This window comes from Algoriphagus sp. NF (assembly GCF_028823735.1).
In the GTDB taxonomy this organism is placed as follows: domain Bacteria; phylum Bacteroidota; class Bacteroidia; order Cytophagales; family Cyclobacteriaceae; genus Algoriphagus; species Algoriphagus marincola.
Map to the genome: position 1 here is coordinate 1 of NZ_JAPEIB010000003.1, position 57671 is coordinate 57671.

58 protein-coding genes and 1 tRNA gene (1 of these 59 running past the window's edge) are annotated in these 57671 nt (G+C 42.3%); 27 read left to right on the forward strand and 32 right to left on the reverse strand.

Going from position 1 to position 57671, the window contains the following annotated elements:
• Positions 1–556: BF3164 family lipoprotein (locus OU792_RS01835; protein WP_274669306.1), on the forward strand; the 556-nt coding region annotated here is incomplete at its 5' end.
• Between the two features lie 280 nt (positions 557–836).
• On the opposite strand, the gene OU792_RS01840 is transcribed toward OU792_RS01835, so the two are convergent.
• The 3 genes from OU792_RS01840 to OU792_RS01850 form a co-directional block, all read right to left on the reverse strand.
• Positions 837–1994: an ATP-binding protein gene (locus OU792_RS01840; protein WP_274669307.1), complete on the reverse strand. Its 1158-nt coding sequence runs from the start codon at positions 1992–1994 to the stop codon at positions 837–839.
• A gap of 182 nt (positions 1995–2176) precedes the next feature.
• Positions 2177–3757: a peptide chain release factor 3 gene (locus tag OU792_RS01845; protein WP_024284623.1), complete on the reverse strand. Its 1581-nt coding sequence runs from the start codon at positions 3755–3757 to the stop codon at positions 2177–2179.
• Between the two features lie 177 nt (positions 3758–3934).
• Positions 3935–5170, reverse strand: coding sequence for a sensor histidine kinase (locus OU792_RS01850; RefSeq protein WP_026947970.1), 1236 nt, complete (start codon positions 5168–5170; stop codon positions 3935–3937).
• A gap of 147 nt (positions 5171–5317) precedes the next feature.
• On the opposite strand from OU792_RS01850, the gene OU792_RS01855 reads away from it, so the two are divergent.
• Positions 5318–5788: a Dps family protein gene (locus OU792_RS01855; protein WP_274669308.1), complete on the forward strand. Its 471-nt coding sequence runs from the start codon at positions 5318–5320 to the stop codon at positions 5786–5788.
• Positions 5789–5891: 103 nt separating this feature from the next.
• Here OU792_RS01855 and OU792_RS01860 read toward each other — a convergent pair whose 3' ends face one another.
• The 9 genes from OU792_RS01860 to OU792_RS01900 form a co-directional block, all read right to left on the reverse strand.
• Positions 5892–7199, reverse strand: a complete 1308-nt coding sequence (locus OU792_RS01860; protein ID WP_274669309.1) for an ABC transporter permease — start codon at positions 7197–7199, stop codon at positions 5892–5894.
• Entirely contained in the window at positions 7192–8085 is an 894-nt protein-coding gene (locus OU792_RS01865) for an ABC transporter ATP-binding protein (RefSeq protein ID WP_274669310.1), read from the reverse strand. The genes OU792_RS01860 and OU792_RS01865 overlap by 8 nt, the downstream gene beginning before the upstream one ends.
• Positions 8086–8092: 7 nt before the next feature.
• Entirely contained in the window at positions 8093–8980 is an 888-nt protein-coding gene (locus tag OU792_RS01870) for a hypothetical protein (protein WP_274669311.1), read from the reverse strand.
• Between the two features lie 80 nt (positions 8981–9060).
• Positions 9061–10170: a molecular chaperone DnaJ gene (dnaJ, locus tag OU792_RS01875; RefSeq protein ID WP_274669312.1), complete on the reverse strand. Its 1110-nt coding sequence runs from the start codon at positions 10168–10170 to the stop codon at positions 9061–9063.
• 5 nt (positions 10171–10175) lie between these two features.
• On the reverse strand, positions 10176–10754 hold the full coding sequence (locus OU792_RS01880) for a nucleotide exchange factor GrpE (protein WP_274669313.1): 579 nt from the start codon (positions 10752–10754) through the stop codon (positions 10176–10178).
• Between the two features lie 77 nt (positions 10755–10831).
• On the reverse strand, positions 10832–11827 hold the full coding sequence (obgE, locus tag OU792_RS01885; protein ID WP_026947963.1) for a GTPase ObgE: 996 nt from the start codon (positions 11825–11827) through the stop codon (positions 10832–10834).
• A gap of 69 nt (positions 11828–11896) precedes the next feature.
• Positions 11897–12469, reverse strand: a complete 573-nt coding sequence (locus OU792_RS01890; RefSeq protein WP_026947962.1) for an adenylate kinase — start codon at positions 12467–12469, stop codon at positions 11897–11899.
• 18 nt (positions 12470–12487) lie between these two features.
• A complete protein-coding gene (gene hpt / locus OU792_RS01895) occupies positions 12488–13021 on the reverse strand; it encodes a hypoxanthine phosphoribosyltransferase (protein WP_274669314.1) in 534 nt (177 codons plus the stop codon).
• Positions 13022–13024: 3 nt separating this feature from the next.
• Positions 13025–13933, reverse strand: coding sequence for a M20/M25/M40 family metallo-hydrolase (locus OU792_RS01900; RefSeq protein WP_274669315.1), 909 nt, complete (start codon positions 13931–13933; stop codon positions 13025–13027).
• Positions 13934–14103: 170 nt separating this feature from the next.
• On the opposite strand from OU792_RS01900, the gene OU792_RS01905 reads away from it, so the two are divergent.
• From OU792_RS01905 to OU792_RS01925, 5 genes are all read left to right on the forward strand, one after another.
• Positions 14104–15390, forward strand: coding sequence for an OmpA family protein (locus tag OU792_RS01905; RefSeq protein ID WP_134201433.1), 1287 nt, complete (start codon positions 14104–14106; stop codon positions 15388–15390).
• 115 nt (positions 15391–15505) lie between these two features.
• Positions 15506–16798 carry an OmpA family protein gene (locus tag OU792_RS01910; RefSeq protein WP_274669316.1) on the forward strand — a complete coding sequence of 431 codons (1293 nt, stop codon included), beginning with the start codon at positions 15506–15508 and terminating at the stop codon, positions 16796–16798.
• A gap of 66 nt (positions 16799–16864) precedes the next feature.
• The gene (upp, locus tag OU792_RS01915; RefSeq protein ID WP_274669317.1) at positions 16865–17509 is read left to right on the forward strand and encodes a uracil phosphoribosyltransferase; all 645 of its coding nucleotides are present in this window, start codon (positions 16865–16867) and stop codon (positions 17507–17509) included.
• A 4-nt stretch (positions 17510–17513) separates the two neighbouring features.
• Positions 17514–18455 (forward strand): calcium/sodium antiporter, encoded by a 942-nt coding sequence (locus OU792_RS01920; protein WP_134202549.1) that lies wholly within the window; start codon positions 17514–17516, stop codon positions 18453–18455.
• An 87-nt stretch (positions 18456–18542) separates the two neighbouring features.
• Complete coding sequence (locus OU792_RS01925; protein ID WP_134202550.1) at positions 18543–19001, forward strand: hypothetical protein; 459 nt, start codon at positions 18543–18545, stop codon at positions 18999–19001.
• Here the strand turns inward: OU792_RS01925 and sdaAA are convergent.
• The gene (sdaAA, locus tag OU792_RS01930; RefSeq protein WP_274669318.1) at positions 18990–19898 is read right to left on the reverse strand and encodes an L-serine ammonia-lyase, iron-sulfur-dependent, subunit alpha; all 909 of its coding nucleotides are present in this window, start codon (positions 19896–19898) and stop codon (positions 18990–18992) included. The two genes, OU792_RS01925 and sdaAA, sit on opposite strands and share 12 nt — an antisense overlap.
• A gap of 152 nt (positions 19899–20050) precedes the next feature.
• Here sdaAA and OU792_RS01935 point away from each other — a divergent pair, with 152 nt between their 5' ends.
• Positions 20051–20785 (forward strand): hypothetical protein, encoded by a 735-nt coding sequence (locus OU792_RS01935; protein ID WP_134202551.1) that lies wholly within the window; start codon positions 20051–20053, stop codon positions 20783–20785.
• Positions 20786–20839: 54 nt separating this feature from the next.
• Entirely contained in the window at positions 20840–21718 is an 879-nt protein-coding gene (gene lipA, locus OU792_RS01940; RefSeq protein ID WP_100628366.1) for a lipoyl synthase, read from the forward strand.
• A 55-nt stretch (positions 21719–21773) separates the two neighbouring features.
• On the opposite strand, the gene panB is transcribed toward lipA, so the two are convergent.
• From panB to OU792_RS01960, 4 genes are read right to left on the reverse strand one after another with little or no spacing between them, the layout of a single operon-like run.
• Positions 21774–22595, reverse strand: a complete 822-nt coding sequence (gene panB, locus OU792_RS01945; protein ID WP_274669319.1) for a 3-methyl-2-oxobutanoate hydroxymethyltransferase — start codon at positions 22593–22595, stop codon at positions 21774–21776.
• Positions 22596–22599: 4 nt separating this feature from the next.
• The gene (locus OU792_RS01950; protein ID WP_134202552.1) at positions 22600–23091 is read right to left on the reverse strand and encodes a phosphoribosyltransferase family protein; all 492 of its coding nucleotides are present in this window, start codon (positions 23089–23091) and stop codon (positions 22600–22602) included.
• Positions 23092–23147: 56 nt separating this feature from the next.
• The gene (gene rsgA, locus OU792_RS01955; RefSeq protein ID WP_134202553.1) at positions 23148–24074 is read right to left on the reverse strand and encodes a ribosome small subunit-dependent GTPase A; all 927 of its coding nucleotides are present in this window, start codon (positions 24072–24074) and stop codon (positions 23148–23150) included.
• Positions 24075–25310: a 3-deoxy-D-manno-octulosonic acid transferase gene (locus OU792_RS01960; protein ID WP_134202554.1), complete on the reverse strand. Its 1236-nt coding sequence runs from the start codon at positions 25308–25310 to the stop codon at positions 24075–24077.
• Positions 25311–25467: 157 nt separating this feature from the next.
• On the opposite strand from OU792_RS01960, the gene OU792_RS01965 reads away from it, so the two are divergent.
• Positions 25468–25953 (forward strand): low molecular weight protein-tyrosine-phosphatase, encoded by a 486-nt coding sequence (locus tag OU792_RS01965; protein WP_026947947.1) that lies wholly within the window; start codon positions 25468–25470, stop codon positions 25951–25953.
• Positions 25946–26818, forward strand: coding sequence for a fructosamine kinase family protein (locus OU792_RS01970; RefSeq protein ID WP_274669320.1), 873 nt, complete (start codon positions 25946–25948; stop codon positions 26816–26818). The genes OU792_RS01965 and OU792_RS01970 overlap by 8 nt, the downstream gene beginning before the upstream one ends.
• A 27-nt stretch (positions 26819–26845) precedes the next feature.
• On the opposite strand, the gene OU792_RS01975 is transcribed toward OU792_RS01970, so the two are convergent.
• Both OU792_RS01975 and OU792_RS01980 read right to left on the reverse strand, forming a co-directional pair.
• A complete protein-coding gene (locus OU792_RS01975; RefSeq protein WP_274669321.1) occupies positions 26846–27973 on the reverse strand; it encodes a Gfo/Idh/MocA family protein in 1128 nt (375 codons plus the stop codon).
• Between the two features lie 122 nt (positions 27974–28095).
• The gene (locus tag OU792_RS01980; RefSeq protein ID WP_274669322.1) at positions 28096–29358 is read right to left on the reverse strand and encodes an aspartate kinase; all 1263 of its coding nucleotides are present in this window, start codon (positions 29356–29358) and stop codon (positions 28096–28098) included.
• Positions 29359–29416: 58 nt separating this feature from the next.
• Between OU792_RS01980 and fbp the strand changes: the two genes are divergently transcribed.
• Entirely contained in the window at positions 29417–30454 is a 1038-nt protein-coding gene (fbp, locus tag OU792_RS01985; protein WP_134202558.1) for a class 1 fructose-bisphosphatase, read from the forward strand.
• A gap of 60 nt (positions 30455–30514) precedes the next feature.
• Positions 30515–31681, forward strand: a complete 1167-nt coding sequence (locus tag OU792_RS01990) for a PQQ-dependent sugar dehydrogenase (RefSeq protein ID WP_134202559.1) — start codon at positions 30515–30517, stop codon at positions 31679–31681.
• A 43-nt stretch (positions 31682–31724) separates the two neighbouring features.
• Here OU792_RS01990 and OU792_RS01995 read toward each other — a convergent pair whose 3' ends face one another.
• Genes OU792_RS01995 through OU792_RS02005 form a run of 3 tightly spaced genes read right to left on the reverse strand, consistent with a single transcriptional unit; the run spans position 31725 to position 35018 of the window.
• Positions 31725–32783 carry an NAD(P)H-dependent glycerol-3-phosphate dehydrogenase gene (locus OU792_RS01995; protein ID WP_222584554.1) on the reverse strand — a complete coding sequence of 353 codons (1059 nt, stop codon included), beginning with the start codon at positions 32781–32783 and terminating at the stop codon, positions 31725–31727.
• Positions 32761–34458 (reverse strand): 1-acyl-sn-glycerol-3-phosphate acyltransferase, encoded by a 1698-nt coding sequence (locus OU792_RS02000; RefSeq protein ID WP_100628378.1) that lies wholly within the window; start codon positions 34456–34458, stop codon positions 32761–32763. The genes OU792_RS01995 and OU792_RS02000 overlap by 23 nt, the downstream gene beginning before the upstream one ends.
• Positions 34459–34514: 56 nt before the next feature.
• On the reverse strand, positions 34515–35018 hold the full coding sequence (locus OU792_RS02005) for a DUF4199 domain-containing protein (protein WP_274669323.1): 504 nt from the start codon (positions 35016–35018) through the stop codon (positions 34515–34517).
• Between the two features lie 142 nt (positions 35019–35160).
• Here OU792_RS02005 and OU792_RS02010 point away from each other — a divergent pair, with 142 nt between their 5' ends.
• Entirely contained in the window at positions 35161–36135 is a 975-nt protein-coding gene (locus OU792_RS02010; RefSeq protein WP_274669324.1) for a polyprenyl synthetase family protein, read from the forward strand.
• A 24-nt stretch (positions 36136–36159) separates the two neighbouring features.
• Here OU792_RS02010 and OU792_RS02015 read toward each other — a convergent pair whose 3' ends face one another.
• The 4 genes from OU792_RS02015 to thrA all read right to left on the reverse strand — a co-directional run bounded on the left by OU792_RS02015 (position 36160) and on the right by thrA (position 42035).
• Complete coding sequence (locus OU792_RS02015) at positions 36160–37242, reverse strand: glycoside hydrolase family 43 protein (protein WP_274669325.1); 1083 nt, start codon at positions 37240–37242, stop codon at positions 36160–36162.
• Positions 37243–37351: 109 nt separating this feature from the next.
• Complete coding sequence (gene thrC, locus OU792_RS02020; RefSeq protein WP_274669326.1) at positions 37352–38650, reverse strand: threonine synthase; 1299 nt, start codon at positions 38648–38650, stop codon at positions 37352–37354.
• An 8-nt stretch (positions 38651–38658) separates the two neighbouring features.
• On the reverse strand, positions 38659–39588 hold the full coding sequence (locus OU792_RS02025) for a homoserine kinase (protein WP_274669327.1): 930 nt from the start codon (positions 39586–39588) through the stop codon (positions 38659–38661).
• Positions 39588–42035, reverse strand: a complete 2448-nt coding sequence (gene thrA, locus OU792_RS02030; RefSeq protein ID WP_274669328.1) for a bifunctional aspartate kinase/homoserine dehydrogenase I — start codon at positions 42033–42035, stop codon at positions 39588–39590. The genes OU792_RS02025 and thrA overlap by 1 nt, the downstream gene beginning before the upstream one ends.
• 399 nt (positions 42036–42434) lie before the next feature.
• On the opposite strand from thrA, the gene OU792_RS02035 reads away from it, so the two are divergent.
• Positions 42435–42854, forward strand: coding sequence for an META domain-containing protein (locus OU792_RS02035; protein ID WP_024284583.1), 420 nt, complete (start codon positions 42435–42437; stop codon positions 42852–42854).
• 1 nt (position 42855) lies between these two features.
• Here OU792_RS02035 and OU792_RS02040 read toward each other — a convergent pair whose 3' ends face one another.
• From OU792_RS02040 to OU792_RS02050, 3 genes are read right to left on the reverse strand one after another with little or no spacing between them, the layout of a single operon-like run.
• Positions 42856–43311: a hypothetical protein gene (locus tag OU792_RS02040; RefSeq protein ID WP_274669329.1), complete on the reverse strand. Its 456-nt coding sequence runs from the start codon at positions 43309–43311 to the stop codon at positions 42856–42858.
• Complete coding sequence (locus tag OU792_RS02045) at positions 43308–43772, reverse strand: nuclear transport factor 2 family protein (RefSeq protein WP_274669330.1); 465 nt, start codon at positions 43770–43772, stop codon at positions 43308–43310. Before OU792_RS02045 ends, OU792_RS02040 begins: the two co-directional genes overlap by 4 nt.
• A gap of 1 nt (position 43773) precedes the next feature.
• Complete coding sequence (locus OU792_RS02050) at positions 43774–44451, reverse strand: SDR family NAD(P)-dependent oxidoreductase (RefSeq protein ID WP_222584545.1); 678 nt, start codon at positions 44449–44451, stop codon at positions 43774–43776.
• Positions 44452–44506: 55 nt separating this feature from the next.
• Here OU792_RS02050 and OU792_RS02055 point away from each other — a divergent pair, with 55 nt between their 5' ends.
• The gene (locus OU792_RS02055; RefSeq protein WP_274669331.1) at positions 44507–45400 is read left to right on the forward strand and encodes a mechanosensitive ion channel family protein; all 894 of its coding nucleotides are present in this window, start codon (positions 44507–44509) and stop codon (positions 45398–45400) included.
• Positions 45381–45719, forward strand: coding sequence for an MGMT family protein (locus OU792_RS02060; protein WP_222584544.1), 339 nt, complete (start codon positions 45381–45383; stop codon positions 45717–45719). The genes OU792_RS02055 and OU792_RS02060 overlap by 20 nt, the downstream gene beginning before the upstream one ends.
• Here the strand turns inward: OU792_RS02060 and OU792_RS02065 are convergent.
• Positions 45716–47161 carry a sodium:solute symporter gene (locus OU792_RS02065; RefSeq protein WP_026947927.1) on the reverse strand — a complete coding sequence of 482 codons (1446 nt, stop codon included), beginning with the start codon at positions 47159–47161 and terminating at the stop codon, positions 45716–45718. The genes OU792_RS02060 and OU792_RS02065 overlap by 4 nt on opposite strands.
• Positions 47162–47214: 53 nt before the next feature.
• Between OU792_RS02065 and OU792_RS02070 the strand changes: the two genes are divergently transcribed.
• The 6 genes from OU792_RS02070 to OU792_RS02095 all read left to right on the forward strand — a co-directional run bounded on the left by OU792_RS02070 (position 47215) and on the right by OU792_RS02095 (position 51105).
• Entirely contained in the window at positions 47215–47508 is a 294-nt protein-coding gene (locus OU792_RS02070) for an ATP-dependent Clp protease adaptor ClpS (protein ID WP_026947926.1), read from the forward strand.
• 11 nt (positions 47509–47519) lie between these two features.
• A complete protein-coding gene (gene recR / locus OU792_RS02075; protein ID WP_026947925.1) occupies positions 47520–48140 on the forward strand; it encodes a recombination mediator RecR in 621 nt (206 codons plus the stop codon).
• A 50-nt stretch (positions 48141–48190) separates the two neighbouring features.
• Positions 48191–48267: transfer RNA gene (locus tag OU792_RS02080), tRNA-Ala, on the forward strand.
• A gap of 545 nt (positions 48268–48812) precedes the next feature.
• Complete coding sequence (locus tag OU792_RS02085) at positions 48813–50384, forward strand: PKD domain-containing protein (RefSeq protein WP_274669332.1); 1572 nt, start codon at positions 48813–48815, stop codon at positions 50382–50384.
• Positions 50385–50389: 5 nt separating this feature from the next.
• Positions 50390–50812 (forward strand): hypothetical protein, encoded by a 423-nt coding sequence (locus tag OU792_RS02090; protein ID WP_035484379.1) that lies wholly within the window; start codon positions 50390–50392, stop codon positions 50810–50812.
• Positions 50813–50832: 20 nt separating this feature from the next.
• Positions 50833–51105 carry a hypothetical protein gene (locus tag OU792_RS02095; RefSeq protein WP_274669333.1) on the forward strand — a complete coding sequence of 91 codons (273 nt, stop codon included), beginning with the start codon at positions 50833–50835 and terminating at the stop codon, positions 51103–51105.
• A gap of 11 nt (positions 51106–51116) precedes the next feature.
• Here the strand turns inward: OU792_RS02095 and OU792_RS02100 are convergent, their stop codons facing one another.
• The gene (locus OU792_RS02100; protein ID WP_134202572.1) at positions 51117–51794 is read right to left on the reverse strand and encodes a DUF2461 domain-containing protein; all 678 of its coding nucleotides are present in this window, start codon (positions 51792–51794) and stop codon (positions 51117–51119) included.
• 54 nt (positions 51795–51848) lie between these two features.
• The gene (locus OU792_RS02105; protein WP_274669334.1) at positions 51849–53144 is read right to left on the reverse strand and encodes a UDP-N-acetylmuramoyl-tripeptide--D-alanyl-D-alanine ligase; all 1296 of its coding nucleotides are present in this window, start codon (positions 53142–53144) and stop codon (positions 51849–51851) included.
• Positions 53145–53235: 91 nt separating this feature from the next.
• Here OU792_RS02105 and OU792_RS02110 point away from each other — a divergent pair, with 91 nt between their 5' ends.
• From OU792_RS02110 to OU792_RS02125, 4 genes are all read left to right on the forward strand, one after another.
• Positions 53236–55305 carry a T9SS type A sorting domain-containing protein gene (locus OU792_RS02110; protein WP_274669335.1) on the forward strand — a complete coding sequence of 690 codons (2070 nt, stop codon included), beginning with the start codon at positions 53236–53238 and terminating at the stop codon, positions 55303–55305.
• Between the two features lie 65 nt (positions 55306–55370).
• Positions 55371–57074: an amidohydrolase gene (locus OU792_RS02115; RefSeq protein ID WP_274669336.1), complete on the forward strand. Its 1704-nt coding sequence runs from the start codon at positions 55371–55373 to the stop codon at positions 57072–57074.
• A gap of 80 nt (positions 57075–57154) precedes the next feature.
• A complete protein-coding gene (locus tag OU792_RS02120) occupies positions 57155–57448 on the forward strand; it encodes a type II toxin-antitoxin system HigB family toxin (protein ID WP_134202576.1) in 294 nt (97 codons plus the stop codon).
• Between the two features lies 1 nt (position 57449).
• Positions 57450–57671 carry the 5' portion of a helix-turn-helix domain-containing protein gene (locus OU792_RS02125; protein WP_026947915.1) on the forward strand. Its footprint extends 135 nt past the window's final position, so the window shows 222 of its 357 coding nt (coding positions 1–222); its start codon is at positions 57450–57452; the stop codon falls past the right edge of the window.

Sequence of the window (57671 nt, forward strand, 5' to 3'; positions counted from 1 at the left end):
TGAAGGGAGATATGCAACTCAAAAATCGGGTACAAACGAAGCTATGGAATCAACGATAGGTTTTCCCAAAAATGAAAATGAACAAAATATAAACTATCAAACTCTTGCGATGGCTTATCAAGGAAAACTCCTTAAACACCCACATCAAAATAAATTTGTTTCTACAACCCTTTTTGCATTTTCATTTGATATTCTTACGATGAATGAGAGCAATGAACTCAAACTCATAAATCAAATCCATCATTGGGCTCCTGATTTTCAAGGTACCACAGGCAACGTTATAAGTGCCGTAATGAAGGAAGGGAATAAATTTGGTTGTCTTGATGTTGCGGTTTCAGAGAGCTTTATTTATATACTCTTTTCAGGCAAGTCGAATACGCTCGAGGATTCAAGAGAGAGCGAATTAGTAATGGTTTATGATTGGGATGGAAAGCCAAAGAAGATTATTTCACTAGATAAACCAATTTCAAAATTAGCTGTCGATATCACAGATGATATTCTAGTTGGCTTTGTTGACTCAGCGGATCCCCAGCTTCTTAAATTTTCACTGAATTAGATTTAATCGGAATTCAATTTGTGAATTGAAGTTTTTAGTATCATCAATTTCAGTATGATGGGTTTTTAATACGTCAAAGAAAACGGCTAAGCATCAGATAAGGAAAATGAAAAGCTGTACACAGAGTCGTTTCAAAAGCAACAAAAAAAACCTTCAGAAAAACAAATCTGAAGGTTTTTCCATTATTAAAACTCCGAAGTAAAGTGAAACTCCATCTCAGGATAATTGTCCTGAACCATTTGCAGCCAGGCTTTGGATTCGGCCATAAAGACCCAATTTCTTAATCACTGTAGAAATATCCTTTCCAGTTTAGAACCTTAACTCCATCACTTCGGGATTGAGATTGCTCTCCACAATACAAAACCATCCCTTTTTTTTGTCCGCTGAGTTTCATCCAAAATTTCAGGTTTTTGAAGTAATCCGAATTAATGGTTTTTCCAGATTTAATTTCGATGGGAATCAAGTCCACACCTTCATCGATCAGCACATCAATCTCATGCCCGGTCTTATCCCTCCAGAAAAACAAATTGATTTCTTGTGCTTGATGCGTTCGCTGCTTGATTAATTCGGTCACGATTAGATTTTCAAAAAGTGCACCTCTCAACGGGTGGGTTTTTAATTGGTCTTTACGCTCAATCCCCAGTAAAAAGCTCACCAAGCCAGTATCCAGAAAATAGAGCTTGGGACGTTTGACGATAATTTTATTGAAATTTTGAAAATGGGGACGCAACAAGTAAATCAAAAAACTACTCTCTAGAATTCCAACCCAGGATTGTATGGTTTTGCTATCTACGCCGACCTCATTTCCTAAGGATGATAGATTCAACTCTTGACCCACTCGCCCAGCCAGAAGTCGGATAAATCTTTCGAAAACGATCAAGTCTGAAATATTTTTCACTTGACGAACATCTCGTTCAATATAGGTTCGTAAATAATTGGGATACCAAAGGTGCGTGGGAATCCCAGGCTGATAAATCGGTGGAAATCCACCTTTTAACATCAAAGAGTCTTCATCCGGCACCTCCTGTTCCTTTGAATAAATTTCTGCTAATTGGAATGGGAGTAACTGCAAATAACCCACCCTTCCTGCCAAACTCTGGGTGATCGATTGCTGCAAAAGAAAGTTATTGGAACCGGTCAAGATAAATTGACCCGTAGTGGGCTTGTCATCAACTATCCCTTGGAGGTAGGAGAATAATTCAGGGGTTCGTTGTACTTCATCAAGAATAGCACCCTCTGGAAAATCTCCCAAAAAGCCACGAGGATCTTCTATTGCATATCTTCTCCGATCCGGATCTTCTAATGAAATGTAAGGCTTGTGAGGGAAAATCGAACGAACAAGTGTAGTCTTACCGGATTGACGAGGGCCGACGACTGCAACCACCTTAAAATAAGTGGCCAGTTCCAGTAACTTTTCAGAAGCTTTCCGATAAATCATGGTTAAAAATATGGAAAAATTCGGAATCTGATTCCAAATTTTTCCACTTTTCTATGAAAAGATACTTTAAACTAATTTTCCGAAAGCAGCAGTCAATTAATCTGCCATCTCGATTCCGGAGAATCTAGACTACCAAGTGCTAAAAAACCCTCCAGGTTTTCAAAACATGGAGGGTTGTGGTACTAGAACTCCGAAGTAAAATGGAATTCAATCTCGGGATAATTGTCCTGAACCATTTGAAGCCAGGCTTTGGACTCGGCCATAAAGACTAGCTTGCCATCCTTATCATGTGCGATGTGGCGGTTTTTGGATCGGACAAATTCATCCAATTGCTTCTTATCCTTGCTGCTGATCCAACATGCCTTGTATAGATTCATCGGATGGAATTCCACGGTGGCGTTATATTCGTTTTTCAATCGGAACTGAATCACCTCAAACTGAAGCTGACCCACCGTACCGATCACCTTTCGAGACCCCATATCGAAGGTAAATAGCTGCGCTACTCCTTCTTCCATCAGTTGCTTCAGGCCTTTTTCCAACTGCTTGGTCTTCATCGCATCCTTGTTGACCACTTCGCGGAAAATCTCCGGAGAGAAGCTCGGGATTCCTGTAAAAGTCAAATCCTCTCCATCTGTGATCGTATCCCCGATCTTCAGATTTCCCGTGTCATACAATCCTACAATATCTCCCGGGAAAGCCTCATCGATGATCTCTTTATCCTGTGCCATAAACTGGGTCACGTTGGAAAATCGTAGCGGCTTTGGGCCACGAACATGGTTGTAAGGCTTGTTTCTTTCAAATTTTCCTGAGCAAATCCGTAAGAAAGCAATTCTATTTCGGTGATTGGGATCCATATTGGCGTGGATCTTAAAAACAAACCCCGAAAACTTGGATTCATCCGGAGTCACTTCACGGACATCGGTTTGTCGGCTTTTAGGTGCAGGAGCGATTTTGATAAACGTGTCCAGCATTTCATTCACCCCGAAATTGTTGACCGCTGATCCAAAAAATACCGGTGCCACCTTTCCTTCCAAGTACTCCTTGGGATCAAAATCAGGATAGACTCCCTCGATGAGTTCCACATCTTCGCGAAGCTGATCTGCGAGGCTGTTCCCAATCAAGCGATCCAATGATCCATCTTCCAAGTTTTCAAAGACCTGTCGATCATCACTGAGCTTGCGCTGGGAAGGAGTGAATAGGTTCAGTTTTTTCTCATACAAATTATAAACTCCCTTGAAGCTTTTACCCATTCCAATAGGCCAAGAAAGAGGCCTGACTTTGATATTGAGTTTTTCCTCCACCTCATCAAGCAAGTCATAAGGGTCTCTACCCTCCCGGTCCAGCTTGTTGATAAAACAGATCACCGGCGTATTCCGCATTCGGCAGACCTCCATGAGCTTTTCAGTCTGAATCTCCACCCCTTTCACACAGTCGATAACCATAATCACGGAGTCCACGGCAGTCAAGGTCCGATAGGTGTCTTCGGCAAAGTCCTGGTGACCCGGCGTGTCCAGAAGATTGATTTTAATGTCTTTGTATTCGAAACCCATGACAGAAGTCGCGACCGAGATACCTCGCTGCTTCTCGATTTCCATCCAGTCAGATTTGGTAGCCGTATCGATTTTGTTGGATTTGACGGCGCCTGCCGTATTGATTGCTCCACCGAAAAGGAGTAGCTTCTCAGTCAAAGTGGTCTTTCCGGCATCCGGGTGAGCAATGATGGCAAATGTTCGGCGCTTTTTGATTTCGTCTTTCAAACTCATGGATTGTAAATTTCAGGGGGCAAAGGTAATTAAAAAAGCCTTTAGGACTTTTTTAATTACGAAATACGAATGACGAATTACGAGGCCTTTTTTGGTATTTAGCCAGTTCTAACAAATTGGGATTGGCTTTAATGCTTCTAATAAGCACGTACCTCGTATTTCTAAACTCGTATTTCCTCAATATTCCAAAATCCCCTCTGTCACAAACTGCTCTGCCCCCTCAATGGTACTATGCAGGATGATGCGAAAAGTGGTACCATTTCCGATTTCGGAAGTTTTGACAAAAATTCTTCCACCATGATAGCCTTCGATGATGCGCTTTGCCAGCGTCAAGCCCAGTCCCCAGCCCCGCTGCCTGGTAGAGAATCCTGGGTTGAATACTTTTTTAAAATTGCGCTTTTCGATCCCCTTTCCGGTATCGCTAATATCCACGATCACGAATTTGTCACTATCCTGGAGGATATCGATCTCAATCCGCCCCTTTCCTTTCATGGCATCCACGGCATTTTTGCAGATATTTTCGATAACCCATTCGAAGAGAGGCTTATTCATCATGGCATCGAGATTTTGCGAGTCTGCATTGATGATGAGATCCACTTTCGTGGAAATTCGAGGTCGGAGATAGTTGATCGTCTCCTCAATGGCTTGATAGAGGTTTTCGGATTGGATGACCGGCTTGCTGCCGATACTGCTGAACCGCTCCGTGACCATACGAAGCTTCACCACGTCCTTGTCCATTTCCGTGATGATTTCCTTGTTTTCTTCCCACACAGGCGAATTTCGCAGATAGTCAATCCAGGCCATGAGTGAAGCAATGGGCGTTCCTAGTTGGTGGGCAGTTTCTTTGGTCAGGCCCGCCCAAACCCGGTTTTGCTCTGCAATTTTGCTTTGATTGAACAGTGCATAAGCCAATACCCCAAAAATCAAGATCACGGCCAGCTGAACGTAAGGATAATAGCGAAGATTGGTGAGTAGCTCCGAATTGCGATAAAAGATCTGAATATCTGCTTCCCGCAGCAATATGGGCTCATATTCCGCCTTCATCTCTTCCAGCTCCTCGGCAAGGATCTTAGTCGAGTCTTGGGAGGAAGCATTTTTCCGAAAGGGAATATTTCGAAACTCCAATGGAGCTCCACTTGCATCCACCATGATGATCGGAATGGAGTAATTTTGCTGAATGATCTCTTGATTGATAAAGGAGAGGTTATCCGCATTGCTTGCCGCATACTCCAAAGCACTGGATAGCAATTCAATTTGTCTTCGCTCCCGAGCTTTCAACTCCTCCACCAAACGATTTGTATACCAGATGGACCCTGCTCCTATCAAAATAGACAGGGCGACTACCAGCCACTTCACCTGTCGTCGGTTTTGGTAAAAATCTATGGAAGTAAGATCCTGAAAACGGTTTTTCATCGGGAGACTCTTGCTGATATATTTTAACTATTAACTCTCAGATTCGATAGAAAGTATATGATAGCTATAGAAATTATCAGTTGGTATCAGAGGGTAATTTTTAGTAAATTTAAAGTATTAAATCAAAGACAAAAATAAACAAACAATATGAAAACGAACGACATAGGATTAGAGGTAAAAGATACCGCGATTTTGGTGGATAAGCTCAACACCTTATTAGCCAACTATCAGATCTACTATCAAAACTTGAGAAACTTCCATTGGAACGTTAGCGGACCTAATTTCTTTGAGCTTCATGCGAAATTCGAGGAATTGTACACAACCGCAAATGAAAGTGTAGATGAAGTAGCAGAACGGATTTTAACATTGGGTGCTAGACCTTTCTCTTCGTACGGCGAATACATCGAAAACTCCTCCATCAAGGAGGCAATGAAAGTGTCAGACTCTAAGCAAATGGTTGAAATCACACGAGATAACATCAATACGCTTTTGGAAATTGAGCGGGAAGCTTTGGAAGCTGCAGCAGCCCAGGGTGACGAAGGTACAGTGACCTTGATGAGTGATTACATCACAGCAAAAGAAAAGGTAGTCTGGATGCTCTCAGCATACCTTAGATAGTCATCAAAAATCCCGACCATTCCTAGTCGGGATTTTTTTTTGAAAACTCTAGCTTCTTTTCTCTTGACTCTTGTTTCTCAGCTCTTGACTTTATTTTTTATTCTCAATTACTGGTCTTGATCCATTTCCAAAGGGTCTTGTAACCGGGCTTGGTGCCATGCATCAGAATTCCGATCCGATAGATTTTTCCTGCCAACCAAGTGGTGGCCAAAAAGCCCAAAACCAATAATCCCATCGAAAGCAAAAGCTCCCAGAATGGAACCCCGTAGCTGATCCTACCCATCATAGCGATTGGAGAGGTAAGTGGCACAATTGACAGCCAAAAAGAGGTGGTACTATTCGGATCTTGAAGCACAAACACAAACAATCCCATGTAAGCTACTATCAATGGAATAGTCACCGGCAGCATAAATTGCTGCGCATCTGAAGGTGCATCCACTGCAGAACCTATCCCAGCGAACAAGGCACCATAAAGTAAATAGCCTCCAAGAAAATAGAATACGAAAGTGCCTACTAGGGTAACGAAATCAATTCCTTGAATTACCGCTAATATTTCACCCAGTTCTCCATCTGGTACAGCTTCACCCATGTCTGCCTGAGCCATTTCCAGGGCTTGCTGCTGGGGCATCTGCATTCCCAAAAACCCTGTCACCACGGTGGTCAGCGTCCCAATTAAGACAATCCATATCAGCAGTTGGGTCAAGCCAACTCCTGCAATTCCAACGATTTTACCCATCATCAACTGAAAAGGCTTCAGCGAAGAGACGAGGATTTCCACGATTCGACTGGACTTTTCCTCAATCACCCCTTGCATGATTTGATTGCCGTAGATGAAAATGAACATGTAGATCAAAATACCAGCAAGAAACCCGATAGCATAGTTGACGGTGGCATCCGACACCCGCTCGCCTCCTTCTTCATCGAGAGTAATTGCCGTCACATCGACGGAAGTACGGATTTCTGAAAGGATTTGGGGGTCTATCCCCGAGTCATAGAGGCGCTGATCTTCAATTTTTTTGCGAAGACTGCTCTCCAAATAGGAAATCAAATTCATATTTGGATTTTCTTCCCCGTAGTAGGTGATACCCTGAGGATTTTCCAAGTCAATTTTTGGAATCAATAAAAAACCATAGCGGTCTCCTTTTTGAACTAGCTCCTTTGCTTCCTCCACATTTCTGTCTGAAAAAGAAAAAGCGTATTGATCTGAGCTTTCCATGAAGAAGAGATTGTTTTCATCTACCACTTCGATGATCCGAAGGGATTGATTTTCCTTTTCCTCCACAGCTATCCAAATAAATATCCCCATTATCGCAGGAAAGATTAATGGAGTCAGGAGCGTGGCTAGCAAAAATGATTTTTTCTTCACTCGAGATAAGTACTCGCGCTGAATGACTAACCAAATTTTATTCATAATCCCTATTCTTTACTTGGTGGATAAAAATCTCTTCCATACTTGGAATCTTTTCTTGAAATCTGGCCACTTGCCCCATCTGCATGAGTTCTGCTAGCAATTCATTTGGGGTTTTGCCCTCCAAGGCTAGAGAGAAATGCCAAAGCCCTCCATCCACTACAGCTTTCCAAGCGGAAGGTAGAGGAGCTTGGAGATCTTCCAAAGTGACATGAAAAATATTTGGGCGATAACTTGACTTTACCTCTCGGATACTTCCGTCGAGGATCTTACGGGATTTGTTTATCATCGCCACCTGATCACAAAGCAGCTCCACGGACTCCATTCGGTGCGTACTGAGTATGACCGTGGTGCCCTTCTCCTTCAGCTCCAAAATCTCATCCTTGATAATCTCCGCATTGACCGGATCAAACCCAGAAAACGGCTCATCCAAGATCAATAATGCCGGTTCATGAAGAATAGTAGAAATGAACTGAACCTTCTGAGCCATCCCTTTGGAAAGGTCCTCGACCTTTTTTTCTCTCCAACTGAGCATGTCCATTTTCCCAAGCCAAGTATTGATTCTTGATTTGGACTCTGCTTTGCTCATCCCTTTCAGTTGAGCAAAATACAGCATCTGATCCCAAACCTTCATTTTCTTGTAAAGACCACGCTCTTCTGGGAGATAGCCTATTTGAGAAATATGATCTGGAGCGAGTTTTTTACCATTGATATGGATCTCACCAGAGTCGGCATCGATGATTTGGTTGATGATTCGGATCAGGGTCGACTTACCGGCGCCATTTGGACCAAGTAATCCAAAAATCACCCCTTTGGGAACATGGAGATCCACGTCTGTCAGGGCGCGGTTTTTCCCGTAGGTTTTATTTAGTTGTTTTATTTCAAGCATGGTGGTTTTATTCGACTTTGAGCGAACCTACACCAACGTCTATGGTCAGATCCATCAACTTTGGATCATCAGCCGAAAAGCCTCTGGTCACGTAGGTTTCACTATCTATTTGTCGGAGGTATTTTGGCAGGGAGGTCCGGCACATAGCCGTTGTTTTCATTTTGATCCTGACTGGATAATTTTCCGAAGGAATCTTGAGGTATAGCGAACCGGCGCCTACAGCAGCAATCACTTGGCATTTGGAAGCCATACCATCACTGAAATTTAGGTTTATTTTACCATAATTCACCTCAAAAATCATTTTATCCGCATTCGAAAAGTTGGCGTCACGGATATCAACCGTCCCCATATTTAAAGTTACCAACAGGGTATCCATCAAAATACGATTGGGCTCTCGGTCACTATAATGAATGAGGACGTCTGCACTGGCACTTTGCACCTTGAGTTGACTGACCGGTAGATTTGCCAAATCAATTTCTGCCATACCGACACCTAAATTAAAATTCAGATGATACAGGTAATTAGATCCTAGTCCTATATCCCAAGAATGTCCAAAATCGTCCTTTGAAGTAGAAAAAATCTTAGAAGTGAGGCTTCTTCCTAGATTATCAGATTGGATATTTTTATGACTGAGTTCCGCGCGCAAGATCCGATCAGCAATCCAATGATCAAAAACCGGTAGAATATTCACATTATCCAAATGCCCGTGAATTTGCACGGGTTCGGTGGATCGGGATCGTTTAAGGTGAGTGGTGCTTTTGTATGAAGAAAAATCAAGCTGCACCATTTCAAAGCCTTCTTTCTCGGGAGTCCTAAACTCCTTGACCAATTGTGCCTTGCTTACGCCTATCCCACTGATGATTCCAATAAGAAGCAGACAGAATTTTTGAAGCATACGGATAGGTTACGAGCTGAACTTTGAAAAGGTTTTTAAAAATATAAAAAAAGCCAGAATTGCATCTGGCTTCTTAAATTTTAGAAAAACTCTTTCATCTTATCGAAAAATGACTTTTCCGAATTACCCGGGGCCGGCTTGAAGTTGGGAGACTCTCGCAAGGCTTCCAAGGTCTGCCGCTCCTCCTTTGTAAGTTGGGTTGGAGTCCAAACATTGACCATGATCAATTGATCTCCTCGAGAATAGCCATTGATATCTTTGATCCCTTTTCCTTTCAATCGCAGCATCTTACCACTTTGTGTACCTGGCTCGACCTTAATCTTCACCCGACCGTCGATAGTCGGTACTTCTACTGATGCTCCCAAGGTTGCATCTACAAATGAAACATACAGGTCGAAGATGACATTATTGCCATCTCGCTGCAATACCTTGTCCTCAATCTCCTCGATGACAATCAACAGATCTCCAGGGATTCCTCCCGGAATTTCATTTCCTTTTGTGGACATGCTGAGCTGCATCCCTTCTGCCACACCGCCAGGGATATTGATAGAAATCACTTCTTCCTTGACGATCAATCCTCTAGCGTCAGCCTCAGCGGGTTTTTTATCAACAATCTGACCACTTCCTCCACAAACTCCACAAGTGCTGGCAGAGACCATTTGGCCCAACATGGTGTTGACCACCTTTTTGATCTGACCTGTTCCTTGGCAAGTAGAACAAGACTTGAAAGTAACTCCAGGTGCGACTACATGACGTTTCACCTTGATTTTCTTTTCTACACCATTGGCGATTTCCTGCAGGTTCAATTTCAGCTTGACACGTAGATTGGTACCTTTCTTGGTACGTCGGCCACCACCGCCCCCTCCGCCGAAGAAAGAACCAAATCCTCCACCGCCGAAGATGTCTCCAAACTGGGAGAAAATATCTTCCATATTCATTCCGCCACCGCCGAATCCACCATTTCCACCAAGTCCTTGGTGACCAAATTGGTCGTAGCGTTGACGCTTTTCAGGATTGCTCAATACCTCGTAGGCTTCCGCTGCTTCCTTGAATTTTTCTTCAGCTTCAGGATTGTCTGGATTTTTATCTGGATGATATTGGATGGCCAATTTTCTATATGCCTTTTTGATCTCATCCGCTGATGCGGATTTACTGACCCCCAATATTTCGTAATAGTCTCTTTTTGCCATGATTTTTATGCTCCTGTTACCACCTTCGCGTATCGAACTACCTTATCACCTAAGGTATATCCCTTCTCCACCACGTCAATCACTTTACCTTTCATTTCTTCACTTGGCGCTGGTATTTGCGTAATGGCTTCCTGTGTTTCTGCATCGAATGGATGACCAATTTGATCCTCCATGACTTTCAAGCCCTTGGACTCCAGGACCTTTACAAATTTTTGAAAAATCAAATGATTACCTTCTCTCACCTTTCCCGCATCGGATTCATTTTCAGAGGCTTTGAATGCTCGCTCAAAATCATCCACCACCGGAATAAGATCCCGGATCACCTCTTCTGAAGCAGTCTTGATCAAATCAAGGCGCTCTTTGGCGTTTCGCTTTCTAAAATTCTCAAAATCTGAATAAAGCCGTAGATATTTATCCTTCATCTCTGCAAGTTCACCCTGCATTTTGGCCAAAGGATCCAAGTTGCTTTCGGGCTCCTTTACCGGTTCCTCTTGAGTTACTTCTTTATCGTCTTGCATCTGTTCTTTTTGATCAAGAACCTCCTCGTTTGCTTGCTCGCTCACTTCTTCTTTATTTTTTTTCATTTGAATTCAAACTAAAGTTCAATCTCCCTCTAGCATCAATATGCTTGCCATCACCTCAATTCTGACAATCTGACACATCATTCTGCATGAATGGCCTGCCAAATCATGTCTTTGAGTCGGTCAAGGTTGGTTTGGGTCACGGAGGAAATGAATACTGCAGGTATTCCCTCGGGAATTTCAGCCTGCATTTCCTGCATCAATTCCTCATCTAATAAGTCGGATTTGGAGATTGCCAGCAGACGCTTTTTGTCCAGCAATTCGGGATTATATTTTTCTAATTCTCCCAAAAGAATCTGGTATTCTTTTTTGATCTGATCTGCATCAGCAGGAATAACAAAAAGTAGAATGGAATTTCGCTCAATATGCCTTAAAAATCTAATCCCCAATCCTTTGCCATCTGCGGCACCTTCGATGATTCCAGGAATATCTGCCATCACAAAGGATCGGTCATCACGATAGGATACCACACCGAGATTTGGGACCAAAGTCGTGAAAGGATAATCCCCAATTTCAGGTTTGGCGGCAGAAACAGCCGAAAGTAAGGTAGACTTGCCGGCATTGGGAAAGCCAACAAGCCCCACATCTGCCAAAAGCTTAAGCTCAAGAATAATCCACTCCTCTATTCCCTCCTCACCAGGTTGGGCGTAGTGAGGAGCTTGATTAGTTGAAGACTTGAAATGATGATTGCCCAATCCACCTCTTCCTCCTTTGGTCAGGACTACCTCTTGCCCATCTTCCGTTATTTCAAATCGCTTTTCACCTGTCTCGGCATCTTTGGCTACTGTACCGAGCGGCACTTCTAAGATGACATCTTTTCCGTCTGCTCCTGTCCTTCGTCCACCTTCTCCAGACTTTCCGGATTCAGCTATTACATGTTTTTTATATTTCAAATGTAGAAGTGTCCACATTTGGGTATTCCCCCGAAGGATGATATGCCCCCCTCTACCACCATCTCCACCGTCAGGTCCTCCTTTGGGCACATGCTTTTCCCTTCGGAAATGCATGGAGCCTGCCCCACCAGCCCCTGATCGTGAGCAAAACTTTACGTAATCGATGAAATTGGACTCTGCCATAATAGAAATAAAAAAGCTAAGCTGATGGCTTAGCTTGTTAGATTCACAAAGGTAAGGAATATCAGGAACTTAATAGCTGTCAATCACTTCACTGATCTGACCAAAGATGCTATCAATTGCCCCTACTCCATTGATATTGGTAAGTTTGTCCTGATTTTGATAGTAAGAAGCAACTGGAAGTGTCTCATCTAGGTAAACTTTTATTCTGGTTTGGATTTTCTGATCATCCTGATCGTCTACTCTTCCGGAAGTTTTTCCTCTTTCTTTGATTCGAGCTTTTAAAACATCCTCAGGTACCTCAAGCGCAATCATTCCGTCGATTTTCATCCCATGTTTGGCTAGCATATCATCAAGTGCTTCTGCTTGAGCAGTAGTCCGAGGAAATCCATCAAAAATGAACCCTTTGGTATCTTGGGTAGATGCAATCTTCTCTTCCACCATTCCGATGACCACCTCATCCGGCACCAATCTTCCCTCATTCATATATTTTTTGGCAAGATTACCTAGCTCTGTGCCTTCGCCAAGATGCTTACGAAAAAGGTCCCCAGTAGAAAGGTGGGTGAGACCGTATTTCTCGATGATTTTTTCACTTTGAGTACCTTTTCCCGCTCCCGGAGGGCCAAACAAGACGATATTACGCATCCTTTATTCTTTAAATTTTCAATCAATTACTTGGTAAATGTCAGGCAGGTTTCGACCTAAGTCATCATAATCCAGCCCATAACCGACGACAAATTTATTCGGAATTTCAAAACCGACATAATCAATCGGGTAATTAAACCGGAAAGCATCTGGTTTGTAAAGCAATGCTACTATTGAAACAGAGCTCGGTTTTAGGTCTTCCAGCTCTTTTTTGAGGTGATAAATACTGTTACCTGTGTCAACTATGTCTTCTACAATAAGAATATCCCTTCCTTCAAGTTTTTCCTTTATTGAAAGGGAAATTTGGGGTTTGCCAGTGGAATGAAATCCTTCATAGGACTGTAGTCTTATAAAAGACACCTCTAATGAAAGGTCAATCGCTCTCGTTAAATCAGCCATAAAAACAAAGCAACCTTTCAATACTCCAAGCAATACAGGATCTTTTCTTACAAAATCTTTTTTTATCTGAGCTCCCAGAGAAGAAACTCTGGACTCAATCTCTTCTTTGGTCAGAAAAATTTCAAAAGATTTATCATGGATTTTCTTACTCATATATTAAAGGTGTTTCATTAAATATTGGTGCATTTTAATCATTGAGTCCAAATCTGCTAGGGAGACCTTCTCATCCGGGGAATGAACATAATCCTCCGCCGCTCCTACGAAGCACCAATCTATTGGATAAGGAGAAAATTGGATTTCTCTTCCATCACTTCCTCCTGAAGCCTCTACCTCCAACTGAAAAGGTATTTTACTTTGCGTAGCTAAAGCAATTACGCGGTCGATGAATTTTCTTCGAGGAATGTATCGGTCCCGGATGGAAATAGCTACGCCCTCGTGAGGAACTACCCCTTCAGTCACCCAAGTAATATCCGCTATAAGAGCCTGTCGAATTGGATGATTTTCTTGGATAAACTTAAGAAGAAAGGGCATACTTCCTCCACCGTGTTCTTCATAAGTACTAAATACGACCCATCCATGTTCTAAATTTTCGCAAACTTGTAATGCTGTATAAAGCCCAAGTCTATTATCTAAATACGCAGCTTGAATAAATTCCCCATCCACTCGGATATTCTGAGCGAATGATAAATAAGTACCTGGTTGAATGGGACGTTGGAAATCGTGAAAAAGGGAATCATCCTCAACTCTTAATCGACATTCAATCGGACCCAATTCATCCTCTCCAATTAACAGCATCCCGTCTTCAGTTTCAGGCCCACCCACTGGAATTAATTGATTTTCATACCGGGTCATAAACCCTATTGTATCCATATGCGCAAAAAGCGCTGTTCTAGGATTTCCAAATTTCAATAAGATACAATCGTGGAAATCTTCCCCAGAATAAATTTGCGGGCAAACTTTCCAGTCATTCTTTCGTTGTTCTATCGTATCTAAAAGGAATTGGCCGATTTGGGATTCGTTTCCCGAAACACTTGATTGTTTTAAAAGATGATGCAAAATTTTCATTCTGGCATAAATTATGTTACATTTTCATTAATATTTGAAAAAATCTATTGTAATATTTATTTCCTTAATTGGGAATTAAATAATTCATCTAGATTTGCAGTAAGTTAAAAGTTTATAAATTTGTACTCACATCAATCAAACACTTAAAATTTGGACAAAAATTTTTTGTTATGAAAAAACTAATACTCTCAACATTAATGGCAGGTGCTTTAGCTATTGGAGCTAATGCACAGGAATTCGACAAGTGGTCGGTAGAAGTTGGAGGTGGCTTTAACAAGCCAATGGCTCCGCTTAATCGAAACTTCTTGTCTCCTACCCTAAACCTAGGCCACATCGAATTTGGCGCCCGGTACATGTTCAACGAAAAGTTCGGTCTTAAGCTTGACTACGGATTTGGATCTATGCGTGAGGCGCGTGGTGCTGATTCTCAAAGCCAAGAGTTTGACACGAAGTATTTCAGATTGAATATGCAGGGTGTTGCTAATGTGGGAAGAATCATGAATTTCGAATCTTTCTCAAGATCCTTCGGTCTTCTTCTACACGGTGGAGCGGGTATTGGTCTTGTTAACCCAGAAATGAACACTTTCAACGATTTTGACGACAATGTTTACACATTGATCTTCGGAATCACACCACAGTTGAAGCTTTCTAAAAACATTGCTTTAGTAGGTGATATTTCAACTATCCTTAATGGTCGTCAGACTGTTACTTGGGATGGTGCTGAAGCTATCAGACCTGATATCGACAATGGATTCTACGGAGCTAACGGTACTTGGTGGACAGGAACTCTTGGTCTGAATTTCTACCTTGGTTCTAATGACGAGCATGCTGATTGGTATATCGCTGCTGACAAATATGCTACCAAAGAAGAGCTTGCTTCTCAGATCAATGGAATCAAAGATATGTTGAAGGACTCTGATGGAGACGGTGTTCCAGATTATTTGGATAAAGAACCAAATACTCCAGCAGGTGCTCGTGTAAATTCTTTCGGAACAACTCTTGACTCTGATGGTGATGGAACTCCAGATCATATGGACAACTGTCCATTCCAGCCAGGTCCTGCTTCTACAAACGGATGTCCTGTAGTAGAAGAAAGAGAAGAAGTTGATTACTTGAAGAAAGCGATCAATGATGGTTACGTAAACGTATTCTATGCATTCGATAGTGCTAAGCCGCTTGGCTACTCTGTAAGTGCTGCTAATTATGTTGCTAACTTCCTTAAGAGAAATCCTGGAGTAAGTGTTGAAATCAAAGGATATGCTGATGAGCTAGGTCCAGAAGATTACAACATGAAGCTTTCTGAAAGAAGAGCAAAAGCAGTATATGACCTAATGGTTGCTGCAGGAGTAGATGCTTCAAGATTGTCTTACAAAGGATATGGCGAAGATACTAGCGTAGACAAGTCATCTGCTGATGCTCGTCAAATGGCGAGAAGAGCTTCTTTCGAAGTAAAATAACCAGAAAAATACTCTTAAAAACCCACATGGAAACATGTGGGTTTTTTTGTTTTAACTCAAATGAATAAAAATCCATATTTTTGGAAATTCATCCTACTCAATCAATAATTTCAAAATGAAAAAACGTTTCCTAACCATCTTAATTTTGGTCGGTACTTGTTTGGCGTCAGTTGCCCAACAAGACTTCAATCGATGGTCTCTTGAGATAGACGCAGGCTTCAATAAGTCTATGTCCCCACTATCTAGAAATTATCTTTCACCCACCTTAAATATCGGGCATGTGAATCTTGGAGCCCGCTACATGTTTAATGAGTATTTTGGGGTAAAAGGGGATTTAGGTTTTGGAAGTTTTTCGGAAGCTAAGGGTGTAAGTCTACCTTTTGATACTGATTATGTTCGGGTAGACCTCCAAGGCGTAGCCAATTTTGGTAGAATGCTAAGCTTCGAGTCTTTCGCACCAAAACTTGGATTTTTGGGACATCTTGGTGCAGGATTTGGAAGAATGACTTTTGATGAGGGAGCACTACCATCTGAACCTGACTATCACTACAATATAATTTCTGGATTGACAGCACAATATCGTATAAGTTCAAGGATAGCTCTCAAGGGAGATATTTCAATGATTGTTAACGGGCGACAGACCTATACTTTTGACGGCCGCATGTTTAATGCTCCATTTCAACCTATTGTTCCTGAAAACCCATTTGTCCATGCAACTGGAGTCTGGTGGACGGGTACTTTTGGGGTGAATGTATATCTAGGTTCTAAAGAAGAACATGCTGATTGGTACATTGCAGCTGATCGCTATGCTACCAAAGAGGAACTTGCCACTCAAATCGGAGAAATAAAAGATATGCTAAAGGATTCTGATGGAGACGGGATTCCTGACTACTTAGACAAAGAGCCAAATACTCCTGCAAATGCACGTGTAAACTCTTCAGGAATTACGCTGGATTCAGATGGAGACGGGTTAGCAGATCATGAGGACAACTGTCCATTCCTTCCAGGTCCATCAGCGAACCAAGGATGCCCTATTGAAGAAATCAGCGAACCCATCGATTACCTTCGAAAGGCAATTGACGATCAATTTGTAAACGTATACTTTGGATTCGACTCATCCAAACCGCTTCAGTATTCGGTTTCTGCAGCTCAGTTTGTATCAAACTTCCTGAAGAAGAATCCAGGGATTTCACTGGAAATAATGGGCTATGCAGATGAATTAGGCTCAGAAGATTATAATATTAAACTTTCTGAAAAAAGAGCTAAAGCTGTCTATGACTTGCTGATTGCCTCAGGAATCGATAGTAGCCGAATCAGCTATAAGGGCTACGGAGAAGATACAAGCGTCGATAAAAATTCTGAAGACGCAAGACAGATGGCCCGAAGGGTTTCATTTAACCTGAATTAAAAAAAGATCATAGATTCAAAAACCCAGCTTACTCCAAAGCTGGGTTTTTTCTTTTAAATTCGCTTTATGTTTGTTTTATCAGAGACACCTTCAATTGCCTCTCAATTTCTTTCAGAATTAAGAGACAGAAATATTCAAACTGATTCAATGCGGTTTCGAACTAATTTGAGAAGGTTGGGTAATATTTTAGCTTATGAACTTTCCAAAAATCTGGAATATAAAGCAGTAGAAATTGAAACCCCTTTAATGAAAACTAACGTATTGCAACTCGATGAGCAAGTCGTTTTGGTTTCAGTACTTAGAGCCTCCTTACCTTTCTATCAGGGTTTTTTGGACTTTTTTGACAAAGCAGAGAATGGATTTATCGGAGCTTATAGACAGGAAGGAAACAAGGATGATCTTGAAATAAACCTAGGTTATTATGCCAGTCCAGACCTTGAAGGGAAAACTTTGATAATCATTGATCCAATGCTTGCCACAGGAAAATCCTTCATCAAATCTCTTGAAAGCCTATTCATCAACGGTAAACCCAGGAAAATCCACATAGCAGCTGTAGTCGCTGCACCTGAAGGGTTAGCCTATATCAAAGAAAACTTATCTATACCTCATCAAGTGTGGATAGGAGCACTGGATCAGGGCTTGAATGAGCAAGCATATATACTACCTGGTCTAGGTGATGCCGGAGACTTAGCTTTCGGCCCAAAACTTTAAAATCATGACTGAATATTTGCTATTAATAGCAGGACTTGCCATTCTATTGTTAGGCGGGAAATTCTTGGTAGATGGTGCCTCGGGAATTGCTGTCAAGCTAGGAATGAGTGCGGGGCTGATTGGTCTGACGATTGTAGCCTTTGGAACTTCAGCACCTGAACTTTTGGTGAGTATCAATGCCGCTCTGAAAGGAAATAGCGATATATCCATAGGAAATGTGGTAGGATCAAATATTGCCAATCTAGGTCTAGTCTTAGGACTTAGCGGACTCTTTTACCCAACCAAAATCACCAAACGACATATTCGTTTCGAATATTTAATTACATTGATAGTAACTGGTGTTTTTTATCTCGTGAGTGTGAATGGAATGGTAGACCGCTGGGAGGGAATCGCCATGTTCATTGCCTTTGTCAGCTTCAATATTTACCTCTTTTGGTTGGAAAAAAAAGGAGTAGTGAAGGAATCCAAAGAGGTAGAAGAGGAAATCGAACAAGTCAAAAATTTCCCTTGGTGGAAAGCTATCCTTTTCTTTTTCGGAGGTATTATAGGCTTGTATTTTGGATCAGACCTTCTAGTGGAAAATGCAGTTTTGATTTCACGTAATTTTGGAGTCTCTGAACGGGTGATAGGTGTGACCATCATAGCCATTGGTACAAGCCTTCCGGAATTGATCACCTCAATCATGGCCGCATTGGCCAAGGAAACGGATATGGCCCTAGGAAATATCCTCGGGAGTAATATTATGAATATCCTTTCCATCATTGGTATTACTGCCATAATTGAACCCATAAGCGTAGCCGATGAATTTATCCGAGTTGATTTTTGGTGGATGATTGGAATTACAGTTTTATTATTTCCATTGATCAAAACCAAAATGCAGATTTCAAAAATGGAAGGAAGTATCCTCTTCTTGACCTATTTGGCATACATGTTTTTCCTTCTATGAAATCGAGCATGATGTGTGCATCCCACACTTGTATGACGATCAACCAAGCGAGATTCCATATGACCTCTGAAAATCAATTACAGACATATGAAAGAGTCAATTATCAGCCTTCTAGGAATCTATTTCCTCTCTTACTTCAAATTTATTGCTGGGCCTGTACTAGCACCTGCTGCAGGTTTTGGGGTGGTGACCACCATCTTAGTAACAGTGGCAGGAATGATGTCCAGCGTTTTGATTTTTACGCTTTTAGGGAAAAAGTTTAAAGAGAAGCTCCTATTACGCATCAGAAAGAAAAAACCAATTTTTACCCCAAAAAATAGAAAGATCGTAACCTTATGGAAAAAATACGGTGAAATTGGAATTGCTTTCCTGACGCCACTGATTTTCACTCCGATCGGAGGAACTTTGATCCTGGTCTCTTTCGGTTCCAAAAAACGACAGATCTACTTCCACATGCTATGGAGTGCTATTTTTTGGGCTACAGTATTTAGCCTGAGTATCGATCAAATTCTAGAAATTCCTTTCTTCAAGGCCCTAATCGGGTAACTCCTCATCTGGTAAAATTTCAATATCTTGGATCAGTACGCGTTCGGAAATTTGCTGACCGGTAAGTGTAGCAGCCAAGCCTCCTAGAGCTGTTTCCTTGTAGCGACTTTCCATTGAAGCTCCAATCTCTCCCATAGCCTCTATGCACTCATCTACAGGAATCACAGCTGATACTTGCGCCAAGGCAATTTGAGCTGAGCTAAAAGCAATACTAGCAGCACTAGCATTTCTGACTACACAAGGGACTTCTACTAACCCAGCTACAGGATCACAGACTAGGCCTAGCATACATTGTATGGTGATAGCTACTGCATTAAAAACTTGGTCTAAAGAACCTCCCAAGCAGTAAACTATCGCTCCTGAGGCCATTGCTGCGGCAGAGCCAGTTTCTGCTTGGCAACCTCCTACTGCACCCGCCAAACTCGCTTTTTGCTCAATAATCAAAGCGATTCCTGCACCTACCAGAAGGCCCTCTGCAATCTTTTCATCAGATAATCCGTGAATCTCCTGAAGAGTAACCATTGTTCCGGGTAAGATCCCGGATGCTCCTGCAGTCGGAGCTGCGACTACCCTTCCCATACAAGAGTTTACTTCCTTTGCAGCTAAAGCTCGACTGATTAATTTTTGAAATTCTGGAGATAGTACCGTCAAGGGATGATTGAAAACCTTTTTGGCTCCATTATCTATCATTCCAGACCTAGACTTCATGTCTTTTTCCAGTCCGGTATGAACTGCTTCCTTCATCACTTGGTAGGCTTGAAGCAGGCCAGCCTGAATTTTTTCTGGAGTTGCTCCTTTTTGCTCACATTCGTATTCAATGACCGATTGAGGCAATGAAACATCCTTTTCTTCACAGTAGGACTTCCATTCCCGAAAACTGTTGAATAAAAAACACATAGTAATTTGGGTTTATAGGTTCTAGGAATCTAGAATTACCTGATTAATACATAGATTAAAATTCCAGATAGGCACTTTTTATCACGAGTCTAAACTCTTACTTTTAATTTTCAGTTAAATAGGTAACCAAAAATAGGGTAATAAAAGCTCCCATGATATCAATACGTATAAAATTCATTTTGGCTCTCTTTTTTGTAGCTTCCTTTTCAGAAGTTTTAGCGCAACGAGAAGATGCCGGTAATTATGAATACGATAAAGAGTTCATTTTTGGGCTAAATAAAAATACCAATGGAGGTCTGATTGGAGGCCTGATGTTTAAAGTTGGTACAAGGATATCTGATGAACAGTTCAGCTTCTTTGCTGTAGAACTAGCCAATGTCAAGAATCCCAAAGAAGTCCGCTACAATACTGTATTAGGCAATAGTTACATCTTTGGAAAATCCAATTATCTGTACTCCATAAGACCACAATATGGACGGGAAGTGATCCTCTTCCGAAAAGCACCAAATCAAGGTGTGCAAGTCTCTGCCCTGGCTGCAGTTGGTCCAAGTATTGGTTTGATCGCCCCATATTACATTGAATATGCAGTAAATAGACTGGAAACAGTAAGAGAACAATATAACCCTGAAGTACATCAAAGCCGGTTTAATATTCTAGGAACAGGAAGATTGTTCGAAGGACTTGGGGAATCTCAACTTGCAATAGGTGCAAATGCAAAAGCAGCCATCAATCTTGAATTTGGAGTCTTTAGAAGCAATGTCACCGGCTTGGAACTAGGATACATGATTGAAGGTTTTAACAAGGAAATTCCATTGATACCCACTGCTGAAAATCGTCAGTTTTTCCAAGCTGCCTATTTCACCTTCTACTACGGATTCCGAAAATAGACTGGTGGTATTTCCCGGAATAAAATTTAATTTTGACCCTGAAAATCCAATAGAATGATAGAATTACCCGTAATATCCGAGGAATCAACTCGCAGAAAAAAGCCTAATTGGCTGAGAGTCAAGCTTCCAGTGGGTAAGGAGTATGCCAAAGTTCGCAAACTTGTCGATCAACATAAACTTCACACGATTTGCGAAAGTGGAAACTGTCCCAACATGGGTGAGTGTTGGGGTGCTGGTACTGCTACCTTTATGATTTTGGGAAATGTATGTACCCGATCTTGTTCCTTCTGTGCTGTCGCGACAGGTAGGCCACCTGAGTATGATGAAGACGAGCCAAGAAGGGTGGCTGAGGCCATCAAATTGATGGGGGTCAAGCATGCAGTAATTACCTCAGTCAATCGAGATGAGCGTAAAGATCGCGGCGCCGAAATTTGGTATCAGACAGTTGTACAGACCAAAGAGCTTTCTCCAGAAACAACCATAGAAACACTTATTCCCGATGTCAAGGCAAATTGGGATGCATTATACCGAATGATCAGTGCAGGACAGGAAGTCGTTTCTCATAATATGGAAACTGTGGAAAGTCTCTACAGAAGAGTAAGACCTCAGGCTAAATACAATCGTTCTTTGGAGCAGATTAAATTGACCAAAGAGTATGGAAAACGAACCAAGACTGGTATCATGCTAGGCCTTGGAGAAACCAAAGATGAGGTTTACAAAGCGATGGATGATTTGGTAGCCCATGGATGTGATATCCTGACATTAGGACAATACCTCCAACCTACCAAAATGCATATTGAAGTTGCAGAATTCATTCATCCGGATCTTTTTGATCACTATCGTGAGGAAGGATTGAAGAGAGGATTAAAATATGTGGAGTCAGGCCCACTTGTCCGATCCTCCTATCATGCCGAGCGGCATGTAAATGTTTAAAAAACCAAAAGCCATCTTCTCAGATGGCTTTTTTGATTTAGAAGTATTCAGTAAATCAATAGCTTTCAAACTTGGTAGGAAATTTTCTATCCTTCACGTCTTTTATATAGTTTTGGAAGGCTTCAGTCATTATAGACTGAAGGTCAGCATATTGCCGCAAAAAGCGTGGCTTAAACTCCTGAGTAATCCCCAGCATATCGTGCATGACCAATACCTGACCATCTACATCGGGACCTGCTCCTATCCCAATCACAGGGATTTTCACAGATTCAGCCACTTTCTGTGCCAAGGCAGCAGGTATCTTTTCAAGGACAATCGCAAAACATCCGCATTGCTCTAGCATTTGTGCATCTTCCAAAAGCTTCTTTGCCTCTGCTTCTTCCTTTGCTCTGACAGTGTAGGTCCCAAATTTATAAATAGACTGAGGAGTCAAACCCAAGTGCCCCATGACGGGGACACCTGCACTTAGAATTCTGCTAACTGACTCTTTGATCTCAGAGCCCCCTTCTACCTTGACGGCATGGGCACCGGACTCTTTCATGATTCGGATAGCAGATCGCAATGCCTCCGAGCTGTTTCCCTGATAGTGTCCAAATGGAATATCTACCACAATAAAAGCTCTTTTGACTGCTCGCACCACCGAGGAGGCATGATAAATCATCTGATCCAAAGTAATTGGAAGTGTGGTCTCATGGCCTGCCATCACATTGGAAGCTGAGTCACCTACTAAAACAATATCAATTCCTGCACTGTCCACAATTTTAGCCATCGAAAAATCGTAGGCTGTCAACATGGATATTTTCTCCCCACTATCTTTCATTTCCTGAAGAATATGGGTAGTGACTCGTTTGACCGAAGAAGAGGAGTGAACAGACATGATATCAGTGTAAGTGTACAGAATAGCTTGACGAGGAAAGATCTACTCGGATGTGCTCATTGAGCGTAGTAGAGAGTTCAAAACCTGTGTAATCAGGTCTTAAAGGAAATAAACCATGGGCTCTATTTACCAAAACAGCCAACTCCATTTTACTAATTTCCTCCTGCAAAAATGGCTTCATTGCATAAGCCACAGTCCTACCTGTATTTAGGACATCATCTACGAGAATCAGGCTCTTCCCTGTTAAATCCAGGTTTTGGGAAAGTGAAATCTTAGAATTAGCAACATCAGACTTATCCAATTGTACCTGCAATTGTTCTACCTGCAATTCGGATATATGACTTAGCTCTTTAGCCAAAAGCTCAGATAGGATCAAACCCATACCAGTCACACCTGCGAAAACAACACCTTTCGTGTGAAGATTACGCTCGTAGATTTCGAAAGCCATCCGGGTTATTTTCTGCCGGATTTGTTTGTCGTTGAGTACTTCGCTCATGATAAAATTTTGAAAATGAAAATTAGGCCTATTTGCCTTGCTTTCAAAATCAATTTTTAGCGATGGCTTTCCTCCTCCTCCAGCATATTCAGATAGCTCCGGTATCTGCTAGGGTGAATTTCCCCTTCTTCTAGCTTTTCGAGTACGACACAGCCCGGCTCATTGACGTGACGGCAATTGTGAAACTTACAATGACCTAAATAGGCTCTCATCTCTGGAAAATAGTGGGAGAGCTCATTTTCTTCGATATCCAAAATCCCAAATTCCTTGATCCCAGGAGTATCAATCAGATCTCCACCTCCATCAAGTTCAAAAAGTTCTGCGAAAGTCGTGGTGTGAACTCCCTTGCTGCTAAACTTGGATATTTCTTGGGTGCTTTGCTTTGCTTTTGGTACCAACTTATTCAAAAGTGTAGATTTCCCTACTCCAGAATGCCCCGCTATCAGGGTGGATTTCTCTCGAAGTAACTCTTGGAAACGGGACGAAAGGTCCTGATCACTTTGAGCAGAAATTTCTATCACAGGAATATCCAGAGGATCATAAATTTCATGCAAGTTCTCGAGCCATTCTTTGCCTTTTTTCTTCGATTGCAGCAAGTCCATTTTGTTGACCACAAGTATGGCTGGAATCCTGAAACTTTCTGTACTGACGAGAAAGCGATCGATAAATCCAGTAGAGGTCCGGGGTTGCTCCATGGTGATGATCAACATGGCCTGATCCAGATTACTGGCAATGATATGGGAAAAGTGTTGATTTCGAGTAGACTTGCGGATCACATAATTTTCACGTGGTAAAATACTCCGAATGACAGCAGTCTCCTGTCCCGGTTCAACATCAAGCTCAACCCAGTCTCCCACGGATATAGGATTGGTGAGCTTCAAGTCTTGCTGCTTGAATTTCCCCTTTAACCTTGCCTGAATGTACTTTCCTTCGGCGTTCACGGTGTACCAGCTACCAGTGGATTTGATTACTCTTCCCTTCATTTATTGCAAGTTATCGGTAAAATCCAAAATTCTTTCAGTCGCACCCCGATTGCTTTCTACCCAAGAATTTGCTGAAATCCTACTTCTCTCCAAGTTTTCTGGATTCTTTAAAGAATCAAAAGCAGTTTTTAGTGCTGAGAAATCCTCCACTTCAAATCCACAACCCTGTTTGATTGACTCTTGAGCCTCAGGAAATTTTCCTACTTTTCGAACCCTCCCAAAAATAACAGGAGTGCCAAAGCCAATCGACTCCAAGATATTGTGTAAGCCCTCTCCGAATGCACCTCCTACATAGGAAACCTGTGCAAATTGATACAAAGAGGCGAGCATTCCGATGGTATCAATAATTAGCACCTCCGTGGTTTTCTTCTGATCCCAGGAGGTATAAAATTGACATTCGGCCTTTATTTGAGATTCCCAACTTTGCATTGGCCCTGGGTTCATACTATGCGGAGCAATGATCCACTTGAAGTCTATATTTTGATTGATCAAAGGAATGAGTAAATCCATATCTTCTTGCCAAACAGAACCTAGAACGACCGCAGGCTTTTCCCCTAGCCAAGTTTCGATTTGGGGGAATCTCTTCGGAACCCTAGCGGTCTCCGCTACCCGATCAAAGCGAGTATCACCAACTCTTGTGTAAGATTGAAAATTGATTCCTTCAAGGAGCTTATCACTTTCCTCATTTTGAGTGAAAATATGGTCAAAGAAAAATATTGGAGCTCTGAAAAATCCCTTTCGCCTAAAATAAACCTGATCTTCCCGAAAGCTTGCAGAAATCAAGTAGAGAGGAATACCACGAGAAGAGCTTTCTTTGAGAAAATTAAACCAAAGATCATACTTGACGAAGTAAATAATGTCCGGCCGAACGATATCAAGAAATTTCCTAGCATAACTAGGCCTGTCAAGTGGCAGGTAAGTGATAAAATCAAGGACCGGTTCATTCTTTTTTGAGATTGGCTCAAATCCTGAAGGTGAAAAGAAACTGACCAAAATCTGTACTTCAGGCTTTCGCCGCTTCCATCCGCTCATCACCGGCCTCGCCTGCTCATATTCCCCCAAAGAGGCGACATGAAACCAGATTACAGGTCTTTCAGGATCAAGAACAAAAGTTCTCAATCGCTCAAAGAGGCCTTCCCTCCCCTTTACAAAATCAGCGATCTTAGTAGAAAATATAGCTGCAACTGGAAAAAGAAATTCCACCACCCGAAGAAAGAAATTGTAGATCCATTGCATGGCTAAAATTAAGCTTTCCCTAGAGAAGATTTAAAATTAGTAGCTTCTCATTCATATTTTTTTAAAAATATGGGTGCTCTTTTGTTCGATTACATTTAAAAATTTTTAATTTCAAAGTTACCTCTTGGGTAAACTTTAAAATGAGAATGCAGAATACATGATTAAGGTTCTTTTTGTCTGTCTTGGAAATATTTGCCGATCGCCTCTAGCTGAAGCAATTTTTAATCATAAAATCCATAACAAAGGGCTTGATTCTTTCTTCAAGTCTGACAGTGCTGGCACTTCTGACTTTCACATCGGGGAGCTCCCTGATGAACGGACTATTCGCTGTGCAAAACATTACGGCATGTCGATCAAACATCGTGGGAGGCAAGTAAACCGTGTGGATTTCCGTGAGTTTGATTACATCATCGCCATGGACAATCAGAATCTCCAAAATCTAGATAAACTTAAAATCAGATATGGTTTCCCCGACAAAATCATCTATCTCATGCGGGATTTTGTGGAGGAAGAAAAAGGCCAACCAGTTCCAGACCCCTATTATGGCGGTGAAGAAGAATTCCACAAAATCTATGATATTTTAGATCGGGCCATAGAAGATTTTTTACAGGAATTGAAAGAACGACATCAGCTTTATGCTTGATTTGAATGGGATTTATGAACAAATTCTTTTCCAGACACTAGGCCCTTTGGCAGAATTTAAGTCTGCCACACTCATCGCTGCAGGCAATCACAACCAAGGAATCAGACTTGCCTGTTCAGAGGGTACATTTTTTCTGAAACTCAACTTTGATCACGAAAAAGATATTTTAGCACGTGAAGCTCAAGGCTTGGATCTGCTGAGAAAATCAACCTTCCTGAAGGTACCGGAAGTCTACGGGTATGGTCGAGTAGACGATTACAATTATTTGCTCACAGAGTTCTTAGCTGGCGGTAAAAAGCAACCCAACTACTGGGAAAATCTTGGCATCGGATTAGCCCATCTTCACCTGACTCAGCGGGAGACTTTTGGTCTGGAATCTGATAATTTCATCGCTTCCCTCTATCAAAAGAATCCCGATACAGATGACTGGCTAGACTTTTTTATTGAACAGCGCTTGGAGCCCCTTTTGGGAAAGGCTTATTTTGACCGCTTGATTCCTTTGGATTTTCTGAAAAAATTCCAGGAAATCTATCCCAAACTCGAAGGTATTTTCCCGAAAGAAAAACCCTCACTCGTACATGGTGATCTTTGGAGCGGGAATGTAATACCCACAGATTCGGGGGAACCGAGCCTGATCGACCCTGCCATCTATTTTGGACACCGGGAAATGGATCTGGCTTTCAGCAGATTGTTTGGGGGATTTGACCGGCAATTCTATGATTCCTACGAATCAGCCCTTCCCCTGGAACCGGAATTCGAGTCGAGAATTGGAGTTTATAATCTGTACCCCCTTTTGGTTCACCTCAATTTATTCGGAGAAGCCTATCTGCCGGGAATTCAAAAAATCATTAACCGCTTTCAATAGAGCCATCATTGATTTGTGGAATTAATCCTAAACCAAATCAACCTTTCCACCCGTTTTCACTGCTTTATAAATCGCGTCGATGATGACCATATCTTTCAATCCTTCCTCTCCATCTACTGGGATCGATGCTTTCTTTCCATTCAAAATAATCGCCGCCATCTCATCCATCTGGGTAGTTTGATGGGTTACATGAGGTTCATCCAATGGCCCTTGATGTGTACGCCCCTTGATAGGTCCATAGCCTGTGGAAGGTTGCATTTCGGCATATCCATTGGTTCCATTGAGGAAGAACTTATCCAAATTATTCATGCTGTAAGTCGAAAGACAAGAAGCTACAACCCCTGAAGGAAAACCCATTTGGAAAGTGATGGTCTCATCGACCCCTTCCTTAAACTTTACAGGGTCTGTTTTGACTTCTTGAGCTGTAACCCAAATAGGCTCCTCTCCTACCATATATCGGGCACCATTGATAGAATAAATCCCGATATCCATCATTGCTCCACCACCTGCTAACTCAGCATTGAGCCGCCATTGATTCGGATCACCAATGCGGAAACCACTCAGCCCTTGGAAAAATTTAATTTCCCCAAATGCACCATCTCGCCTCATATTGACCACTTTTAAAGTATTTGCCTCAAAATGCATCCGGTAGCCGATTAGCAAATGAACTCCAGCTTTTTCACAAAATTCCACCATTTCCTTCGCATCACTAGCATTGACTGACATGGGCTTCTCACAAATCACATGCTTTCCAGCTGCAGCCACTCCCAATGCATGCGGTTTATGCAAAGCATTGGGTGTGATGACATAAACAGCATCAATATCCGGATTGTCTTTTATCTGATGGTAGGTATCGTAATTATAGCAATTAGCCGCAGGAACAGCATATTTTTTACTCCAGGACTCCAGTTTGGAAGGAGTGCCACTAATCAATCCTGTAATTTTTGCACGCTTCCAGCTTTGCATTGCATCTGCAACACGAGCTGCATAACTCCCCAATCCCATCAAGGCTACTTTCAAAACAGGACCATCTTGAACGGGTCTGATAGCAGCAAATTTTTTTGGCGATCCCCCTGAAAAACTTTCAATTTTTGGCACCGCAATAGCAAGTGCTGAAAGGCCTGTCTTGAGCAAAAATGATCTTCTTGACTTCATAATCTTTTCTTTTTTTGAAGGTTTCATGAAAGACTTTTTCTAGAAAGGCTTCATGTAAAATGAGAGCAGGAATGAAAATACAAAATTCCTCCCAAAGAAGACTATTCCATTTCTTCTCCGCACTATCTCCTGACAATTTGGAAAGCATGTCGGCTACTTTGTTCCAATAGCACTTCCCGGTCTTTAGTAAATAAATTCAGATCAGCCAATTGAGGATTTAAAACAGTCAAAAGCTCCAAGCCATCATTGTAACGAATGGTAAAACTGCCTTTTAAAGCTAAAATCAATTTTTCCAGTTTAAATAGCTGATCATCCAAAACGAGTGAAACCCCCATCGCAGTGGTCTGTAAAAGATTAACCTGCAACTTTAACTCATCTAATTGCTGATAGATCACATGAATATGTGACTCATTGAGAAAAGTGAAATCCGTAACCCGGAACGTGACCAATATCTGATTTTGCTTCAAAATAATCGTAGGTAACAAATTAGGCGCTCCTGTATCATGGATCTTGGTACCCGACTCATCCGGCTTCAAAAAAGACTTGACAAAAAGCGGAATTTTACGATTGGCAAGAGGCTTGATCGTCTTTGGGTGAATCACGGTAGCTCCATAAAAAGTCATCTGAGCGGCCTGAAGGTAATCCAATTCATCAAAAAGCACCGATTCCGGGAAAAGCTTTGGATCTGCATTGAGTACTCCGGGCACATCCTTCCAGATAGTCACTGATCGAGCATCAAGACAGGATGCCAATATAGCCGCGGAGAAATCCGATCCTTCCCTTCCCAAAGTAGTGGTCTTCCCCCCAGAATCACTCCCTATGAAACCCTGAGTTATTACCGGAAACTTTTCCAAAACAGGTTCAAGCATCTTTTTTGACTTCTTTCTGGTTTTCTCCCAATCCACATTTGCAAAGCGAAAATTGGAGTCTGTTTTAATCAATTCCCTGGCATCCTGCCAGACCACAATCAACCCTATTTCACAGAGATACTCTGCCACAATCCGACTGGAAATCAATTCTCCAAAGCAAATTATCCGATCGTAGGCCTCATCATAATTCTCAGGGCTGATGGGCTTTTCGAGTTCATGGCTCAGTTGAACAAAGAGATTTTTTACTCTGGAAAATACAGGATGGCCAGAAGGAAAAAGCGCTTGGCATATTTCCAAATGAAAATTTTTTAAAATTGTATAATTTGAAGATATATCCAAATTATCCAATCGAAACTGTAGTAATTTTTCCAGTGCATTGGTCGTCTTCCCCATTGCTGAAATGACTAAAAGCGTCGAATTACGCAATCGATTACGCAAAATTTCAGCTAAGTTTTTTATAGATTCAGCATCTTTGACGGATGCTCCACCAAATTTGAAAACGATTGTTTTTGCCATCCAATTTTCTTTCTAATTTCGAGAAGAATATAAACCCAAATATTGTACTTTTCTAATAATGAAAATTAATCCTTATCAACCCGATCAGAGTGGCATGGCCTACTCTGTGGGCACCACCCTTGATCGCTTTATCAAATTCAAACAAAGCGATTTTCCTTTTGCCTCCGGAGAACTCTCCCAACTTTTGCGAGATATTGCCCTTGCAGCAAAGATCGTGAACCGGGAAACAAATCGTGCAGGCCTAGCCAATATTGGCGGGGCTTTTGGTCAAACCAATGTCCAAGGCGAAGAGCAACAAAAGCTGGATGTGATCGCCAATATCCGATTTATGCGCGCACTGAGCAAAGGCGGTGAAGTGTGCGCCATTGTTTCTGAAGAAGAGGATGCTGTCATCGACCTGAAAAATAAATCCGGCAAATACGTCGTGGCCATTGACCCTTTGGATGGAAGCTCAAATATTGACGTAAATATCAGCATAGGGACGATTTTTTCAATTTACAGACGAAAGACTCCACTTGGAAGTCCCATTCAGATGGAAGATATCATGCAACCAGGTTCGGAGCAAGTAGCAGCAGGGTATGTACTCTATGGTTCTTCTACCATGCTGGTATATACCACCGGCTTTGGAGTAAATGGGTTCACCTATGAGACCAGCCTAGGGGAGTTTTTTCTTTCACACCCACAAATCAAGGCGCCCAAATCAGGAAAAATCTATTCCATTAACGAAGGATTGGAGCTGGATTGGCAGGAAGGTATCAAGGATTACATTGATGAATGTAAATCAAAACGATATGCGGCCCGCTATATTGGGTCTTTGGTGGCTGACTTTCATCGAAACTTGCTTAAGGGAGGCATTTACCTGTATCCAGCGACTAAAAACAACCCCAATGGTAAGCTCCGGTTATTATATGAAGCAAATGCATTGGCCTTTATTGCAGAGCAGGCAGGAGCAAAAGCTACGGATGGAAAATCCAGAATTTTGGATATTCTCCCCGACTCCCTTCACCAGCGTACACCACTATTTATCGGCTCAGAAGAAATGGTTGACCAAGCGATTAAGCACATCGAAAAATCGAAGATCTCTGCGACCGTTTAAAACCATTCTGATTGAAATTTGTACTAGAAACTGTACCTTCGGATTTCAAACCTAAATGATATGAACAGATACAATCTTTGGATATTGATCGGTGCTGGAATGCTAGCCACTGTTTCCTGCGCAACAAAGGAAGCAGATGATATCAATCAGCCTGAGCCAGTAGACCCTACTTTCGCACAGCAAACTGAAAAGCACCTTATCAAAGTAGATACACTATTCACCGAATTCGAGAGCCCATGGGGTATGACTTGGCTTTCGGATGGAAAAATGCTCGTAACTGAGCGAAAAGGTGAAATATTGATTTTCGAAAACGATGAATTTACCGGTCAAAAAGTGACAGGTCTTCCGGAAGTTCATGAAGTGAATCAAGCAGGTCTTTTGGATGTCGCAGCACATCCAAATCATGCTGAGAATGGCTGGATTTACATTGCTTACGCAAAGCCATTCCCTGACAATAAAGGGGCTTTAACGATTATGCGTTTTAAGCTTGATGACAACAATAATGCAATTGATCAGGAAGAGCTCATTGTGGCCATGCCTGAATGGGAAGGTGGACGTCACTTTGGAAGCCGCATTGTATTTGATAATGAAGGCTATCTCTATTTTTCCAATGGAGACAAAGGAAATAAGCCTGAAAATGCTCAAACCTTGACCAATGCTCATGGAAAAGTTCACAGAATTCATGACGATGGTAGAATTCCTGCAGACAATCCTTTTGTCAATGAGGAAGGCGCAGTAGGTTCCATTTGGTCTTATGGAAATAGAAATCCACAAGGATTATATTTTGACAAAGCGAATAACAGACTTTGGGAAGCAGAGCACGGCCCAATGGGTGGTGATGAACTCAACCTGATCGAAAAAGGCAAAAACTACGGTTGGCCTGTGATTACTTACGGGCAAAATTACGATGGAACACCAATCACTGAAATCACCGAAAAAGAAGGGATGGAACAGCCTGTCACTTATTACGTGCCATCAATCGCAACTTGCGGCATGACTATGGTCACTTCTGACAGATATCCCAACTGGAAAGGAGATATTTTGATAGGAGCTTTAGCAAAAATGCACATCAACCGAGTAGACATGGATGGAGCAACTGCACTTTCACAAGAAGTGATGTTCCAAGACATCGGACGAGTGAGACAAGTATCTGAAAGTCCGGATGGATATCTTTACGCCATCACAGAAGGAACAGGCCTGCTAGTCAAACTTCTGCCTGTGGAATAAAACCAACAAAAAAGCTCTTCAAAATGAAGAGCTTTTTTTATGTCTATACGAAGTCAACATCCACGTTGAAAGGGTATTTCATCAGAAACTGAAGTGCTTCCTCTATCTCCAGATCTTCAAACAAAACCCGGTACAGGTTTTCTGTAATTGGTGCTCGTAAATCTGATGCCTCCAAAAAACCTTTGATAATTTTCACAGTATTAATTCCCTCTGCCACTTCTTCCATTTCATCTAGGATCTGAGGTAATTTTTCTCCCTTTGCAAGGCGATAGCCTACCGTGAAATTTCGAGAATTCACCGAGTTGCAAGTGGTCACCAAATCCCCCACACCAGCTAGCCCAAAGGCTGATTTCACACTACCTCCTAAGGCACGACTTAAATGTACCATCTCCACCATCCCACGGGAAATAAGTAGCCCTTTGGCATTTTCTCCCAAACCCAAACCTGCCAGTGCTCCTGCAGCTATGGCAATGATATTCTTCAATACCCCACTTAGCTCTACTCCGATGATGTCGGAATTGCCGTAAACCTGGAATTTTTCAGATCGAAGCAAACGCTGACCTTCCAAAATCACCTCGTTGAACTTAGAAGAAATCACCGTTGCTGCAGGTTGACCTTTGGAAAGCTCCTTTGCGATATTCGGTCCGGCTAGGCAACCCACGCGAACTGCCACAGTCTCTTTCTGTAGCACTTCGCTCATGGTCAGAATGCGGTTACGGTCAAGGTTTTTCACCTCATCCAAACTTTGCCCTTCAGGCAAATCCAGACAAAGTCCCTTCGTACCGTGAATGACTAAATGATAGGGCTGAAGGAAAGGAGAGAATTTCCTGGCGACATCCTGAAATGCCGAACTGGGAACCATGAAAAAAATGGTTTGGCAGGATTCACAAAGCTGCTGAGGATCCTGTGTAGCCACAATGGATTCATGCATTGATTTGCCCTGCGCCGTATGATTTTCATTAATCTCTGCAACGACCTCAGCATTTCTTGCATAAACCAAAACTTGGTTTTTTTCAGCAAGCATATTGGCGATGACGGTCCCAAAAGAACCTACGCCTACTACACCGATCAATGATGAATCAGAAAAGGTTCTCGAGCTCATAGCCGTGTAGTCTATTGTGATAGAAATAAAGTAAACTCATGTCCTCGGTCACTATTTGACCTTTTTTATTTCGGATCAAAGGCCGCTTGGCATGATACATCCCCACGTTATCGAGTCCATGAGCGATAATTTCCTCTAGACTTCGCTTCATGTGTGGAGCAATTTTGATCAATCCCTGCTCACGAAGAATTAGAATCTGATCATACACTCGCTGACAAGCATCCTTGAATTCTTCATATTCAATAAAAATTTCCTCTTCTGGCAATCTAATCAAGTCAAATAGATCCAATTTGGAGTTTTTGGCTTTGATGAGTTCGAATGCTGTAAAGGCTACCAAATGTGAGCTAAACACCCGATTGATCCGGTGAAACTCCTCTACAATTCTCCTTCCGAGCATGTGGGTGTATTCTTCCTCTCGCTGAGAATCCACAGTCACCTTGCCTCCTGATCTGAAATAATGACTGGTATCAATCACTCTTCCATGCTGATCCAAGCTCTCCCCCTTTTCGTTGACATAATTTCCCAGGACATCCATCGCTTTCCCAACAGAAACAGAAATATCTGAACCCTTGGTAAAAAACTTGACGAGGAACTTCGAGATTTTGTAAGAAGTAGAGAACTCATCATTCTCTTTGTAATAGCGCTCCTGCCCGGTGATACTTAAGTGATCTCGTATTAGACTAGGCGCCTCCAAGACAAAGTGATAGTTGATCGTGACGGGTACCACGAAGATTTTACCTGAAATCCCGGTGATGCCCTCCTGATAATTATTTCGCTGGGCTTCAATAGCTGTGCTAAGTAAGCCTAATTTGAGTTTGCTCTCAATCATACCGCTTCGGCTACGTGTGCCTCCAGGGAAAAAGAGCGAATGACACCCGAACTGAATAGCCTCTTTGGAATAGGTTTTTAAGGTCTCCAAGTAGACCAAATTCTTTTTTCGACGATCTACTTTATATGCTCCAAGCGCATTCATAAAGTAGGCAAAAATGGAAATATTGAAGAGATTCAATCCAGCGCCATAGATAAATGGAGGTAATCCTAGCACTGAAATAATCCACCCAATAAGAATACTATCCAGATTGGAAAAGTGCGTAGGAACCATCACAATGGTGCCTTTTGTAGCCAAATCTCTGAGTTGATCGGTTTCCCCAGTGATTTGTATCTTATCCTGTAGGGTGTACTGATTGGAAAAAATGGATCGAAATCCTTTTACCCGGGCCGCATTGAGCAAGCGTGCAAATCCAAAGGTGACCACGCTCCGAATAAACTTGTAATGCTGATGCTTAAAATTGCTGGCAATTTCCTCTGAATACCGGGAAGTAATGGATTCTAATATTTCCTTATAAATCGCTTCCCGTTGCTTTTTGGAAAGGCTTGTCTCCGAACTCGCATGAAGAAGAGACTCTTTGACTTTTCCCCAAAAGGCTCCCTCATCATCTGGGTCCACCACCCATGGATTTTGCTTGATTCGAAGCTTCTCTCGGTAGCGAGTAGTTTCCAGCTCTTCCTTCAATATTTCCATATTGTTGGAAGTAAGCTTCAATATCCTACCTTGAGCATTTTCAGATACTTTTTTGACAAATTCCTTTCGCTCACGCGCCAATTTGACAACAGGCCACTCATCCTTACTAGGAAGGATAGGATCGTATTTGTGCTTGATATATTTTTCCTCCAAGGGGCAGATTGATTAGAAAAATCAAAGATACATAAATAGAATTAGTCAGATTAGGATTAGCTGGCAGAGGGCATAGGTGTACCTTTTTTTGATTTCACCAAAAAAGCTACGACCAAGGAGGTAATCAAACCCATAATGAAGGCTCCTATAGTGGCTTGGATGATATAACTTTTCAAATTGAAAAACTCCTCTGCAGCGCTTCTCTCCATGATACCAGTGCTTACTGAATATTCGATCACATTGGAAAAATAGTCGGGAGTAATGTAAGTAGAGGTGATATACTGACTCAATGGAGTAAGCATGGCCACAATCAAGGTAATGATCATCCCTGATACGAAGCCTTGCTTGAAACTCAAGTATCCTCCATAGAAATTCTTCTTTTTGTCCCGAAGCGCTAACACATAAATCAGAATCGAGGGGATAGCTACCAAATTGGTATAAGTAGCATGATCAGCAATCTTCTCATCGTGCCAACCCATGGATTTCTCAAAGACCATCCAAATCAGCATCATAGCCACAAAAATTAGTGCCCATTTAATTTCAATACTTAGCTTTTTCATCGTAGTGGGGGTTATGATAAATCAATAAAATACAAAATACAGAAAATCTATAAACGTTTCGGGATGTAGACCGTTTGTCAGTAAAGCCAAAAGATTTCTTGCACTGCACCCAAAGCATGCTATTTTTACGCTCGCATTCCTGATGAAACCTGACCTCAAACAAATCCAAGTCCCGATTGCTGCCGAAATGATGGAATTCGAGCAGAAGTTTAGGGATTTTATGAAGAGCAAAGTCAAGCTCCTTGACCACATCACCAATTACATTGTCAAGCGCAAGGGTAAGCAGATGCGACCCATGTTTGTGTTTTTGACAGCTGGTGTTTGTGGACAGATCAACGACTCTACCCACAGAGGAGCTGCGCTTATCGAACTCCTTCATACAGCTACCCTAGTGCATGATGACGTGGTGGATGATGCGAACTACCGCCGGGGATTTTTTTCTGTAAATGCACTCTGGAAGAACAAAATCGCCGTTTTGGTTGGGGATTACCTGCTGTCGAGGGGGCTACTCCTTTCCGTGGACAATGGAGACTTTAATCTGCTGCAAATCGTCTCCAATGCCGTAAGGGAAATGTCAGAAGGTGAACTTCTGCAAAGTTATAAAGCCCGAAAACTGGATGTAGACGAAGATGTTTATTACGAGATTATCCGACAAAAAACAGCCAGTCTCATCGCCTCTTGCTGTGCAGTTGGCGCATCAAGTGTGGGAGCCGACTTGGAGAACGTAAGCAAAATGCGTGATTTCGGAGAAAAAGTCGGGATGGCTTTCCAGATCAAAGATGACCTTTTCGACTATGGGGAGGATGAAATCGGTAAACCCGTAGGCATTGATATCAAGGAAAAGAAAATGACACTTCCGCTGATCTATGCCTTGAGAAATGCAGACTGGTTAGAAAAAAGAAGAATTATCTCCCTGATCAAAAACAAATCAGAAGATAAGAAAGCTGTAGCTCAGGTAATTGACTTTGTGAAGAAAAGCGGTGGACTGGAATATGCCAAAGGGAAGATGAATGACTTCTATCAAGAAGCTTTGGATATCCTAAAGGACTTTCCTGATTCCGAATTTAAGACATCCCTCAAAGACCTCGTCAGTTACACCATCGAACGTAAGAAATAAGCCGGACAGAATCCGGCTTTTGCATTACTTCATGGGATTGATATTCTGAATTTTTCCGTCAGGTAGGTGGGTTAACTCAGCCATTTTGATATTCCTAAGTGGAGTCTCTCCTGATAGCTCAGTATCATGGTAAAAAAGATACCATTTGCCCTCAAACTCCACAATAGAATGATGATTGGTCCAGCCCTGAACTGGTTCTAAGACATTTCCCTGGTACGTAAAAGGCCCATAAGGGCTGTCTCCAGTTGCATAAGCGATAAAATGGGTGTCACCGGTAGAATAGGACAGGTAGTATTTTCCTTCGTATTGATGCATCCAGGCTGCTTCAAAGAACCTCCGATCATTGTCTCCTGCTTTGATTGGCTCACCATTTTCATCCAAAATCAAAACTTCCTTTGGCGTCTCATCGATTTCAGTCATCGACTCAGAAAGCTTGGCAATGTATGGCATTAAGGCTTTTTCGTCTGGTGCTGGAATACCATCTGTTGGACCTTTTCGTCCTTCTACCAGCTTTTGATCTTCATACCATTGAAGCTGACCGCCCCAGATTCCTCCCCAGAGAAGATAGTAATCATCGCCATCCTGGAAAGCTGAGGGATCCATACTGAAAGTTCCAGTGATGGGTTCCGGCTCGGCTTTGAAAGGTCCTTCCGGACGATCAGAAACTGCTACTCCTATTTTGAAAATATCCTGCTTGTCCTTGGCAGGGAAGTAGAGGTAATACTTCCCATCTTTCTCTGCTGCATCCGGTGCCCATAGCTGGCGACCCGCCCAAGGCACATCCTCGAGTTTGAGCGCAACTCCATGGTCGGTGACTGGTCCTCCCGGACTTTCCATAGAAAGCACATGGTAATCCTTCATGTCAAAATGCGAACCCATGTCATCTTGAGCTACATCGGTTTCAATATCGTGCGATGGATAAATGAAGATTTTACCTTCAAAAACATGGGCTGAGGGATCGGCGGTGTAGATGTGTTCAACAAGTGGGGGATGAGCGAATTCAGAAGCGGTGGAGTCGGCCTCGACTGTCTGAGTAGTTTCTTGAGGCTGGGAACAGGCGATTCCTGCAATGACCAGCAAACTAAGGTAAGGGATTGATTGACGCATGGTTAGATTAGGTTTGAAATAGAGGTTGAAAATAGTGAAGGATATTGGTTTTCGAAATGCAAAACAAAAAGTAGGATGGTATCAAATGATACTATCACTTTTTATTTCATCAATCCAACCCCTCCAAAAACCCCTTAAACTCATCAAATCCTTTTCCCATCGGGATCACCTGTTTTTCTCCTTGCAGAAAAGCCGCCAATCGCTCCGGTAGCACCAATTTTTCTCCCAATGCTTCCTCCACCACATCCCGGAATTTACCCGGATGGGCCGTTTCCAAAAAGACTCCCACATAACCTGGATTTTCGGCCATAAAGTCTTTCAAACCCAAATATCCCACTGCTCCATGAGGGTCGAGTATATATCCCTTTGGCTGTATTGCTTGAATGCCCTCCACCGTTTGCTCATCGGTGTAGAAATACCCTTTCACGTTTTCCCGTAACCGATTCTCATCTCCTTCATATAGCGCAAGAAGCCTTGGGAAATTACTTGGATTGCCCACGTCCATAGAATTGGACACAGTCGGGATGGAGGGCATGGCCTTAAAAGGTGAGCCATGCAAATATTCGGGAACTACCTTATTTACATTGGTTGCTGCCACAAACTGTGCTATCGGCAGGCCCATCTGCTGTGCCAAAACCCCAGCTCCGATATTCCCGAAATTCCCGCTTGGAACTGCAAATGCAACTTTTTTACTAGTCTTAGGCAACCTGGAAAAAGCATAGAAATAGTACAGGGATTGCGGAATCCACCTTGCTATATTGATGGAATTTGCCGAGGTCAGCATCAGCTTTTCATTTAATTCCCTATCCAAAAAAGCCTGCTTCACCAAGGTCTGACAGTCATCAAAGACTCCCTCCACCTCCAAGGCGGTGATATTTTGCCCCAATGTGGTAAACTGCTTCTCCTGAAGTTTACTGACTTTTCCTTTGGGAAAAAGAATAATCACTTCCACACCTGGAACGCCCAAAAAACCATTGGCAACAGCACTTCCGGTATCTCCTGAGGTGGCAACCAAAACTCGAAGCGTCTTACTTTTATCTTCGACCAGCATGCTCATCAGTTTGGAACAAAACCTTGCTCCTACATCCTTGAAAGCCAAAGTAGGCCCATGAAACAGCTCTAGACTATACACATCTTCCTCCACCTCCACGATTGGTGCATCAAAACTGAGCGTATGATTAACCAACTCATGAATCTGCTTTTCGGTCAAATCCTCCGAAAACAAAGCCCCAATCACCGCATAGCCGATTTCCCGAAAGCTCATTTCGGACATTTTTTCGATCAGGTCATTTGGCAAAACAGGAATCCGCTCGGGCATATACAGCCCATTATCTGGTGCCAAACCTTTGATTACGGCCTCAGAAAGACCAACTTGATGCTTATGGTTATTGGTGCTGTAATACTTCATGCTGTGGTTTATTCAATTACAAAAGCTCCACGGGTATTGATCGCTGAGTGATAGGCATCTACTCCGAGCCCCATAGATTCATAGACCTTTCGAGCCGCTGAAATAATTCCGGGGATGGAACTCTCCCCCTGACAGAGGGAAAAAAGGGTTGGCCCGGAGCCTGAAATACCCATTCCGAGTGAACCAGCCGATTTGATTGCTTCTCGTACCTCATAAAATCCGGGGATCAACACTGCTCGATAAGGCTCTGCTATCACATCCCGCAATGACCTTGATATCAATCCATAATCGGATAGAAAAAGCCCAGAAACCAAGCCACCAACATTTCCTGATTGTATGGTGGAATATTTTAAAGGAATTTGGTCCCGAAGAACTGAGCGGGAATCCTCTGTCCGGAGTTCATAATGCGGATGCAAAAGCACACAATGTAATTCCGAAGGCACTGGCAGTTTGATGACATCTAGTGGATGATAATCCCGGATCAGGACAAATCCTCCCAAAAGACTAGGAGCGACATTATCTGCATGACCAGCACCGCAGGCAACTTTCTCAGCTAAGATCGCAAAGGGCAGCAGATCTTTTTTCTCCAATGGGTTTTCTAGGAATTCATTCAAAGCGACCAAGGCCGCCACGGCACTGGCAGCACTTGAACCCATTCCAGATCCGAGTGGCAGCCCTTTTTCTAAATGAATATCCAATCCAAGATGGATTCCCAACTCATCCAAGAGAGCTTGAATGGCTACCGAACAGGTATTTTTAGCAGCATCCAAAGGCAATCTACCCCCGTCTCCTGTGATTGAAACTACCCTGAGCTCTTGGCTATTATTTTCTATGAGCTGCACGGTATCTCCCATACCTTCTATAGCAAAGCCAAGAATATCAAAGCCACAGGAAACATTGGCTACAGTAGCTGGCGCAAAAGCTTTGACAGTTCGCATCACTCCCGAGTATAGTTACCGATTCGAATGACGTCTGCAAATACACCCGCTGCAGTTACATCTGCTCCGGCACCTGGCCCTCTGATGATCATAGGCCGATCAAGATATCGCTCTGTGGTGAGTAGAATCATATTATCACTGCCACTCAAATTGCTAAATGGGTGCGAAGCAGGAAGCGAATTCAATCCCACTTTCGCCTTACCGTTTTCGAGTGTCGCCATGAATCTTAGCTTTTCGCCCTTAACTTCAGCTTCCTTCAGGAGTTTGGCAAAAGAAGCATCTTGATCTTTCAGTTTTTCAAAAAAATCGTCAACCGATTGCACAGACTGGCAGTCTTCAGGCACCATACTTTGCACCGTGATATCTTCAAATTCTAGTCTTTGCTCCGCCTCTCTTCCCAGGATCAAAATTTTTCTAGCTACATCCATCCCACTAAGATCATCTCGAGGATCTGGCTCAGTATAGCCTTTCTCTTTAGCAGATTTGACCACTTCGGAAAATGGGTCTCCCTTTTCCAATTCGGAAAAAATAAAATTCATTGACCCACTCAAAACTGCCTCAATTCGGATCACCTTATCCCCGGATAGCATCAAATCCTGTAAGGTATTGATGACGGGAAGCCCTGCTGCAACATTGGTTTCGTAGAGGAATTTCACCCCTCGCTTCTTCGCCAGCTTCTTGAGCTCCAGGTATTGCTCCATGGTTCCAGAGTTGGCTTTTTTGTTCGGAGTGACAATGGCCACTTTCGCCCCCAAGACACGAGGATAGGCATCGGCCACTTCTTGACTTGCGGTGCAATCCACGAAAACAGAGTTAGAAAAGTTCATTTCCTCCATTTGTCGGACAAACTTCTCCATATCCATTTTTTGATCCTTTTCGGACAAATCATAACCGGCTTTCAGATCAAATCCATCCTCATGAAAAGCCATAAAACGACTATTCGCCAAACCGTGGATTTGGATATCCAGCTCGCTTTCCTCTCGAAGTTTTGCCTGCTGGATCTCGATCATTCGCATCAGGGCTTTTCCAATCAAGCCAGTCCCTACCAAAAAGACGTGAAGTACCTTGTTTTCTGAAAGGAAAAAGGCCTCATGCAGGGCGTTCAAAGCCTTTTGCAAGTCCGGCTGAGGAATTACGGCCGAAATGTTCAGCTCTGAACTTCCCTGTGCAATTGCAGCCACGTTAATGTTATTCCGACCCAAAGCCCGGAACATTCGCCCTGATGCACCCGGGTTTTGCTTCATATTTTCTCCCACCACCGCAATGGTCGAATACCCATGAAGGAGGGACACTTCCTCCATTTCATTGGATTTGATTTCGTAAAAAAACTCTTGCTCGATCACCTCTTTCGCCAGATAGGCTTCACTGGTTTTGATCGCGAGGCAAATGCTGTGCTCCGAGGAAGCTTGAGAGATAAGGACGATATTGACTTTGGCCTCTGAAAGGGCTTTAAATACCCGACTTCCGGCAGTTCCATCCAATAAAGCAGCTCCTTGAACAGTTACAATGGAAATATTGGACATGGAACTGATACCCTTGATCAGCGGGCCATTGGTCACATCCCCATTAATCAAGGTTCCCGCATTTTCAGGTTCAAAAGTATTTTTGATCCTAATCGGAATATTCCGCTTCATCGCCGGCTGCATGGTTGCAGGGAAAATCACTTTCGCCCCAAAGTGAGATAGCTCCATCGCCTCATTGTAGCTCAACTGAGGAATGGTGAAAGCGGTGTAAACCAAATTTGGGTCCGAAGTCAAAACTCCGGATACATCCGTCCAAATCTCCAAATCATCTGCTTCCAAGGCTGATGCAAAAATCGCTGCGGTATAGTCTGAACCAGACCTTCCCAAGGTAGTGGTCTCACCCTTTTCCGTTGAAGCGATAAATCCTGTGATCACCTTAACCCCATCATAATTCAAAAAATACTGACGGATCAATGCATTGGTTTTTTCAAAATCAACCCTTGCCTGCCCAAATCGATCATTGGTACGGATCACTTCTCGTGCATCGAGAAAGCGGCTTTTCACGCCCTTGGCAGTCAATGCTTCTGATAAAATGAATGCAGAAAGCCGCTCCCCAAAACTCACTACATAATCCAGCGTCCGAGGGGAATTTTCTTTTATCAGATAAATACCATGAAACAAGTCCTCCAATTCATTGAATCGGACTTTTACATAAGTCATGACGGTAGACTGATTCTGCACAGCAATAAGTTGCCGAACCATATCCAAATGCTTCTCTTCAAGCGTCTGTAATAAATCCCGATAAACCTGATCCCCTTCTCTGGCCATTTTGGCAATGGTGAGGAGTGTCTCAGTAACCCCACCAAAAGCGGAAAAAATTACGGCTATTTCCTGTCGCTTCAGTTTATCCTGAATGATGGAAAAAACCTGTTTAATTGAATCTGGATTCGCTATGGACGAACCACCAAACTTGATGATTTTCATGATTTACTTTGTGATTTGATGAGAAATATGGCAAAAGCCAAAAGGGCGGAGGTAGAAAATAGATACGGGATTACCCCGTAATGATGATCGTCATCATGGTCTTGCTCATTCCAAAAAAGGTAAAGCCCCAAGAAAGTCGTGGGGTAAAAGCCGGTAAAAATGGTGCAATCATGGACTTTTTCATAGCAAGGATAGCATTTGCAAGTTTAAGCCTCCATTTTCTTTTTGCCAAGCATTCACCCATTTATCTTTCAAATTGGCAGAAAAAATAGCCTTTAAATAGATTTTTTCTAAAAGAAAGATAATGGATCACCCAAATATTTTTTCGAAAACCGACTTTCCTATAAAATAAAAATGAAGTAAATCCGCTATTTTAGAGTGAACCAAATTCAGATTTCCATGAAAAAAGCACGTTTATTTTCGATAGCCTTGGTTTTTATTTTGTTTAGCGGCTGTAGCAGTGTCAAAAGCCTGAATCCACTAAGCCTCCTTACTGGAAATAGTTGGGCTCTTTCTTCCCTACTAGGTCAAGGTCTAGATCTATCGCAATTTTCCGGTGGAGTCCCTTTTCTCAACTTTATGGATGATGGAAAACTCACTGGTTTTTCGGGTTGTAATAATTTCAATGGAAGCTTCAAGCTCGAAGGAACTGACATCAACCTAGACCCTGGTGCCATGACTCGAAAAGCCTGCCCTGGAACAGGAGAGCAGGATTTTATTTCTGCACTGAGTCAAGTTAAAAACCTTAAGGTAGGCAAGGATAAATTGACACTACTTGATGGAGCAAAAGAATTGATGAGTTTTGTCCCGAAAAATTAGCCTAGGCAATCAGTTCAACGGGACTCTCTTTTCCTTTGAATAGGACTTTATCGCCACTGCCTTTTCCCATGACACTCTGTGCCAAAGGTGATGCTGCGCTGATCAAATAAACGCCTTGCTCATTCACCGTAATTTTACCAACTGCGGCAGCGATCAGAAAATATTCTCCGGCAATTCGGATCAAAGACCCTTCTCTAACATTTGAGCTCTGGGATTTTACGCTTTGCACACGATAAATTTCATCTAAAAGGTTGGAATTGGAGGTAATTTGAGATTCAACCTGCCTCAGATCCTGGGTAAGCATTTCCCTACCGGTTTCAAACTTATCTCCTGCACTGCTTTTATCATCTTCCAAAATTCCATCAGAAATAGCTTTTCGCTCTTCTTTCAATTCCTGGATTCTTGTTTTGAGGATCGAAACGGCCTGTTTGAATACCTCTTCTTTGTTCAAGCTCATTGGTTACATCCCTCTTTCCGACGGGTATCGATGATATAGGAGATTTTCCATCCTTCAGCAGTGCGGACAAGTTGAAATGAATTGACCCCGCAGTGGCTAAATTGATCATTCACGTAGAATTCATAAGGCGTCCAGGCTGCAGCAAGATCTCCGTCTACTTTGATTTGATAGTCCAGGATCCGCTCATCCAGATTTACATCTTCTGGAGTGGTGGCGATCCGATTCACAAAATCAGCGACTGAATTACTTCCAAGAGTACTCCCATTTTCGCCTGCTACCACAGTTTGCATAGGTGCTGTTTCTAAAAAAACCGCACCCGCGGCGACACCGTCTTTGGTACGCATTGCATCAAAAAGCTGCTCGATCACCTTTTGAACCTCCATCTCTGGAGTCTGGGCCATTGCCTGCTTTTGAAGCCCAATCATCAAGAAGGCCAAGATTACTACTAAAACATTTTTCATATTATACTTCACCATAAAGTTTGAAAGTCATATTTCGAAGAGCATCATTATTCACTGCATAGTGCATGGCCTCTGCAATTTCTTCAGGGCGGACCCATTTCGAAAAGTCTGAATCGGGCATAGATTCCCTGTTTGGTGGAGTATCAATGATACTTGGAACGAAAACATGAGAACGAATAGAGGTGTCCTGCGTAAAGCTGGCAACCATCTCCGCAAGATTGATCACCATGCTTTTACTCATTGCATAGGCAAAAGTTCCTGCCGCATCCACTAGCTGTAAAGCTGGCCTTGCTCCCACAAAAAGGAAAGTGCCTTTATTCTGCTTTTGCATCAAAGGAAGAAAGCCTTTGACTAAGTGAAAGGCACTGTAAAAATTCAGCTGAATCATTTGATCTAAGTCTGCTTTTGAGGTTTCTTCCATAGAACCCATCGCAAATCCTCCTACCAAAAGTGCTAATGCATCCAGGTCATTGTACTGCAATTGATACTCTTTGACAAAAGCCTCAACTGCCGCTTCATCTGCGACATCTACCTCATAGCTATCATCGGCTTCTTCTACTTCTTCATTTTTTCCGGGATGCAATAGGGCAATGACTTTATAGCCTTCCCGCTTAAATTTTTCTACAACAGCTCCTCCCAAATTACCCGCAGCACCTGTGACAATAATATTTCGAGTCATTCCAATTTTAATGGTTGATAATTCCTAAAATTAACTGTTATTTTTCGATTCTATTATGAATGATATAAAAACCAGTATACGAAGCAAAGAGAACAGGAGAAGAGGTTACTTTTTTCTCAAGCTGATCTTATTGATTCTCTTACAAATAGCCTATGTGGCAGATACACCTGTGCATCGATTTTTGGAAGAGCATGCATCCCTCACCAATCTACTCCGGGCTGGTATTTTTCTGCTGAGTGCACACTTGGTTATCTCTCTTGGCCGGTTTATCACTTTGGGGATTTATTTAAAGAAAACTGCAGAGACAAAGGTTCAGCCAAATTTCGTCCTTGGAATCAACCGGATAGCCACCATCCTGAATTTCTTTGCCTTCCTTATTTCCTTGATGCTTGCCTTCGGAATCAGACCCTTGGAGTTTTTGACTTCCATCACTATTGTCGCAGCTGCTATTGCGCTACTTACAAAAGAATACATCACCAATATCGTAAACGGTTTGATCCTGATGTTTTCAGAGCAGCTGGAAATAGGAGACAAAATCAATGTGGGAAATAAAACTGGTTTCATTCGGGATATTACCCTTGTGAATACGGTCTTAAAAAGCGAAACAGGTGAATTGATTTTCATTCCCAATTCCATAATTCTATCCACCGATGTGGTGAATTATTCTAAAAACAACACGCACCAAGTCGTATTCGATGCAGAAATCCCCTACTCCAGTGATTTACAATTGAATCAATTGGAGGAGAGCCTCACACAGGTTTTGAAAGAATATGGAGATCTCGTGCTGACCGAAGGTGCCCAACTGAATATCCTGGAGCGAAAGTCCGATAATATCCTGATGCGCTATCAATTCCCTATTCGATCAGGTGAAAAAATCAAAGAAGCGCAAGTCCGTAAGGCCATCAATCAATCCTTTTTGAACTGGAAAAATGAACACAAAAAAGTCTAATTATTTTGACCTTGTCTATCAGGTGGTGCGCGAGATTCCTCCCGGAAGAGTATGCACCTACGGAACAATCGCTCATTATTTGGGACTAAAAAGCGGTGCTCGAATGGTGGGTTATGCTATGAACGCGGCTCATACCCTACCGGACGTTCCAGCCCATCGAGTTGTAAATAGAGTAGGAGTTTTGACTGGAAAGCATCACTTTGCCACTCCTACCCGAATGCAAGAACTATTGGAACTGGAAGGAATCCATGTAGAAAAAGATCAAGTTCAGGATTTCGACAAGCTTTTTTGGGATCCGGAGAAAGAACTCGGGCTTTAATTCTTTTGACGGAAAAGATACAGCCCCAAAAACATCAAGAGACCATTCAAAATCAAAGCCTCAAACCCAAACTTATACCCCCAAAACCATCGCTCTGAATTTGAGCTAATGAAAAAGGTAATCAGAGGGGCTGCTACAGCTAGAAATGGGACCATATTATCCTGAACTTTCATTTTTGTGAACAATCCAAAAGCATACAATCCCAGAAGAGGCCCGTATGTGTATCCCGCAATGATAAATACCGAATTGATCACACTTTGATCATTGATCCAGTGAAAGATCAGGATAGCCAAAAACATGATAAACGTAAAAGCCAGGTGGACTTTTTTTCTGACTGACACCTGTCTGTCCTTTGGATATTTTCGCTCGATTTCTAGAAAATCAATACAAAAGGAAGTGGTCAAAGCAGTAAGCGTTGAGTCTGCGCTGGAGTAGGCTGCCGCCGTTATTCCCAGGACAAAAATGATTCCTGCATAGGCAGGAAAATGCTGCGTCGCCAAAAATGGGAACAATTCATCGGATTTCTCGGGAAGTGCAAGCCCTTGCGTCTCCGCAAAAAGATATAACATTACCCCCAGTCCTAAGAAAAGTAGATTTACAAAGACCAAGATGATTGTAAACCAAAACATATTTTTCTGAGCATCCCCAATATTTCTACAGGTCAAGTTTTTTTGCATCATATCCTGGTCCAGGCCAGTCATGACAATAGTGATAAATGCTCCGGAAATAAACTGCTTGAAAAAATTAGTCCCGGCTTTCCAGTCCCAATTAAAGATGGAAGACCTCGAGTCTTCGGATACCCGGCTGAAATAATCTGAGATCCCTGAAAACTCCAATGCGTCGCCGACCACAATGATGCAAACAACCACCGATGCAAGCATAAAAAAGGTCTGTAGCGTATCGGTCCAAACCACCGTTTTGATCCCTCCCCGGTGGGTGTAAATCCAAATCAGGCCTACTGTAATTAGGACCGAAACCCAGAAGGGAATTCCTAAGGAATCGAACAGAATCAACTGTAAAACTGATGCCACCAAGAAAACCCTTAGAGATGAGCCTAAGGTCCGCGAAAGAATAAAAAAGAAAGCACCAGTCTTGTAACTGTAAAAGCCAAATCTATCCTCCAAATAGGTGTAGATCGAAATGAGATTCAATCGATAATATAAAGGCAATAGAACCTTAGCAATTGTAAAATAGCCGAGCGTGTATCCAAGTACAACCTGGAAATAATAAAAATTAGTATTGCCAACTTCACCCGGAACTGAGATAAAAGTGACTCCAGAAAGCGAAGCTCCAATCATTCCAAAAGCCACCAAAAACCATGGAGATTGCCTATCACCAGTGAAAAAGGTATCTGAAGTCACCTTTCTTGATGTCAACCAAGAGATGACAAAAAGCAACAAAAAATAGCAGGCGATAACAATTAGTACTGTTTGTGGATTCATAAAAGAGAAGGCTTGAAACCGCTAAATTTGACCATTATTCTTAATTTTGCAATATGATTTACCTTCAAAACGATCTACCCCAGCTGGAGGAAGAAGAAATTTTAATTGAAGATTTGCTGGACCTGGAGGAACATGACCTAGTTGTATTCAATGACGATGTGAATACTTTTGATCATGTCACCCATGTTTTGATGAAAGTCTGTAAGCATACCCGAGTACAGGCTGAGCAATGCACATTAATCATTCATTACAAAGGAAAATGTGCTGTCAAAAAGGGGAGTTTCGAAGATCTGAAACCCATGTGCGAAGCGATCCTTGATGCAGGAATTCAAGCCACCATTACTTAATTTCCACTTTTGTGAATCTCCCTTCAAAACTAATCGAGGATGCCGTTACCGAAATATCCAGGCTGCCAGGCATCGGCAAGAAAACTGCTCTTCGACTCGCCCTTCATCTTCTTAAACAACACGAAGCTCATACAGAGGCATTGGCGCTATCGCTGACTCGAATGAGGCAAGAAATCAAATATTGCAAGACTTGCCATACTATCTCCGATGATGAGGAATGCAGCATCTGCAAAAGTCATAAGCGTGACTCGTCTACCATTTGCGTGGTAGAAGATATCAGGGATGTACTAGCTATCGAAAACACCAATCAATACAATGGAAAATATCATGTTTTGGGCGGTGTCATATCACCTATTCAAGGGATTGGACCCGAGGAATTAACCATCGAATCGTTGGTAAATAGAATTTTAGAATCTGCAAAAAGTGAACCGGTTAAGGAAATCATTTTGGCGCTAAGCGCTACCATGGAAGGAGATACCACTGCTTTCTACTTGGGCAAAAGACTAAAAGAAACAGGCGTAAGTATCAGTACTATCGCAAGAGGTATCCCTGTAGGGGGTGAACTGGAGTTTACAGATGAAGTCACCTTGGGAAGAAGTATTATGACCCGGATTAATTATAGCCAAGAGTAATTAAATATTTGTGGGTATTAAATCCAGTTCTATATTTGCAACTCAAACAAGGGGGATTAGCTCAGCTGGCTAGAGCGCTACACTGGCAGTGTAGAGGTCATCGGTTCGACTCCGTTATCCTCCACCATAAAAGCTTCTTAATAGAGAGGCTTTTTTTATTTAATACCATCTGAATTAACCCATCTCGATAGCTGTAGGATGGTCAGAGCGTCCCGAAAGCATTCGGGAAGGTCCCCGAAATACTTCGGGGCAAGCTATCGGTTCGACTCCCTGCCTTTGCCGGCAGGCAGGCGTTATCCTCCGCTGTCAAAGCTTATTGAAAGAGGAGCATTTTTTATCTACTAAAGCTTAGTTACATAGGACTGCAGCTGATTGGTTCATTTGGGATTTTGTTCAAACACCTTTTTTCAAGCTATCTCTCCAAAAAGATTAGGAGAATAGCTTTGACGGATTCTACCCGGGCATAACTCCAAAACTCATTTTTTTTGAATACAGTTAAAAAAATAATTTTCTCATAAAGTAAAATGGGACCAACGTCAAAAAAAATACTGCTAAACAACCTTTTAATGATACATAGGAATAAGTAGATAACTCATGGATTACCAATGACTTAAATCATTTTTTAATGTTAATCTGTTTTGTACATTTGAAACCCAATTAGGATTAAGTGAAGTGAAACGGAAAGGCAATATTTGGCTAATATTTGGGTTATTCTTTTTACTGAATACCGCCGGAGAGGTATATGCCCAATGTCCTCAAAACAACTTCACAGTAACTGGTTTTCAGTTGCGGGATGAAAATGGAAATCCATTTTCTGTAACTGATGACTATGAGCTAGGCGAGCCAGTCAACGGAGAACTATGGGTCATTCTTGGAGGCTCTTCAACTAATGGATATAACCTGAGATTCTTTTTTGATATTGTCATCAATGACGTTCTAATCGCAGATGAGCAATACGAATGTCTTTTTTCTGGTGTACAAGCCCAGCAGAATGTTTGGGTGAAGGTTCGGGATTTTACTTGGAATTGGGGGGATGTGGTAGACATTAAAGACATTTTCATCTATTGGACCACGGGTACAGCCGATCCAAATTCTACTTGTGTCATTAGCACCAAAAACAACATTAACTCACAATGCTACGGCAACCTTGAAGGCTTTACTGCTGCTGTTCCATTATTTCCAAAATTCGATTTCCAGTCTAATGGGATTTGCAATACGACCATTGAATTCACTTCGCAAACTATAGGTGGATCACCACCATACAATTATACTTTCGAATGGGATTTTGACGGACTAGGGACTGCTACCGGACCAAGTCCAGTTTTTGATTTCCCTGCTACAGGCACCTACACTATAGGACTTACCGCAGATGACGGAGTGACAACTACTACCATCTACAAGGATATTTTCATTGATCCTAACTTTGGTATTCAGGTGACTATTTTCCCTACAAAAATCGATGATGATACCGGGATCATTTATGTGGAAAGTGTCACTGGAGGTACGGAGCCTTACAGCTTTGTATGGACAGGACCTGATGGTTTTTACAGTACAAATAGAAATATATTCGGCCTGAGCACAGGCTTATATACACTGACTGTGACCGATGCTAATGGATGCTCTCAAACCGTGGAATACTTTCTAGATGTTGCTTCTGTTCTATCCTTAGATCTTTCCTACTTTGTAGGAGATTGGTCTCCAAAGACAGGAAAAGTAACCCTCAACTGGGAAACGAATCGAGAGATAGAACCCGGTACTTTCGAAATTCAAAGAAAGAATAGTGATGATGAGCCTTTTCAAACTATCGGAACCATTCAAATTCCTAATTCAAAAACCGAAAAGACTCCTTACTCCTTTCAAGACACAAATTTCCCCTTTAATCAAGACCACCTCTATTACAGAATAAGAAAAAAAACAGAAGAATTCGATTACTACAGCTCTGTTCTCTTGGTAAAACGAGAGATACCCAAAGAGATGATACCCAGTTGGACTTTATTTCCAAACCCAAGCTATGCAGGTCAAAATTTAGAGTTAGCCTATCTGGGAAAAGAAAAAATCTCAGGAGGAAATGTGAAACTACGCCTGTTGAATACTACGGGTGAGCTAAGAGAAAAAACAGTTCCACTCCCCACAACTTCAAGGTTCATAATTAATTCGTATTTTGGGTATCTCCCAGCTGGCTTCTATATTTTGGAATTACAGTGGAACAATCACTCTGAGCAAATCAAAATACTTAGAAATTGAGCTTTATGAAAACAATAAGACTTCAAGCCATCACTTTTTTGATGGCTATTTTTTTTCTCTCTTCCTGCTCCTGTCAGCCTGAGGACATCCTAAAAATAGCGTTTAAGGGAATGGAAAAAATGGTGGGAGATGGGTTTGTTCCTTCGGATGAAATTCGCGCTTTAGGTGATTTCCAAGGCACCTCTGTGAATTTGAAGCGGACAAATGATGAATCTATAATTATTCTTAAATTGGAGAATGGAGATCCAAAGCTATTGGGAGACTACCCCGAAGTACTTGCCAGAAAATGTGCTGAAATCTACCTCAGAGACTTTGAAAATTCTGAAAACTATGAAAAAATCGTGGTTCAATTTATCCAAACTGATCCCTTAAACCCGGATAATTTTGCCATGCAAGAACACGAATTCCAAACCAAAGATTTTCTCTAAACCATCAAACCCTAGATACTATGAACATTCCTGAAGAATTCAAAAAACCACCTCTGAAGCTTGGTGATTGGATCATTAATGTTTTGATATCCAAGCTGCCTCTAATCGGATTCATTATGTTGATCGTTTGGGCAGTAGATAAAAATACCGATGTCAACAAATCCAATTGGGCCAAATCCGAATTGATACTTCGCTTGATCGGATTTGTGATCGGAATTATCATCTTCTCCGTGATTGGATTCGGGTTTTTAACAGCCTTTTCTGAGAACGTGAATTGGAGTGATTTTGATTAATCCCTCAAAAATTAAAGTAAATCCGAGCCGTCCTCGACTTCTTCAACAGCCTTTTCCAGAAAGTCCAAAAAGGGCTTCATAACGGAAAACCCTCGGAAGGCAAGGTTCAGAAAATTACCCGAGTTTACATCCTTGTCTGCAATTGGGCTGGAAACGATGAAGCTTTTCATCCGAAGAAATTCGATATATGGATGATCTGCGTCATAATCCCTAGGACTTGTCTTAAGTTTCTCTCCTTCGATGGTAGGAAATAATTTGGCAAACTCCGGTTCGCTGAGAATTCCCGTTAACTCAGCACCGGAGTAATCAATTTCCTTTCGAATTTTCTTCAGTGTTTCTGCCATTGGCATCCAAATGCCTCCTGCAAAAAATGAATTGCCTGGCTGAATATGAAGGTACCAGCCGGGCCCCTCCGATTTCTTTCCTTTTGGGGAAAAATAGGCTGCAAAGTTGGTTTTATAGGGATCCTTATTAGCAGAAAAACGGATATCTCGGTTTTGCCTGAAAACACAGTCTTTTGGCTTGAAAGCAGACAGTGCCGGCTCGAGTTCTGAGAGATTCTTTAACATGACCTCCACATCCTCTAAAAATTCTTTTCGATTTGACTGATACCAATCTCGGTTGGCATCCATCCAATCTTTGTGATTATTTTGAGAAAGCGCAGAAAGAAAATCTAGATAAGGCCTCATAATTTCTAGTTTGATAATGGATGTATCTTTTTAACCCTTAGAAAAAGAGAGAGTTTAAATAAAATCAACCAAGCCTTCCAACTTCATCCCTCTACTTCCCTTGATCAGAATCATGTAGTCTTCAAGCTGACTGTCCTGAAGCCAATTTCGGAATGAAAAAGGATCGGGAAAATACAGGGCCTTCGGTGCCTTAGTGAGTGCAGAAACGATGAGTTTTCCTGTGAAACAAACCTTATCAAACTCATACTCGCTGACTATCTCGCCTAATCTTGCATGCTCCGCCTCGGCATGCTCCCCCAACTCATACATATCTCCTAGGATGATCATTTTATGCTTCTTACCCTTCATCTGTCCGAAGGTCCGAATCGCTGCTTCCATACTCGATGGATTGGCATTGTAGGCGTCCAAAATGATTAAATTACTCCGCTTTCCGACCAATTGGGAGCGCATATTGGAAGGCTTGTAATTCAAAACTGCCTCCACTGCTTGATGCATATCCACTCCAAAAAACTTCCCGATAGTAAGCGCAGTGGCAATATTTCCAAAATTATAAGCTCCGATCAGGGAAGATAGTTGCTCCCCATCTACCCCCTCGACCGAAAACTTTACAAAAGGATCGGCACTCAAAAATTGAATTTCGCAAAAATCCCCTTCGGAAGGATACAAAACGGGCTCTTTGAATCGCTTGACCATATTGCTCAAGATCGGATCCTGACTGTTGATGAAAACCGTCCCTTTATTTTCTCGCAAGTGCTGGTAAAGCTCTGTTTTTGTCTTCAAAACACCTTCAGGCCCACCCATTCCCTCTAAATGAGCTTTCCCAATGTTGGTAATGAAACCATGTGTGGGTTCGGCAATTTCACAAAGCTCCTGAATATCCCCTTGTTTATTGGCTCCCATTTCGATGATTGCCATTTCATGCTCTTTCCTGAGAGAAAGTAAAGTCAAGGGAACGCCGATGTGATTATTGAGATTTCCGATTGTAGCCAAAGTCTTGAATTTGGTCTTCAAGACCGCGTTCAGTAATTCTTTGGAAGTAGTCTTTCCATTGCTACCGGTAAGACCAATGATAGGTATGTCGAATTGATGTCGATGATAATTGGCCAGTTTTTGCAAGCAAACCAAAGCATCCTGACAGATAAAATAGCGCTCATCATTTTCCAAATAGTAAGCAGGGTCATCGACCACCACTCCAGAAGCACCCATTTCGAGAGCCTTCGTAGCAAATTCATTTGCATCGAAATTTGGACCTTTCAGGGCGAAAAACAGATTTCCTGGTTCAATTTTTCGGGTATCAGTACTGACTCCTGTACTTTTGAGAAAAGCTTCGTATAGGGTGATGATATTCATGACTTAATTTTAATAGTCCAAAATAAGCGAATCCATCTCATTTTTGGCTTTTGGCAACGTTTTATCTTTAAATTCGGTTTAGAATTTAGCCATGCGAAGATTACTCTTACTTTTTTTTATCCCACTCTTATCCTTGACTAGTCGGGGTCAGACTACTTTTACTTTTGATAAGAACACAGCAGTCAATCTGGAAGGCAAGACTTTAAGCTCCCCTTGGAGTGGGGGAATCAATTCAGCTCAAATCCAGACGATTGATCTAAATGGCGACGGAGCGGAAGAGTGGGTCACATGGGATATCAATTCCCGGCAACTCTCGGTCTTTGAAAAATCAGGTGAGGAATTCATCCATCAACCTGAATGGGCCTACTACTTCCCGGCGGATATCAGTGGTTTTTTGGTCCTGGCCGACTTTGATGCTGATGGCAAGAAGGACTTATTCACCTCCACAGCCAGAGGTATCAAAGCATACCAAAACACTTCTTCCGGCAACTCCATTTCCTTTGAACTGGCTCAAGACTTTCTTCCATTGGATAATGGATCAAATATTCAAGCCAATAATCTCGACACACCGTTGATTCAAGATTTAGATGGAGATGGAGATCTGGACTTGGTAATATTCAATTTTGCTTCAGGGGACTATCTGGAATTCTATGAAAACACTTCAATAGATCGAAGTGGCAGCCCGGATATCGACGGCTTTGCTTTTCCAGTGAGGCATTGGGGATTATTTGAAATCTGTGCCTGCGGTGATATCTCTTTTGGACAGACTTGTGCTGGCATAGATTTAAGAGTTAGTTCTACTGAAAATGCCCGAATCCAGCACGCTGGCGGCCATTCTCTTCTCTATCAGGACTGGGATGGAGACGGTATTTCCGATTTGCTTTTAGGCCGCGATGAGTGCGATATCTTATACTTCCTTCCTAATAAAGGAACAGAAACCGATCCGCTTTTCGACGAATTTTCAACCAGTCTTCCAAGTCTCGGTGCGCTACCCCGATTCCCGATTTTCCACAATCCGGAGCTGATCGATGGAAACCTGATTATCAGCTCTAATTCTAATGAGGCCTCCATCGTTTATGGGGTTGATTTTTCACAATCGATTCTTTCTTTTGACGGAAACACCAGCCCTATTTTGCAGGATCAGATCTTGGATTTGGGAGAAAATACAAGGCCTTTTTTCCTTGGAAATCAAAATGGAGGAAAACTCTACCTCAGTGCCAATGTGACCCGTGAAGGAGAAGTATTGGGTGAAATCCTTGAATTCGATTTCCAAAATGGAGCATTTGAGGAATCACTCTCTCTTTCAAATGTGGGAGAGTTGGGACTTACCGAAATTCAATATTTAGAGTTTACCGATGAATCCAATCAAACCCATCGACTCCTGACAGGAATCCGTTTTGAAGGAAATATCCCGAAACAACGGATTTTTGAACTTCTCAACAACCGATGGACTGAGATTACTCTTTCAGGATATGAACCGAATCGGGGAGATTATTTAGCCTTTTTCAACTACCAAAATCAGGTTCATCTGCTGGTGGCAGCTCAAAATGGAGGTTTGGATTTGTACAAAGTCGACTTCGAAAACAAATCAGCCCAATCACTAGAAAGCGATTTTCTGGGCTTTCAGGACAACCCTGCCAATAGAAACTTGACTGTGGCAATCAAGCTTGGTGATCAACCCGGACTCTACACCGTGGATCAACGGGGAATTTTGAGCTACATCGATAACTTCATGGAGCAAAGTCAGCGGGAAGAAGTACAAATCCAAATCGGAGGTGAAAACTTCACAACTCGACTGGGTAGAAATACCTGGATTACCTTGCTACCGGATGTTTTGGAAGGTAATCCAGATTTGATTTTAGGTACGCGAGCCGGTGGATTGATTTATCTCAAGGCCTCGGAATCCGCCATTTCTCCAAGTGAAGGGATTCAGCTAATTATTTATCCTAATCCTACATTGGGACCGTTGAAGGTCATTTCCAACCAATCCGGAATAGGGCGGATTGTGAATGCTTTGGGCCAGGTGATTTTATCAGATATCAGCCTAGAGGCTGGACAGGAATTGGAGATTCAGTCAGACTTTTACACACCGGGACTTTATATTTTTCAGCTTCAAACTAACAACCGTAATTCTATATCAAAAAAGTTCTGGGTAAGGTGATTGAGATTAGTTTTGTTTGGATACAGGAAATATCCTAGCTTTCCATACAGAATAAACACCAACTTATGAGACATATTTATTTCCTAGCCTTCTTGGCCTTTTTCGGATTTGCCTGTAATAGCGGCCCAGAAAATCCTGCTGATAAAATTTTTATTAACGGTACCATCTACACTGTGGACGAATCCAATCCGAAGGTCGAAGCAGTAGCCGTAAAGGATGGGATGATTCAATCCATTGGAACCACCACAGAAATCCAAGAACTGGCAGGTGAAAATACAGAAGTCATCGATCTTGAAGGAAAAACCATGACTCCGGGATTTATCGAATCGCATGCCCACCTAATGGGAATCGGCTACAATAAGCTGGAGCTTGACCTGATGTATGTCAAAACCTACGATGAGCTGGTTGAAAAAGTAGCCGAGGCAGTAGCCAAAGCCAAGCCGGGAGACTGGATCACAGGCCGTGGCTGGCATCAGGACAAGTGGATCGAAAAGCCCGAGAAAATGGTCAAAGGTTTCCAAACCAATGAGCCTTTGAATGAAGTATCTCCAGACAATCCGGTATTTCTTCGCCACGCTTCAGGCCATGCTTCCTTTGCAAATTCTAAAGCTTTGGAATTGGCTGGAATTGCCAATCTAAAAGGAGAAAGACCGGGAGAAGTAGAAGGCGGAGAAATCATCACCGATGAATTAGGAAATCCCACGGGAGTATTGACCGAAAGAGCCTCCTATCTCGTGGCTCGATTGGTTCCGGAAGAAACTCCTGAACGAGCGGAAGAAGCTTTGACTTTAGCCTTACAGGAATTGGTGGAAAAGGGAATCACTTCTTTCCATGATGCAGGTTCCGGCCAGGATGTGATTGATTTGGTTCAGAAGTTTAAAGACGAAGGCAAACTCACGGTTCGCCAATACATCATGCTAACGGGCCGACAGCCTGAACTTTTGGATGAATGGTACAAAAAAGGACCAATGATCGATTCAGACCACATGCTTACGGTAAGGTCTATCAAACTAAACTGCGACGGCGCACTGGGTCCAAGAGGTGCCTGGTTGCTGGAAGATTATGCGGATAGACCAGGTCATCGGGGACATGAAACGCTTCCCATGTCTGTCGTAACTGAGGTATCTGAAAAGGCCTTGCCGCTAGGATTTCAGGTTTGTTCTCATGCTATTGGAGACCGCGCTAATCAGGAGATTTTGGATAGATATGAAGCAGCTTTTGCCAAATTCCCAGATGCAACCGATCACAGATTCAGAATTGAGCATGCCCAGCATTTGCATCCGGATGATATTCCGAGATTCGGGGAATTGGGAGTGATAGCGGCCATGCAGGCCATTCATTTGAGTTCGGACCGTCCTTGGGCCATTGATAGACTTGGAGAAAAGCGCATCATAGACGGAGCTTATGTATGGCAAAAGCTTTTCCAAACCGGTGCCAGAATCTGTAATGGAACGGATGCGCCTGTAGAGCCGGTAGATCCTATTCCTTCCTTTTATGCCTCTGTAACCCGTAAGACCTTGGAAGGACTTCCCGAGGGAGGCTATGAAGGCGATCAAAAAATGACCCGTGAGCAAGCTTTGAAGTCCTATACGCTAGACGGTGCTTATGCCGAGTTCGAAGAAGATTTCAAGGGTTCAATTGAAGTAGGCAAAGCAGCGGATTTCACGGTCTTTGATCAGGACATCATGGAGGTAGCTGAGGATGAAATACTAAAAACCCAGGTTGCTATGACCGTGATGGGAGGACAAGTGGTTTTTAAAAGACAATAATTAAGGGCTCTCAAGGTTAGTTGAATTTTAAAAAGTTCCCTTTATGGGAACTTTTCTTATATATTTGAATTTAGAAACATGTGAGAATAATTGCAAAACGGACTTTGCGGGAATTTTGGGAAAAACATTCCGATTCTGAACAACAGCTAAAAGCTTGGTATCGAGAAGCTGAAAAGTCCCAATGGAGTAATACCCACGATCTAAAAAGAGCGTATCCAAACGCCAGTATATTGGGAGAAAATAGAGTAGTATTCAATATTAAGGGGAATCACTACCGATTGATTGTAAAAATCAATTTTGAATTTCAGTTATGTTGGATTCGCTTTATTGGTACTCACGCCGATTATGACAAAATCAACGCAAATATGATCTAATATGAATATCAAGCCTATCAAAACTGAAACAGATTATCAAAAAGCACTGATTCGCCTTGACGAGATTTTTGATGCTCAAAAGGGAAGCAAGAAAGGAGACGAACTGGAAATACTTTCTATTCTAATCGATCAATATGAAAAAGAAAATTTTCCGATTGATCTACCTGATCCCATCGAAGCTATCAAGTTTCGAATGGAGCAGATGGATCTCAGAAATAAAGAT

What these genes read in the sequence shown, in the direction of transcription:
- OU792_RS01890 (WP_026947962.1), bottom strand. Translation starts at nt 12,469, where the DNA reads ATGCGTAATATCGTCTTGTTTGGCCCTCCGGGAGCGGGAAAAGGTACT.
- OU792_RS01855 (WP_274669308.1), top strand. Translation starts at nt 5,318, where the DNA reads ATGAAAACGAACGACATAGGATTAGAGGTAAAAGATACCGCGATTTTG.
- OU792_RS01975 (WP_274669321.1), bottom strand. Translation starts at nt 27,973, where the DNA reads ATGAAGTCAAGAAGATCATTTTTGCTCAAGACAGGCCTTTCAGCACTT.
- OU792_RS02050 (WP_222584545.1), bottom strand. Translation starts at nt 44,451, where the DNA reads ATGACTCGAAATATTATTGTCACAGGTGCTGCGGGTAATTTGGGAGGA.
- thrA (WP_274669328.1), bottom strand. Translation starts at nt 42,035, where the DNA reads ATGAAAATCATCAAGTTTGGTGGTTCGTCCATAGCGAATCCAGATTCA.
- OU792_RS01925 (WP_134202550.1), top strand. Translation starts at nt 18,543, where the DNA reads ATGAAAGAGTCAATTATCAGCCTTCTAGGAATCTATTTCCTCTCTTAC.
- OU792_RS01870 (WP_274669311.1), bottom strand. Translation starts at nt 8,980, where the DNA reads ATGCTTCAAAAATTCTGTCTGCTTCTTATTGGAATCATCAGTGGGATA.
- fbp (WP_134202558.1), top strand. Translation starts at nt 29,417, where the DNA reads ATGAAAATTAATCCTTATCAACCCGATCAGAGTGGCATGGCCTACTCT.
- dnaJ (WP_274669312.1), bottom strand. Translation starts at nt 10,170, where the DNA reads ATGGCAAAAAGAGACTATTACGAAATATTGGGGGTCAGTAAATCCGCA.
- OU792_RS01965 (WP_026947947.1), top strand. Translation starts at nt 25,468, where the DNA reads ATGATTAAGGTTCTTTTTGTCTGTCTTGGAAATATTTGCCGATCGCCT.
- OU792_RS01840 (WP_274669307.1), bottom strand. Translation starts at nt 1,994, where the DNA reads ATGATTTATCGGAAAGCTTCTGAAAAGTTACTGGAACTGGCCACTTAT.
- OU792_RS02070 (WP_026947926.1), top strand. Translation starts at nt 47,215, where the DNA reads ATGATTTACCTTCAAAACGATCTACCCCAGCTGGAGGAAGAAGAAATT.
- OU792_RS01960 (WP_134202554.1), bottom strand. Translation starts at nt 25,310, where the DNA reads ATGCAATGGATCTACAATTTCTTTCTTCGGGTGGTGGAATTTCTTTTT.
- lipA (WP_100628366.1), top strand. Translation starts at nt 20,840, where the DNA reads ATGATAGAATTACCCGTAATATCCGAGGAATCAACTCGCAGAAAAAAG.
- OU792_RS02010 (WP_274669324.1), top strand. Translation starts at nt 35,161, where the DNA reads ATGAAACCTGACCTCAAACAAATCCAAGTCCCGATTGCTGCCGAAATG.
- hpt (WP_274669314.1), bottom strand. Translation starts at nt 13,021, where the DNA reads ATGAGTAAGAAAATCCATGATAAATCTTTTGAAATTTTTCTGACCAAA.
- OU792_RS01905 (WP_134201433.1), top strand. Translation starts at nt 14,104, where the DNA reads ATGAAAAAACTAATACTCTCAACATTAATGGCAGGTGCTTTAGCTATT.
- rsgA (WP_134202553.1), bottom strand. Translation starts at nt 24,074, where the DNA reads ATGAAGGGAAGAGTAATCAAATCCACTGGTAGCTGGTACACCGTGAAC.
- OU792_RS02045 (WP_274669330.1), bottom strand. Translation starts at nt 43,772, where the DNA reads ATGAAAAATGTTTTAGTAGTAATCTTGGCCTTCTTGATGATTGGGCTT.
- OU792_RS01845 (WP_024284623.1), bottom strand. Translation starts at nt 3,757, where the DNA reads ATGAGTTTGAAAGACGAAATCAAAAAGCGCCGAACATTTGCCATCATT.
- OU792_RS02025 (WP_274669327.1), bottom strand. Translation starts at nt 39,588, where the DNA reads ATGCGAACTGTCAAAGCTTTTGCGCCAGCTACTGTAGCCAATGTTTCC.
- upp (WP_274669317.1), top strand. Translation starts at nt 16,865, where the DNA reads ATGTTTGTTTTATCAGAGACACCTTCAATTGCCTCTCAATTTCTTTCA.
- OU792_RS01860 (WP_274669309.1), bottom strand. Translation starts at nt 7,199, where the DNA reads ATGAATAAAATTTGGTTAGTCATTCAGCGCGAGTACTTATCTCGAGTG.
- OU792_RS02110 (WP_274669335.1), top strand. Translation starts at nt 53,236, where the DNA reads ATGCGAAGATTACTCTTACTTTTTTTTATCCCACTCTTATCCTTGACT.
- OU792_RS01950 (WP_134202552.1), bottom strand. Translation starts at nt 23,091, where the DNA reads ATGAGCGAAGTACTCAACGACAAACAAATCCGGCAGAAAATAACCCGG.
- OU792_RS02090 (WP_035484379.1), top strand. Translation starts at nt 50,390, where the DNA reads ATGAAAACAATAAGACTTCAAGCCATCACTTTTTTGATGGCTATTTTT.
- OU792_RS01920 (WP_134202549.1), top strand. Translation starts at nt 17,514, where the DNA reads ATGACTGAATATTTGCTATTAATAGCAGGACTTGCCATTCTATTGTTA.
- OU792_RS02055 (WP_274669331.1), top strand. Translation starts at nt 44,507, where the DNA reads ATGAATGATATAAAAACCAGTATACGAAGCAAAGAGAACAGGAGAAGA.
- thrC (WP_274669326.1), bottom strand. Translation starts at nt 38,650, where the DNA reads ATGAAGTATTACAGCACCAATAACCATAAGCATCAAGTTGGTCTTTCT.
- OU792_RS01935 (WP_134202551.1), top strand. Translation starts at nt 20,051, where the DNA reads ATGATATCAATACGTATAAAATTCATTTTGGCTCTCTTTTTTGTAGCT.
- OU792_RS02005 (WP_274669323.1), bottom strand. Translation starts at nt 35,018, where the DNA reads ATGAAAAAGCTAAGTATTGAAATTAAATGGGCACTAATTTTTGTGGCT.
- OU792_RS01990 (WP_134202559.1), top strand. Translation starts at nt 30,515, where the DNA reads ATGAACAGATACAATCTTTGGATATTGATCGGTGCTGGAATGCTAGCC.
- OU792_RS01970 (WP_274669320.1), top strand. Translation starts at nt 25,946, where the DNA reads ATGCTTGATTTGAATGGGATTTATGAACAAATTCTTTTCCAGACACTA.
- OU792_RS02100 (WP_134202572.1), bottom strand. Translation starts at nt 51,794, where the DNA reads ATGAGGCCTTATCTAGATTTTCTTTCTGCGCTTTCTCAAAATAATCAC.
- sdaAA (WP_274669318.1), bottom strand. Translation starts at nt 19,898, where the DNA reads ATGTGTTTTTTATTCAACAGTTTTCGGGAATGGAAGTCCTACTGTGAA.
- OU792_RS01995 (WP_222584554.1), bottom strand. Translation starts at nt 32,783, where the DNA reads ATGAGCTCGAGAACCTTTTCTGATTCATCATTGATCGGTGTAGTAGGC.
- obgE (WP_026947963.1), bottom strand. Translation starts at nt 11,827, where the DNA reads ATGGCAGAGTCCAATTTCATCGATTACGTAAAGTTTTGCTCACGATCA.
- OU792_RS01850 (WP_026947970.1), bottom strand. Translation starts at nt 5,170, where the DNA reads ATGAAAAACCGTTTTCAGGATCTTACTTCCATAGATTTTTACCAAAAC.
- OU792_RS01900 (WP_274669315.1), bottom strand. Translation starts at nt 13,933, where the DNA reads ATGAAAATTTTGCATCATCTTTTAAAACAATCAAGTGTTTCGGGAAAC.
- OU792_RS01980 (WP_274669322.1), bottom strand. Translation starts at nt 29,358, where the DNA reads ATGGCAAAAACAATCGTTTTCAAATTTGGTGGAGCATCCGTCAAAGAT.
- OU792_RS02060 (WP_222584544.1), top strand. Translation starts at nt 45,381, where the DNA reads ATGAACACAAAAAAGTCTAATTATTTTGACCTTGTCTATCAGGTGGTG.
- OU792_RS02065 (WP_026947927.1), bottom strand. Translation starts at nt 47,161, where the DNA reads ATGAATCCACAAACAGTACTAATTGTTATCGCCTGCTATTTTTTGTTG.
- OU792_RS01910 (WP_274669316.1), top strand. Translation starts at nt 15,506, where the DNA reads ATGAAAAAACGTTTCCTAACCATCTTAATTTTGGTCGGTACTTGTTTG.
- panB (WP_274669319.1), bottom strand. Translation starts at nt 22,595, where the DNA reads ATGTCTGTTCACTCCTCTTCTTCGGTCAAACGAGTCACTACCCATATT.
- OU792_RS02035 (WP_024284583.1), top strand. Translation starts at nt 42,435, where the DNA reads ATGAAAAAAGCACGTTTATTTTCGATAGCCTTGGTTTTTATTTTGTTT.
- OU792_RS02095 (WP_274669333.1), top strand. Translation starts at nt 50,833, where the DNA reads ATGAACATTCCTGAAGAATTCAAAAAACCACCTCTGAAGCTTGGTGAT.
- OU792_RS02115 (WP_274669336.1), top strand. Translation starts at nt 55,371, where the DNA reads ATGAGACATATTTATTTCCTAGCCTTCTTGGCCTTTTTCGGATTTGCC.
- OU792_RS01880 (WP_274669313.1), bottom strand. Translation starts at nt 10,754, where the DNA reads ATGAAAAAAAATAAAGAAGAAGTGAGCGAGCAAGCAAACGAGGAGGTT.
- OU792_RS01865 (WP_274669310.1), bottom strand. Translation starts at nt 8,085, where the DNA reads ATGCTTGAAATAAAACAACTAAATAAAACCTACGGGAAAAACCGCGCC.
- OU792_RS02040 (WP_274669329.1), bottom strand. Translation starts at nt 43,311, where the DNA reads ATGAGCTTGAACAAAGAAGAGGTATTCAAACAGGCCGTTTCGATCCTC.
- OU792_RS02015 (WP_274669325.1), bottom strand. Translation starts at nt 37,242, where the DNA reads ATGCGTCAATCAATCCCTTACCTTAGTTTGCTGGTCATTGCAGGAATC.
- OU792_RS02105 (WP_274669334.1), bottom strand. Translation starts at nt 53,144, where the DNA reads ATGAATATCATCACCCTATACGAAGCTTTTCTCAAAAGTACAGGAGTC.